This is a genomic window from Streptomyces sp. NPDC055239 (genome assembly GCF_053606205.1).
On record NZ_JBSGRD010000006.1, the window covers coordinates 430,570 to 482,579 of the forward strand.

The 52,010-nt window shown below is 70.2% G+C and carries 46 protein-coding genes; 25 read left to right on the forward strand and 21 right to left on the reverse strand.

The features are described 5' to 3' along the window. Positions 1-105: 105 nt before the first annotated feature. A complete protein-coding gene (locus tag ACWFRJ_RS22195) occupies positions 106-990 on the reverse strand; it encodes an alpha/beta hydrolase fold domain-containing protein (RefSeq protein WP_453533371.1) in 885 nt (294 codons plus the stop codon). Beyond that, on the reverse strand, positions 987-1,544 hold the full coding sequence (locus ACWFRJ_RS22200; RefSeq protein ID WP_453533374.1) for a quercetin 2,3-dioxygenase: 558 nt from the start codon (positions 1,542-1,544) through the stop codon (positions 987-989). Before ACWFRJ_RS22200 ends, ACWFRJ_RS22195 begins: the two co-directional genes overlap by 4 nt. 117 nt (positions 1,545-1,661) lie before the next feature. Between ACWFRJ_RS22200 and ACWFRJ_RS22205 the strand changes: the two genes are divergently transcribed. Beyond that, entirely contained in the window at positions 1,662-2,120 is a 459-nt protein-coding gene (locus ACWFRJ_RS22205) for a MarR family winged helix-turn-helix transcriptional regulator (RefSeq protein ID WP_453533377.1), read from the forward strand. A gap of 4 nt (positions 2,121-2,124) precedes the next feature. Here the strand turns inward: ACWFRJ_RS22205 and ACWFRJ_RS22210 are convergent, their stop codons facing one another. Then, on the reverse strand, positions 2,125-2,706 hold the full coding sequence (locus tag ACWFRJ_RS22210; protein ID WP_453533380.1) for a TetR/AcrR family transcriptional regulator: 582 nt from the start codon (positions 2,704-2,706) through the stop codon (positions 2,125-2,127). 115 nt (positions 2,707-2,821) lie between these two features. Between ACWFRJ_RS22210 and ACWFRJ_RS22215 the strand changes: the two genes are divergently transcribed. Beyond that, positions 2,822-3,394: a hypothetical protein gene (locus ACWFRJ_RS22215; protein WP_453533383.1), complete on the forward strand. Its 573-nt coding sequence runs from the start codon at positions 2,822-2,824 to the stop codon at positions 3,392-3,394. Between the two features lie 35 nt (positions 3,395-3,429). Here ACWFRJ_RS22215 and ACWFRJ_RS22220 read toward each other — a convergent pair whose 3' ends face one another. From ACWFRJ_RS22220 to ACWFRJ_RS22230, 3 genes are read right to left on the reverse strand one after another with little or no spacing between them, the layout of a single operon-like run. Then, complete coding sequence (locus ACWFRJ_RS22220; RefSeq protein ID WP_453533386.1) at positions 3,430-4,278, reverse strand: helix-turn-helix domain-containing protein; 849 nt, start codon at positions 4,276-4,278, stop codon at positions 3,430-3,432. 14 nt (positions 4,279-4,292) lie between these two features. After that, on the reverse strand, positions 4,293-4,808 hold the full coding sequence (locus ACWFRJ_RS22225; protein WP_453533389.1) for a DUF6879 family protein: 516 nt from the start codon (positions 4,806-4,808) through the stop codon (positions 4,293-4,295). Continuing rightward, positions 4,780-5,034, reverse strand: coding sequence for a hypothetical protein (locus ACWFRJ_RS22230; protein WP_453533392.1), 255 nt, complete (start codon positions 5,032-5,034; stop codon positions 4,780-4,782). Before ACWFRJ_RS22230 ends, ACWFRJ_RS22225 begins: the two co-directional genes overlap by 29 nt. A 232-nt stretch (positions 5,035-5,266) precedes the next feature. On the opposite strand from ACWFRJ_RS22230, the gene ACWFRJ_RS22235 reads away from it, so the two are divergent. Beyond that, positions 5,267-5,761, forward strand: a complete 495-nt coding sequence (locus tag ACWFRJ_RS22235) for a glycine-rich domain-containing protein (protein ID WP_453533394.1) — start codon at positions 5,267-5,269, stop codon at positions 5,759-5,761. Positions 5,762-5,851: 90 nt separating this feature from the next. Next, the gene (locus ACWFRJ_RS22240) at positions 5,852-6,034 is read left to right on the forward strand and encodes a hypothetical protein (RefSeq protein ID WP_453533397.1); all 183 of its coding nucleotides are present in this window, start codon (positions 5,852-5,854) and stop codon (positions 6,032-6,034) included. A gap of 127 nt (positions 6,035-6,161) precedes the next feature. Here ACWFRJ_RS22240 and ACWFRJ_RS22245 read toward each other — a convergent pair whose 3' ends face one another. Beyond that, the gene (locus ACWFRJ_RS22245; RefSeq protein WP_453533400.1) at positions 6,162-7,319 is read right to left on the reverse strand and encodes an acyl-CoA dehydrogenase family protein; all 1,158 of its coding nucleotides are present in this window, start codon (positions 7,317-7,319) and stop codon (positions 6,162-6,164) included. Positions 7,320-7,531: 212 nt separating this feature from the next. Here ACWFRJ_RS22245 and ACWFRJ_RS22250 point away from each other — a divergent pair, with 212 nt between their 5' ends. Continuing rightward, complete coding sequence (locus ACWFRJ_RS22250; protein ID WP_453533403.1) at positions 7,532-8,875, forward strand: UDP-glucose dehydrogenase family protein; 1,344 nt, start codon at positions 7,532-7,534, stop codon at positions 8,873-8,875. Positions 8,876-8,919: 44 nt separating this feature from the next. On the opposite strand, the gene ACWFRJ_RS22255 is transcribed toward ACWFRJ_RS22250, so the two are convergent. Further along, positions 8,920-9,432: a CGNR zinc finger domain-containing protein gene (locus ACWFRJ_RS22255; RefSeq protein ID WP_453533406.1), complete on the reverse strand. Its 513-nt coding sequence runs from the start codon at positions 9,430-9,432 to the stop codon at positions 8,920-8,922. A 120-nt stretch (positions 9,433-9,552) separates the two neighbouring features. Between ACWFRJ_RS22255 and ACWFRJ_RS22260 the strand changes: the two genes are divergently transcribed. After that, entirely contained in the window at positions 9,553-9,921 is a 369-nt protein-coding gene (locus tag ACWFRJ_RS22260) for a VOC family protein (protein ID WP_453533409.1), read from the forward strand. A 19-nt stretch (positions 9,922-9,940) separates the two neighbouring features. Continuing rightward, positions 9,941-10,333 carry a VOC family protein gene (locus tag ACWFRJ_RS22265; protein WP_453533412.1) on the forward strand — a complete coding sequence of 131 codons (393 nt, stop codon included), beginning with the start codon at positions 9,941-9,943 and terminating at the stop codon, positions 10,331-10,333. A gap of 31 nt (positions 10,334-10,364) precedes the next feature. On the opposite strand, the gene ACWFRJ_RS22270 is transcribed toward ACWFRJ_RS22265, so the two are convergent. Further along, positions 10,365-11,495 (reverse strand): dipeptidase, encoded by a 1,131-nt coding sequence (locus ACWFRJ_RS22270; RefSeq protein ID WP_453533415.1) that lies wholly within the window; start codon positions 11,493-11,495, stop codon positions 10,365-10,367. Positions 11,496-11,690: 195 nt separating this feature from the next. After that, positions 11,691-13,040 carry an LCP family protein gene (locus ACWFRJ_RS22275; RefSeq protein ID WP_453533417.1) on the reverse strand — a complete coding sequence of 450 codons (1,350 nt, stop codon included), beginning with the start codon at positions 13,038-13,040 and terminating at the stop codon, positions 11,691-11,693. Between the two features lie 129 nt (positions 13,041-13,169). On the opposite strand from ACWFRJ_RS22275, the gene ACWFRJ_RS22280 reads away from it, so the two are divergent. Further along, entirely contained in the window at positions 13,170-13,718 is a 549-nt protein-coding gene (locus ACWFRJ_RS22280) for an acyl-CoA thioesterase (protein WP_351163175.1), read from the forward strand. Between the two features lie 62 nt (positions 13,719-13,780). Here the strand turns inward: ACWFRJ_RS22280 and ACWFRJ_RS22285 are convergent, their stop codons facing one another. After that, complete coding sequence (locus tag ACWFRJ_RS22285; protein ID WP_453533421.1) at positions 13,781-15,265, reverse strand: LCP family protein; 1,485 nt, start codon at positions 15,263-15,265, stop codon at positions 13,781-13,783. Positions 15,266-15,426: 161 nt separating this feature from the next. On the opposite strand from ACWFRJ_RS22285, the gene ACWFRJ_RS22290 reads away from it, so the two are divergent. Next, entirely contained in the window at positions 15,427-16,467 is a 1,041-nt protein-coding gene (locus ACWFRJ_RS22290) for a glycosyltransferase family 2 protein (RefSeq protein ID WP_453533424.1), read from the forward strand. Positions 16,468-16,551: 84 nt separating this feature from the next. Here ACWFRJ_RS22290 and ACWFRJ_RS22295 read toward each other — a convergent pair whose 3' ends face one another. The 4 genes from ACWFRJ_RS22295 to ACWFRJ_RS22310 all read right to left on the reverse strand — a co-directional run bounded on the left by ACWFRJ_RS22295 (position 16,552) and on the right by ACWFRJ_RS22310 (position 22,485). Further along, positions 16,552-18,204 (reverse strand): LCP family protein, encoded by a 1,653-nt coding sequence (locus ACWFRJ_RS22295; protein ID WP_453533426.1) that lies wholly within the window; start codon positions 18,202-18,204, stop codon positions 16,552-16,554. A 92-nt stretch (positions 18,205-18,296) separates the two neighbouring features. After that, the gene (locus ACWFRJ_RS22300) at positions 18,297-20,036 is read right to left on the reverse strand and encodes an LCP family protein (RefSeq protein WP_453533429.1); all 1,740 of its coding nucleotides are present in this window, start codon (positions 20,034-20,036) and stop codon (positions 18,297-18,299) included. Positions 20,037-20,262: 226 nt separating this feature from the next. After that, a complete protein-coding gene (locus ACWFRJ_RS22305; RefSeq protein WP_453533432.1) occupies positions 20,263-21,597 on the reverse strand; it encodes an LCP family protein in 1,335 nt (444 codons plus the stop codon). A gap of 126 nt (positions 21,598-21,723) precedes the next feature. Beyond that, the gene (locus ACWFRJ_RS22310) at positions 21,724-22,485 is read right to left on the reverse strand and encodes a TIGR03089 family protein (protein ID WP_453533435.1); all 762 of its coding nucleotides are present in this window, start codon (positions 22,483-22,485) and stop codon (positions 21,724-21,726) included. Between the two features lie 138 nt (positions 22,486-22,623). Here ACWFRJ_RS22310 and ACWFRJ_RS22315 point away from each other — a divergent pair, with 138 nt between their 5' ends. The 3 genes from ACWFRJ_RS22315 to ACWFRJ_RS22325 all read left to right on the forward strand — a co-directional run bounded on the left by ACWFRJ_RS22315 (position 22,624) and on the right by ACWFRJ_RS22325 (position 26,284). Continuing rightward, on the forward strand, positions 22,624-24,003 hold the full coding sequence (locus ACWFRJ_RS22315; protein WP_453533437.1) for a peptidoglycan recognition protein family protein: 1,380 nt from the start codon (positions 22,624-22,626) through the stop codon (positions 24,001-24,003). 117 nt (positions 24,004-24,120) lie between these two features. Then, positions 24,121-25,203: a sugar phosphate nucleotidyltransferase gene (locus tag ACWFRJ_RS22320; protein WP_453533440.1), complete on the forward strand. Its 1,083-nt coding sequence runs from the start codon at positions 24,121-24,123 to the stop codon at positions 25,201-25,203. A 67-nt stretch (positions 25,204-25,270) separates the two neighbouring features. Beyond that, positions 25,271-26,284 carry a DNA-3-methyladenine glycosylase family protein gene (locus ACWFRJ_RS22325; RefSeq protein WP_453533443.1) on the forward strand — a complete coding sequence of 338 codons (1,014 nt, stop codon included), beginning with the start codon at positions 25,271-25,273 and terminating at the stop codon, positions 26,282-26,284. 109 nt (positions 26,285-26,393) lie between these two features. Here ACWFRJ_RS22325 and ACWFRJ_RS22330 read toward each other — a convergent pair whose 3' ends face one another. The 3 genes from ACWFRJ_RS22330 to ACWFRJ_RS22340 are packed head-to-tail and all read right to left on the reverse strand — an operon-like array spanning position 26,394 to position 29,255. Beyond that, complete coding sequence (locus ACWFRJ_RS22330; RefSeq protein ID WP_453533446.1) at positions 26,394-27,752, reverse strand: coenzyme F420-0:L-glutamate ligase; 1,359 nt, start codon at positions 27,750-27,752, stop codon at positions 26,394-26,396. Further along, on the reverse strand, positions 27,749-28,705 hold the full coding sequence (gene cofD / locus ACWFRJ_RS22335; protein ID WP_453533449.1) for a 2-phospho-L-lactate transferase: 957 nt from the start codon (positions 28,703-28,705) through the stop codon (positions 27,749-27,751). The genes ACWFRJ_RS22330 and cofD overlap by 4 nt, the downstream gene beginning before the upstream one ends. 34 nt (positions 28,706-28,739) lie before the next feature. After that, complete coding sequence (locus ACWFRJ_RS22340) at positions 28,740-29,255, reverse strand: cysteine dioxygenase (RefSeq protein ID WP_453533452.1); 516 nt, start codon at positions 29,253-29,255, stop codon at positions 28,740-28,742. 745 nt (positions 29,256-30,000) lie between these two features. Here ACWFRJ_RS22340 and ACWFRJ_RS22345 point away from each other — a divergent pair. The 3 genes from ACWFRJ_RS22345 (at position 30,001) to ACWFRJ_RS22355 (ending at position 35,692) form a co-directional block, all read left to right on the forward strand. Beyond that, complete coding sequence (locus ACWFRJ_RS22345) at positions 30,001-30,264, forward strand: WhiB family transcriptional regulator (protein WP_016642094.1); 264 nt, start codon at positions 30,001-30,003, stop codon at positions 30,262-30,264. A 248-nt stretch (positions 30,265-30,512) separates the two neighbouring features. After that, positions 30,513-34,196 carry a glycosyltransferase gene (locus ACWFRJ_RS22350; protein ID WP_453533457.1) on the forward strand — a complete coding sequence of 1,228 codons (3,684 nt, stop codon included), beginning with the start codon at positions 30,513-30,515 and terminating at the stop codon, positions 34,194-34,196. Beyond that, a complete protein-coding gene (locus ACWFRJ_RS22355; RefSeq protein WP_453533460.1) occupies positions 34,193-35,692 on the forward strand; it encodes a DUF5719 family protein in 1,500 nt (499 codons plus the stop codon). Before ACWFRJ_RS22350 ends, ACWFRJ_RS22355 begins: the two co-directional genes overlap by 4 nt. Positions 35,693-35,729: 37 nt before the next feature. Here ACWFRJ_RS22355 and ACWFRJ_RS22360 read toward each other — a convergent pair whose 3' ends face one another. Beyond that, on the reverse strand, positions 35,730-36,203 hold the full coding sequence (locus ACWFRJ_RS22360) for a metallopeptidase family protein (protein WP_453533463.1): 474 nt from the start codon (positions 36,201-36,203) through the stop codon (positions 35,730-35,732). A 354-nt stretch (positions 36,204-36,557) separates the two neighbouring features. Between ACWFRJ_RS22360 and ACWFRJ_RS22365 the strand changes: the two genes are divergently transcribed. From ACWFRJ_RS22365 to ACWFRJ_RS22395, 7 genes are all read left to right on the forward strand, one after another. Beyond that, the gene (locus tag ACWFRJ_RS22365) at positions 36,558-36,932 is read left to right on the forward strand and encodes a DUF3499 domain-containing protein (protein WP_389904498.1); all 375 of its coding nucleotides are present in this window, start codon (positions 36,558-36,560) and stop codon (positions 36,930-36,932) included. Positions 36,933-37,145: 213 nt separating this feature from the next. Next, complete coding sequence (locus ACWFRJ_RS22370; protein ID WP_453533467.1) at positions 37,146-38,762, forward strand: L-lactate permease; 1,617 nt, start codon at positions 37,146-37,148, stop codon at positions 38,760-38,762. A gap of 124 nt (positions 38,763-38,886) precedes the next feature. Continuing rightward, positions 38,887-40,251, forward strand: coding sequence for a phosphomannomutase/phosphoglucomutase (locus ACWFRJ_RS22375; RefSeq protein ID WP_453533470.1), 1,365 nt, complete (start codon positions 38,887-38,889; stop codon positions 40,249-40,251). Positions 40,252-40,731: 480 nt separating this feature from the next. Next, the gene (locus ACWFRJ_RS22380) at positions 40,732-40,908 is read left to right on the forward strand and encodes a Trm112 family protein (RefSeq protein WP_389904494.1); all 177 of its coding nucleotides are present in this window, start codon (positions 40,732-40,734) and stop codon (positions 40,906-40,908) included. Between the two features lie 157 nt (positions 40,909-41,065). After that, the gene (locus tag ACWFRJ_RS22385) at positions 41,066-42,271 is read left to right on the forward strand and encodes an SIS domain-containing protein (protein WP_453533474.1); all 1,206 of its coding nucleotides are present in this window, start codon (positions 41,066-41,068) and stop codon (positions 42,269-42,271) included. 57 nt (positions 42,272-42,328) lie between these two features. Then, a complete protein-coding gene (gene manA / locus ACWFRJ_RS22390; protein ID WP_453533477.1) occupies positions 42,329-43,483 on the forward strand; it encodes a mannose-6-phosphate isomerase, class I in 1,155 nt (384 codons plus the stop codon). A gap of 135 nt (positions 43,484-43,618) precedes the next feature. Further along, complete coding sequence (locus ACWFRJ_RS22395) at positions 43,619-44,578, forward strand: cation diffusion facilitator family transporter (protein ID WP_453533479.1); 960 nt, start codon at positions 43,619-43,621, stop codon at positions 44,576-44,578. Between the two features lie 101 nt (positions 44,579-44,679). Here ACWFRJ_RS22395 and ACWFRJ_RS22400 read toward each other — a convergent pair whose 3' ends face one another. Then, on the reverse strand, positions 44,680-46,764 hold the full coding sequence (locus ACWFRJ_RS22400; RefSeq protein WP_453533482.1) for a fructose-specific PTS transporter subunit EIIC: 2,085 nt from the start codon (positions 46,762-46,764) through the stop codon (positions 44,680-44,682). Between the two features lie 398 nt (positions 46,765-47,162). Between ACWFRJ_RS22400 and ahcY the strand changes: the two genes are divergently transcribed. Both ahcY and ACWFRJ_RS22410 read left to right on the forward strand, forming a co-directional pair. Continuing rightward, the gene (gene ahcY, locus ACWFRJ_RS22405) at positions 47,163-48,620 is read left to right on the forward strand and encodes an adenosylhomocysteinase (protein WP_453533485.1); all 1,458 of its coding nucleotides are present in this window, start codon (positions 47,163-47,165) and stop codon (positions 48,618-48,620) included. Between the two features lie 265 nt (positions 48,621-48,885). Then, positions 48,886-49,500, forward strand: a complete 615-nt coding sequence (locus ACWFRJ_RS22410) for a hypothetical protein (protein ID WP_453533488.1) — start codon at positions 48,886-48,888, stop codon at positions 49,498-49,500. A gap of 20 nt (positions 49,501-49,520) precedes the next feature. Here ACWFRJ_RS22410 and ACWFRJ_RS22415 read toward each other — a convergent pair whose 3' ends face one another. Then, on the reverse strand, positions 49,521-50,456 hold the full coding sequence (locus ACWFRJ_RS22415) for an RDD family protein (protein WP_453533491.1): 936 nt from the start codon (positions 50,454-50,456) through the stop codon (positions 49,521-49,523). Positions 50,457-50,545: 89 nt separating this feature from the next. Between ACWFRJ_RS22415 and ACWFRJ_RS22420 the strand changes: the two genes are divergently transcribed. After that, positions 50,546-51,553 (forward strand): stage II sporulation protein M, encoded by a 1,008-nt coding sequence (locus ACWFRJ_RS22420; RefSeq protein WP_453533494.1) that lies wholly within the window; start codon positions 50,546-50,548, stop codon positions 51,551-51,553. Positions 51,554-52,010 lie beyond the last annotated feature (457 nt).

Consider the following 52,010-nt stretch of genomic DNA (forward strand, 5'->3'; position numbering starts at 1 on the left):
CCTACACCACCGCCCGGTCTCCGTCCTACGGGCCATCCGGGCCCTTAGCCCCTTCCGGGCCCGCCGGGGGGGGGCCCCCCTACGGCCCCCCCCCCGCCCTGCTGCTTACGTCACGCGCCCCCGCGCGAACCGCAGCGAGCGCGCGAACACGTCCTCCACCGCGTCGTCGGGCGCGCCGTACCAGCCGTGGTCGGCGCCCGGCACCGTGCGCAGCTCCACCGGCACTCCCACGTCCCGCAGCCGCGCCGCGAGCTCCTCGCTGTGCGAGCCGGGGACCATCGTGTCCTGCTCGCCGTGGACCAGGAGGAAGGGCGGGGCGGCGGCGTGGACCCGCGCCACGGGGCTTGCCTCGCGAGCCCTCTCGGGTACGGCGGCGGGGGCGGCGCCGAGCAGCAGGGCCTCCGGGGTCGTGGCGCTGTGCGGGTCGAACGGGCCGCGGGGGACGGTCAGGTCGCTGGGGGCGTACCAGATCACGGCGCCGGTGGCCGCGATCGCGGGGTCAAGGGCGAGGAGCGAGGCCAGGTGCCCGCCCGCGGACTCGCCCCACACCACGGTCCTTGTCGTGTCGATGCCGAGTTCCGTCGCACGCAGGCCGAGCCAGCGCAGTGCGGCGCGCAGGTCGTCGAGCGGGGCGGGGAAGCGGGCCTCGCCGCTGAGCCGGTAGTCGGCGCAGGCGACCGCGAAGCCCGCGGCGGCGATGCGCTCCAACGGGCCCGGGGCCCAGTGCCGGGTCCGCAGCCCCATGTCGTCACGGCGGCCCCGACGCCAGGCGCCGCCGTGCACGAAGAGGACGAGCGGGGCGGGCCCGTTCCCGGCGGCAGGCAGCCAGAGGTCGAGTTCCAGCGGACGGCCGCCGTCGACCTCCCCGTACGGGACACCGCGGAGCAGCCGCAGGTCCGGTGCCGGACGCGCGGCGGGCGGCAGAGGCGCGACGTCAGGATGGGGAGCGGCGATCAGGTTCCGGAGCGCGGGGCCCGTTGCGTTGCTCACCGCGTGCGCCACTCGTGCTCGGGCAGGAAGCGCACGTCGTACTGCTGGGGGACGGTGGCGAACTTGTCGGGCGTGGGCACGACGGGCTCGCGCGGCAGACCGAGTTCATCGGCGGGGGCACCGAGAGTCTCGAAGAACCGCTCGAAGGTGCCGCCGGGCCCCGCGGCGACGCCGACGACCTGGCTGTGGTGGCGCTCCATGCGGTAGGCGTGCGGACAGTTCTTCGGTACGAAGCCGAAGTCGCCCGGGGTGAGGAGCTTCTCCTGCTGCTCGCCCTCCAGGTCCTCGACGAAGAGGCGGACGGCGCCCTGGGTGACGTAGAAGACCTCGTAGGTGTCGGGGTGCAGATGGGCCGGGATGATGTTGCCCCTGGGGCCCTCGACGGTGAAGAAGTTGAACGCGTTCTCGGTCTGCTCGCCGCCCGCGTAGATGGTGATCAGGTCGCCGAAGAGATGAGCGCGGTCGCCCTCGCCCTTCTCGATGACGTAGGGCTTGCCCGGGTCGGCGGGGATGCGTGAGGAGCGCCGGTGGCGGGTGGCGTACTCGATCGTCATGAGCTCTCCCGGAGATGTGGATGGCTGGGGAATCTGCGGAACGTCGAACGTCAGGCAGCCTGACATGATGCGTAGGGTGGGGGCAAGACACCGCCCTCGAACCCATAGGCTCTCGACATGCACGCCACCGGCCCCACAGGCCGCAATCTCCCCCAGCTGCTGGGCGACGCCCGGCGCTGGTTCGAGGACGCGCTCCTGGCGACCCTGGAGGAGGCGGGGGAGGCCCCGGTGTCCCCGACGCAGGCGGGTCTCTTCGCCGTCCTGGACGAGCAGGGCACGACGGTCTCCGAGCTGGCGCGCCGGATGGGCGTCACCCGGCAGACCGCACATCAGGCGGTGCACGGCCTGGTCGCGACGGGCCTCCTGGAACAGGTCCCCGACCCTTCCTCGGGCCGACAGCGGCTGATCCGCCGCACACAGGAGGGCGCGCGCACGCACCGCAGGGCGGAACTGGTCCTGCGACGCGTGGAGCAGGAACTCGCCGACCGGATCGGCGAGCAGACGGTGCTCGCGCTGCGGGCGGCTCTCGAACTCCCGTGGGGGAGCCCGCCGGTCCTGGCCCCGCCCAAGGACTGAACCCTCAGCGACTCCGGGACAGAATGCCTTCGACGCCGTGCAGGAACGTCTCGGAGATCAGAGTCGGGTCGAAGAGGCAGCCGGCGGCCATGGCCCCGTCCCGGAGCATGACGAAGTGCCGCCCTGCCGCGTCGGCGGGCGCGCAACCGGCCTGCGCCAGCAATTGCGTGACGGTCTCCAGGAACCACTGACGATGCGCCAGTACGGCCTGGTGGACCGGGTGTGCCGGGTCGGGATACTCGGCCACCGCGTTGAGGAAGGCGCACCCGCGGAACCCTGAGTACTGGATGCCCTCGGTGATGGACCGAGCGACGGCCCGGATCGTGTCGTCCGCCGGTCCGCCCTCCGCCAGTACGGCCGCGACCTGCGCCCGGATGCCGTGATCGGCCTGCTGGAGGTAGGCAAGGATCAGCTCTTCCTTGCCCTTGAAGTGCCGGTACAGCGTGGCCCGGGTGACCTGGGCTTCGGCGATGATCCGGTCCACGCCGACGGAGTGGATGCCCTCCGCGTAGAAGATCCGGGTCGCTGTGCCGAGCAGGCGGGACCGTGCCTCGGACGTGCTCCCGCCTTCTGTACGCGTACTCATGGCGCCCACCGTATCAGCCGATGAGGGAGAACGTTCGGTCTTGACAGGGGGATGGGGGCACTCTTCAATGTGAGGCAAGAGACCGAACGTTCTCCCTCACGAAAAGGGCTCCGTCATGAACACCACCACCCCCGCCCCTACTGCTACCGCTACGGCGAGTGCCTCCCCGGCGCTGGCGCTGCGCCGGCTGTATCTCGTGCGCTTCGTGTTCGCCGCGGTCTGGGCCGCCCTGCTGTTCACGTCCGCCGACACCCTGGGCGCCCTCAGCGCGACACTGCTGGTGATCTACCCCTTGTTCGACGTGGCGTGCGCGGTCGTCGACGCCAGGGCCGCCAGGGCGGACGGCGGACCGGTGCGCGGCCTCTACGCGAACATCGCGCTCAGCACCCTCACCACCGCGGGTCTGGTCGCCGCGGCGTCCTCCGGCATCCCGGCCGTCCTGCGCGTCTGGGGTGCCTGGGCGATCACCGCGGGTGTCGTCCAGCTGATCGTCGGCGTCCTGCGACGCGGCATGGGAGGCCAGTGGCCGATGATCGCCAGCGGCGCCATCTCCACCCTCGCCGGAGCCTCCTTCATCGCCCAGGCCGGCAAGGACGACGCCTCACTGAGCATGCTGGCCGGCTACGCCCTGCTCGGCGGAGTCTTCTTCCTCGTCTCCGCGCTGCGCCTGAACCGCACCACCGCCTGAACCGCACCACCGAACACTGACCAGGTGGAGGGCCCTCAGGCCAGGGACGCCACCGCATCCACGAGGAGGGAGCGTGCTGCCGCTCCCCTCGCGGCCTGCTGCGAGAGCCGTTCAAAGGCACGGGCGTACAGCTCGACCTGACTGGGCTGCGTGAGCGTGGAAGCAGCATCGAGCGTGTCCGCGTGCACCCTGCTCTCATCGAAGATCGTGAAGGTCGGCATGGGCCACACGGTCCGTTGCCCCGAGAGCGGGACGATGCCCACGGCGACGTTTTGACGGTCCATGACTCCGAGCAAGTGGCCGAGCTGGGCCGCCATGGTTTCGGCGGCGCACAGCTGGTAGCGCAACACCGACTCTTCCAGGACGAAGGAGAACCGGCGCCCGCCCAGGCTCAGGACCTCGTTACGCCGCATGCGGGCTGCCACGGCGTCGCTCACGTCATCCGGGGTTCCCCGGAAGTCCGCGATGGACGACAGCAGGGCGGTGGCGTAACCCGGGGTCTGGAGGAATCCAGGAATCACGTCGGAAACGTAGATACGGAAGGTCTTGGTTTGTCGGTACAGGTCGCCGGTGCTCTCTTGCAGGCGCCGGAGGCCGGTCTGCTGGAGCCGTCTCCACTCCACATGCGCTTCGGCGGACTGTCTGTTGGCCGCGACCAGATCAGGGGCCTGGTCTTCGGCGGCGCAAGCCCTGCACCAAGCTCGGATATCCGCATCGGAGGGAGGCGTCCTGGCGTTCTCGATCCGGGACGACTTCGACTCCGACCAACCGCACCTGACGGCCAGCTCCCGCCCGCTGATCCCCGCGTCCTTCCGGACCTCACGCAGACGCCTCGCAAGATACTCGCGAGCCTTCTGAACGCGTGAAGAGGGGTGTGGGGGCATGGAGCCGGCTCTCGTCAGACCTTGTACCGGTGGTGCGGGATCGCTCGCTCCCATACCGCTTCGAAGGCGGTGGAGCACAGCTTCACGGCTTCCGGGTCGGCCGTTATCTCGTCCTCCACCACCGCGCCGTCACCCGAGAAGTGGTGCACCCGGAGCAGCGCTTCATCGAACAGCCAGAAGTCATTCCCCGGCAGTGCGATGGCCGTGCTCAGTCGCCGGGGCAGCCACCGGACTTCCTCACCGGCCGTGACGTTGGCGTGAGTGACGTAGTGCTCCCACCGGATGTAGTCCGACACCGGTTCGGAAATCACCCGGGCCCTGCGGATGACCACACCCCTGGCCACGGTGTCCGCGATCAACTGGTCATAGGGATGCCACCAGGACTCGCGATCGTCCCAACTGATCCGCTCGCCGCGCTTCCACGCCTCGAACCGGTCCGAGGCGGCGTACGAGTCGCGCAACTCCAGGTGGACGGCGGATCGCTCGCACCGGCCAAGCAGCTCAGCGAAGCTGGGCACGCTCGACGGCATCACACGCCTCCCTGATCATCGGAATCATCCGGGCCGGAATCCTGACGATGGCCTCGCTGCCCGGCACCGGACCGTTCGCGGTGCTGGTTCCCTCGCACTCCGCCTGAGTCTCAGGGGTCGGCTTCCACCCCTGCAACAAGATCTCCTGAGCTTCCGCGTCCGCCCGCACGGTGGGGCAGTGATCCCGGTCGGTGTCGGGGTCGATCCCAACGAACTCTACGGCCATGGCAGGCTCCCTGGTCCAGGTACTTGCTTGGGCTTGCACTAGCTTCTTTGACCTGGAGTTATGGCGTCAACACCGCAATGTTCCTTGCGAATTGACGTGCAAGCTCATGCAAGTTCGTGGAGCCCGAAGCTCCCTGATTCCTACGGTCACCACATCAACGGCCGCAGGGGTGGGCTGTGAAGTGCCGAAACCAGGGGTGGGCTGTGAAGTGCCGAAACAGGGAGGAACGAACATGCACGATGTACGTGCGTTACTCACCGATGCCGCGTTCGGGGGTGTCGTCGCCACCGTCATCGACAACAACTCCGGTATGGAGGAGGCGACGGCCGAGCGGATCGTAGTGGAAGCGCTCAAGTTCATGGACGCCGCCGTGCGGTTCCCCACTGTCAAGATCACGCCCTCCCGCGTGGTGGATGAGGGATGGCACGCCCTGATCCTGCACACGAACCTGTACGAGAAGCTGTGCGAGCGTCTGGGACGGTTCGTGCATCACTGGCCCGAGCGTCCTGATGCCGAACGGCACGACGAGCACGCGCTCACGCGTACGGTGGCCATCGTCGAGCAGGCTGGACACACCGTGGACAGTGAGCTGTGGACGGGCCCGACCAAAACCCTTGTCTCGGTGGCGGCGAGTTGCTCCCACACTCCCAAGCCTGGCGGCTGCGGCCCGATCAATCCGGGCAAGTGCGCTTCGCACTGCTCGGGCGGTGGTGGTGGCGGTAGCTAGGTCGGCGGCGCCCAGAGGGAAGGCGGAAGTGTGGACGCGGAGCAAGCCCGGCAAGTCGATTCTGTACTCAGGAAGTTGGGGATTCCTGGTGTGGTCGCACCCGAGGATTCGGAGAACTCGGCAGGGGAGTGGCGTGTGTACGACACGGCGGACCCCGCCACGCGACGGGACGTGACCGCTGACGTACTGGCGTCCGTGGTGGCCAAGTTCCCCGAGGGGGAGCCGGGGGCGGGGCCAATGCGAGGGTTCGTCATCCCGCCCAAGGGCGAGTGACCCCGCCTGCTGGTGTGCCAACAGATGCGGACGGCCCCCGGCGCGATGCCGGGGGCCGTGGTGTTCACGCAGGTCCGGGGCGCCGCCCCGAGTCATTAGAGATGGTCGCTGACCTGCGAAAACCCCGCTAGGGCAGGTTCCTCGCCATGACGATCCGCTGAACTTGATTCGTGCCTTCATAAATTTGCGTGATCTTCGCGTCGCGCATCATCCGCTCGACGGGGTAGTCACGCGTGTAGCCGTAGCCGCCGAGCAGCTGGACGGCGTCCGTCGTGACCTCCATCGCCACGTCCGACGCGAAGCACTTCGCGGCCGCGCCCTGGAAGGTGAGGTCCGCGTCGCCGCGCTCCGACTTGGCAGCCGCCGCGTACGTCAGCTGTCGCGCGGCCTCGATCTTCATGGCCATGTCCGCGAGCATGAACTGCACGCCCTGGAAGTCGCCGATCGGCTTTCCGAACTGCTTGCGCTCCTTGACGTAGCCCTTGGCGTAGTCGAGCGCGCCCTGGGCGATGCCGAGTGCCTGGGCCGCGATCGTGATGCGGGTGTGGTCCAGGGTCTTCATCGCCGTGGCGAAGCCCGTGCCCTCCTCGCCGATCATGCGGTCGGCGGGGATGCGAACGTTGTCGAAGTAGACCTCGCGGGTCGGCGAACCCTTGATGCCGAGCTTGCGCTCGGGGGCGCCGAAGGAGACGCCCTCGTCCGACTTCTCGACGACGAAGGCGGAGATGCCCTTCGAGCGCTTGGTCGGGTCGGTCACGGCCATCACCGTGTAGTACTCGGAGACGCCCGCGTTCGTGATCCAGCGCTTCACGCCGTTGAGGATCCAGGAGTCCCCGTCACGGACGGCCTTCGTCTTCATGCCGGCCGCGTCCGAGCCCGCGTCGGGCTCGGAGAGTGCGTACGAGAACATGCCCTCGCCCTTGGCGAGCGGCGTCATGTACTTCTTCTTCAGCTCCTCGGACCCGGAGAGGATCACGGGGAGCGAGCCCAGCTTGTTCACGGCCGGGATGAGCGAGGACGAGGCGCAGACGCGCGCCACCTCCTCGATCACGATGACCGTGGCGAGCGCGTCGGCGCCGGTGCCGCCGAAGCTCTCCGGTACGTGCACGGCGTGCAGGTCGGAGGCGACGAGGGCGTCGAGCGCCTCCTGCGGGAAGCGGGCCTCCTCGTCGACCGCCGCGGCGAACGGTGCGATCTTCGCCTCGGAGAGCGAACGGATCGCGTCGCGGAGCATGTCGTGCTCCTCGGACGGGCGGTACAGGTCGAAATCAGCCGATCCGGCCAAGGTTTCTCACGCTCCAAGGATGCTAATTACCGTTAAGTAACCCAAATTTTAGAGGGCGGCTCGCGTGAGGGATACGTGAGCTTGCCGACAGCGGGCGGCGAGCGGTTGGCAGGGTGGGTTGCAAGCGGTCGGCAATAGCGGAAACGTGCCCGCTCAAGTGCGCGACTATGCTCGGGCACCGCACTGACGGCCGTAGACCCCTGGAGCACCGCATGGCCCTCAAGATCACCGTGATCGGCACCGGCTACCTCGGTGCCACGCACGCCGCGGCCATGGCCGAGCTCGGTTTCGAGGTGCTCGGCCTCGACGTCGTGCCCGAGAAGATCGAGATGCTGCAGCGGGGCGAGGTCCCGATGTACGAGCCCGGTCTGGAAGAGCTGCTGCGCAAGCACGTCGCCGGGATCGAGGGTTCGAGCGGGCGGCTGAGCTTCACCATGGACTTCGCGGAGGCCGCGGCCTTCGGCGACGTCCACTTCGTCTGCGTGAACACCCCGCAGAAGCACGGTGAGTACGCCTGCGACATGAGCTACGTCGACAGCGCCTTCGCGCAGCTCGCCCCGCATCTGACGCGCCCCGCGCTCGTCGTCGGCAAGTCGACCGTGCCGGTCGGCTCGGCGGACCGCCTCGCGCGCGAGCTGGCCGCGAACGCGCCGGTGGGCGCCGAGGCCGAGCTGGCCTGGAACCCGGAGTTCCTGCGCGAGGGCTTCGCGGTGAAGGACACCCTCCACCCGGACCGCATCGTCGTCGGCGTACGCAGCGCGCACGCCGAGAAGCTCCTTCGCGAGGTGTACGCGGGCCCGGTCGGGGAGGGCTCGCCCTTCGTCGTCACGGACTTCCCGACCGCCGAGCTCGTGAAGACCGCCGCCAACTCCTTCCTCGCCACGAAGATCTCCTTCATCAACGCGATGGCGGAGGTGTGCGAGGCCGCGGGCGGCGACGTCGTGAAGCTGGCCGAGGCGCTCGGGTACGACGACCGCATCGGCAAGAAGTTCCTGCGGGCCGGGATCGGCTTCGGCGGCGGCTGCCTGCCCAAGGACATCCGGGCGTTCATGGCGCGGGCCGGGGAGCTCGGCGCCGACCAGGCGCTGACCTTCCTGCGGGAGATCGACTCCATCAACATGCGCCGACGCGGGCAGATGGTGGAGATGGCGCGCGAGGCGCTCGGCGGCGGGTCCTTCCTGGGCAAGCGGGTCGCGGTCCTCGGTGCGACGTTCAAGCCGGACTCCGACGACGTACGTGACTCGCCCGCGCTGAACGTCGCCGGGCAGATCCACCTCCAGGGCGGCCAGGTCACCGTGTACGACCCCAAGGGGATGGCGAACGCCGGTCGGCTCTTCCCGACGCTCGCGTACGCGGAGAGCGCCGTGGACGCCGTCAGGGGCGCGGACGTGGTCCTGCACCTCACGGAGTGGCGCGAGTTCCGCGAGCTGGACGCGGAGGCCCTTGGCGCGGTCGCTTCGGACCGGCTCATCCTGGACGGCCGCAACGCGCTCGACCCGGCGGTCTGGCGCGCGGCGGGCTGGACGTACCGGGCGATGGGCAGGCCGTCGGCCTAGGCTCCGGTCTTGCCCCTAAGCGCCTTACGCGCCTTTACGTGGCCTTACGCGCCCTTCCGTGCCCGGTAGGCCCGCATCTTCGCGCGGGCCCCGCACACGCCCATGTCGCACCACCGGCTGCGCCCGGCGGGGCTGCGGTCGTAGTACGCCCAGTGACAGTCCGGGGCCTCGCACGCCTTGAGGCGGGACCAGGTGCCCGCCGCGACCGCCTCCGAGATGGCAAGGGCGGCCCGGGAGAGGAGGGTGTCCGGCTCCACGGGGGCCAGCGACGCTGAGCCGTCCTCCGCGTCGACCCGCACCAACAGCGGTGCCTCCGCGAGGAGTTGGGAGAGCGCGGGCGCGGCGGTGTGCGGCCCGTGCCCCGCGTGGGCGAGACACGCGACCCGCAGCGACTCGCGCAGCTCCCGAGCCGCCCCCGTCTGCGCGCCCGGCGCGAGACCGAAGGGTGCGCGCCCCTCCGACGAGTCGAGCGCGTCCGCGCCGGACTCCAGGTCCAGGGTGTTCACCAGTGCCTGGATCAGCGCGAGACCCCCGGGAGCGGGCGCCTTGTCATTCATGCGTGCGGCCATTCATGCTTGCGACGTTACTGCCAATGGGGGAGTATGAGGTAACCGTTACCCCGAGCGGGCGGTTGCTGGTAACTGCTGCTGGTAACTCACTGAGCTGAGGAGAAGACCATGCCCCTCGCCAAACTCGGCGCCGTCGTACTCGACTGTCCCGAACCCCTCGCACTCGCCACCTTCTACGCCGCCGTCCTCGGCGGCACTCCCAAGGTTGACGACGAAGGCTGGGTGGACCTCGAAGGCAGCGGCGGCACCCCGCTCCAGTTCCAGGCCGTCCCCGGCTACGTGCCGCCGCAGTGGCCCGATCAGGCGCACCCGCAGCAGTTCCATCTGGACCTCGAAGTGCCGCGGGCGGAGATGGACGCCGTCGAGAAGGAGGTGCTCGCGCTCGGCGCCACGGTGCTCGAGGCGGAGGACCGCGAGCGGAGTTTCCGGGTGTACGCCGACCCGGCAGGGCATCCGTTCTGCCTCTGCGCCTGCTGATTGCGAGAAAGGAACAGCCATGGCGCCCATCGCGCGGATGCGCAACGTCGTCCTCGACTGCCCCGACCCCGGTCGACTGGCCGAGTTCTACGCGCACTTGCTGGGCGGCACCATCGAGGGGGACGAGGACAACGACTGGGTCACCCTCCACACCCCCGGCGGGCTGCGCCTCTGCTTCCAGGAGGCACCGGGCCACCGCCCGCCGAACTGGCCTCAGGAGGAAGCCGGTTCGCAGCAGATCCACATCGACCTCGACGTGGGTCCTGCCGTCCAGGACATCGAGCGCGCCCAGGACCGCGTACTCGCCCTGGGCGCCGAGCCGCTCGACGTCGACGACGACAACGGCGTCCGCGACTTCCGCGTCTACGCCGATCCGGCAGGGCACCCGTTCTGCCTCTGCCGGATCTCCTAGAGCTGAGAGCTGAGAGCCGGGAGCTGAAGCCTCAGCCCGTCGCCGCCCGCTGCTGCTGCCGCAGCCTCTCCCGCGCCGCCCGTCCCGCGAAGTCCGCCCCGCGCAGCGCGCGTTGGACGTTGCCCCACGTCAGGCGCGCGAGGTCGTCGTCAGGCCAGCCGCGCTCGACGAGCTCGGCGACGAGGTGCGGATAGCGCGATGCGTCGGCCAGTCCTTCGGGGTGCGCGGCCGAGGTGTCGTACGTCCCCGAGAGGCCCACGCACTCCGGGCCCGCGAGGCGGCGTACGTGATCGAGGTGGTCCGCCACCTCACGTATCGAGGAACCCGTCTGCTCGGCCGCCAGCGGCACCAGGCACAGGCCCTTGGCGGCGCCGAGCGCGGTGAGCAGGTCGTCCGAGAGGTTCGCCGGGGCGTCCCGCAGCGCGCGGGCCCCCGAGCGGGCGAAGAGCACCGGCGCCTTGGAGACGGCGAGCACCCGGCGGGCCGTGGTCTCGGCAGCCCCGGACAGCTCGGCGAGCACCCCGAGCCGGTTCAGCTCGCGCACCACCTCCTCGCCGAACGGGCTAAGACCCTCAGGGCCGGCCCAGGACGTACCGGAGAGCGTCAGGGAGCACAGGCCCAGGGTGTGCAGGGCGCGCAGGGTGGCGAGCGAGTCGCCGATCGCCTCGGCGCGCGCGGGGCCGATCAGGGTGGCGATGCGGCCGCAGTGACGGGCGTCGGCCACCTCCGACGCCGTACGGGTCAGGCGAAGCCCCTCGGAGTGGTCGGCGACGACGCGCTTGACGAGGTCGAGCTGTTCGAGGGTCGCGCCGAGTACGCGGTCACCGGTGATGCCGTCCGGGACGTGCACCGACCAGAACTGCGCCCCTACGCCGCCCGTCCGCAGCCGCGGCACATCGGCGTCCACCGCGTTGTCGCCCAGCTCCAGGTCGTACCAGGGCAGTTCGCGCAGCGTCCAGGGCAGTCCGCTGTAGCCGTCGGCGACGGGGTGGGCGGCGAGCAGCGCGCGGGCGCTGCGGAGGGGGTCCGGGGAGGGTGCGGGCGCGGGCCCGTACGCCGGTTCGGGTTCGGATATGGGCGGGGGTTCGGGGGACCGCGCGGGAGGCCGGTCCAGGTCTCCGGCTTCGGCGGTGGTGTCGAGTTCGACCTGTAGGTCAGCCATGACGGTGCTCCGGACTTCAGGGTGGGTCCGGTCCACCGTGACACGCGGGAGCCGCGGCTTCACGGCGGGCGAAGCGTTCGGGGTACGGAGCGAGGTACGGAGCGGGCACGGAGCGGGTACGGAGCCGTGACCGCGACACGTGTGAGGGCCCCGCCGATCCATCGGCGGGGCCCTCACACGTGTCGCTCACACGCCTCAGCCGCCCGAGACGGTCACCTTCTCGTCGTTGTTCAGCTCGGAGACCATCTGCTTGACCTTGGCCTTGTCCCACAGGAGGTTGCCGCCGGTCGAGCCCGCGAGCGGCATGTTCATGGACTTGCCGTCGCCGCCGGTGACGCCCTTCATGGCCCAGAACATGGACGCCACGTCGAACAGGCCCATGTCCTTGTCGACGATCAGCGTGTCGAGGCCCGCGCCCATCGTGGGGTAGAGCTTGAACGGGTTGATGACCGTCGACGGCGTGGCCGCCTGGCTGGCCAGGGCCGCGAGGAACTTCTGCTGGTTCTTCGTGCGGTCCAGGTCGCTGCCCGGCAGGGCGTAGCGCGTACGGACGAAGGCCAGGGCCTGCTGGCCGTCGAGGGTCTGCTTGCCCGCCTCGAAGTCGGCGCCTGACTTCTCGTCCTTGAAGCCCTTGGGAATGTCGAGCTCCACGCCGCCGACCGCGTCCACGATCTTGGCGAAGCCGCCGAAGCCGATCTCGGCGTAGTGGTCGATCTTCAGGCCGGTGTTGTACTCGATGGTGCGGACGAGCAGCTCGGGGCCGTCCTCCGCGTACGCGGCGTTCAGCTTCGTCTGGCGGCCCTGGTTCGGGTAGAGCTTGCCGGACTCGGCGCCCTTGAAGTTGGGGATCGTCACGTTCGAGTCGCGCGGCAGCGAGATCATCGTGTTCCCGCCGTCGTCCGCGACGTGCAGGATCATCATCGAGTCCGTGCGCTTGCCCTCGGCCGAGCCCGTGTGGAGCTTCTTCTTGTCCTCGGCGGTCATGCCCTCGCGGCTGTCGGAGCCGACGATCAGGTAGTTCGTGCCCGCGCCGCCGTCGGGGCGCTCGATGACCTTGGAGAGGTCGACCTCGCGCTTGAGCTTGGAGTCGGCCCAGAAGTACGTGGAGACGGAGACCACGACCAGCAGCACGACGAAGGTGATCGCGCCGATCTTGATGCGGCGCCGCCAGTTCGGGGCGGGGCGGGGCGCGCGGGTGCCGTACCCGTCGCCGCCGCCCTGACCGCCCTGTCCGCCGTTGCCCTGGCCGTCCGGGGCGCCGTAGACCTGGCCGGTGTTGTAACCGCTGTCGTAGCCGTTGTCGTAACCGCCCTGGCGCGAGCCGCGGGGCTCGAACATCTCGTCGCGCGCGTCGCCGTACCGCTGGCCCTGCCCGTCGTCGTACGACTGCTGCTGCGGTACACCGCCCCCCGGCTGCTGGCCCGGTCGGCCGGAGGGGCCGCCGCGCTGGACATGCCGCATCCTGCGGGCGCCCTCAGGCTGCGTGCTCCCGCTGCCACGGCCGTATCCTCGGCCGTTGCCCTGGTCGTCAGGCCAATCGCTCATGTGGGTCAGTGTGCCGTCTCTGACCACGTGCCTTATAGGGCAGACGGGATTTCGGTTCAGGGCTGTTGCAGATCTGATGCAAAGCGCTCCCGCGCGGCACGGACATTCGTCAGACATAAGGTGGAGCCCATGACAGACCTGGCCCCTGGCACGGAATCGGAGATTCCGGGCAAGCCGACTTCGGCGTCCCGCACGACTCTCAGCCACATCATGACCCACGGCGACACCAACCTCCTCGGAACGGTGCACGGGGGCGTGATCATGAAACTGGTGGACGACGCGGCGGGGGCCGTCGCCGGACGGCACTCGGGCGGGCCCGCGGTCACCGCGTCCATGGACGAGATGGCCTTCCTCGAGCCGGTGCGGGTCGGCGACCTCGTCCATGTGAAGGCGCAGGTCAACTGGACGGGGCGCAGTTCCATGGAGGTCGGCGTCCGGGTGCTCGCCGAGCGCTGGAACGAGTCGACGCCCGCCCAGCAGGTGGGCTCCGCGTACCTCGTTTTCGCCGCCGTCGACGCGGACGGCAAGCCGCGTGGCGTGCCGCCGGTGCTTCCGGAGACCGAGCGGGACCGGCGCCGCTATCAGGAGGCGCAGATCCGGCGCACGCACCGTCTTGCACGGCGCCGGGCCATCAAGGAGCTGCGGCAGGCGCGTGCGGCCGAGGGCCTCGACGACTGAGGGCGGCCACCGCGCTACAGGTACCTTCCGCTACAGATACGTACCGCTACAGGTACCTACCGCTACTGCTGGCACACCACCTGGTCGCCGGTCATGGCCCCGAACTCGCCTTGATAGGCGTCCTCCGCCCGTACCGCCCTGACCTGCTTGAAGTCCTGGCCCGCGAACACCTTCAGGGTCGCGCCCTGCCCGTTCACCGCCCGCATCATGCTGCCGGGCATCGCGGTGGCCAGGGACTTCGCCGAGCGGTCCCAGCGCGGGTCGTACGCGACGACCGTGCGCTTGAGGGGTGCGCCCGGCCAATTGCCCGGGTCCCGCGTCGTCCGGAAGCCGGTGGACCGCAGCCCGCTGTCGACCCGCTTGCCCAGGCCCGGCCTGCCCGTGGCGTTCTCGACCTGCACCCGGATCTGCTGCGGTGACACGTCGACGATGGCCCGCTTGGCGTGGTGCGCGGCGAGGGGACGGTCCGCGCGCAGGGCGTCGAAGAGTTTCGTGGACTTCTTCGGGTCCCACTTCAGCGTCGACCCGATGCCCGGCACCATCACACCCTTGCTGAGCAGCGGCACCGTGGTGAACTCCGACGAACGCGGCGAGAAGCCCCGCATCGCCCGCCCCAGGGAGAGCATCTCGTTCGTGCCGAAGCCGCTGTCGGCCCGGACCGAGCTGAGCAGCGTCCTGGTCACGTCGCGGAACTTGAGCGGGTTCAGGAGCACCCCGCTGCCGGTCGCCTTGGAGATCAGCGCCGCGAGGAACCGCTGCTGGCGGCGCATCCGCCCCAGGTCCGACGTGCCGTCGACGTGCCGTGTGCGGACGTACTGCAGCGCGGATCCACCGTTCAGCGTGTGCGTGCCGACGGCCAGATCGAGCCCGGTGTACGAGTCCTTCAGCGGGCGGGCCGTGCAGATCTCGACGCCGCCGAGCACGTCCACGGTCTTCATGAAGCTGGTGAAGTCGACCTCCAGATAGTGGTCGATCTTGACCTTGGTCATGTTCTCGACGGTCCGCACGGTGAGGTTGGGGCCGCCCTCCGCGTACGCCGCGTTCATCTTGACCGGATGCGGCCTGTGCTTCTCGCCGGAGTTCTGGTCGACGTGCTCGGGCATCTCGGCGTAGCTGTCCCGGGGCAGGCTCACGACGCTCGCGCGGTCACGGTCCTCCGAGATGTGCACGATCATGATCGTGTCCGTGCAGTGGCAGGGTGCTCCGCCGAGGCGGTACTTCTGCTTGTCCGCGTCGGTGATCTTGTCCCGGCCGTCGGTGCCGACGAGCAGCACGTTCATGCCGTTGCCCGCCTTCGGCCGGTTCTTCATGTCCTTGAAGGCGTCCACCCGGTCGATCCCGGTGTCGAGACTCGAGACGACGCCGTGCCCGATCCCGGCCGCCGCGAGCACCAGCACGGAGAACCCCGTCGCCGCCCGCGCGACCCAGCGTGGCCGCCTGCGCTGCTTGACCGGCCTGCCCGTGGGCTGCTGCGCGGACTGCCTCGCTCGTGGCGGGCGGGGCTCACGCGATGGCGGGGTGGGGTAGCGGCGGGGCGGTGTGGGCACGTGAAGGGACACCTCCGCGGTGACGGACCTGGCCGGGACGGGTGGGGGGAGTGTCGAGGGGCCGGGGAATGCGAGAACCGTAGGCCCATACGATCTGCGACCCCGGGCAGCAGGCCGGGCGGCGCGCGCCGGTGTCCCCCATTCGCGGTAACGTGGCGCCGATGAACGCGACCCCCGACGTGCAGCTTCCTGCCGTATCCGTGATCATGCCGGTGCTCAACGAGGAACGGCACCTGCGTGCTGCCGTCTCCGCGATCCTCGAGCAGGAGTACGACGGTGAGATGGAGGTCGTCGTCGCGCTCGGTCCCTCCACGGACCGCACGGACGAGATCGCCGCCGAGCTTGTCGCCGAGACCGCGGGACACCGCGCGAGGGTGCAGACCGTCCCGAACCCCACGGGGCGCACGCCCGCGGCCCTGAACGCCGCCATCAAGGCATCGAGTCACCCGATAGTGGTGCGCGTGGACGGCCACGGCATCCTGTCGCCCGGCTACATCGCGACGGCCGTACGCCTCCTGGAGGAGACCGGCGCGCAGAACGTCGGCGGCATCATGCACGCCGAGGGCGAGAACGACTGGGAGCACGCGGTCGCCGCAGCCATGACGTCGAAGATCGGCGTGGGCAACGCGGCCTTCCACACCGGCGGCGAGGCCCAGCGGGCGGAGACCGTGTATCTGGGTGTCTTCCGGCGCGCGGCCCTCGAACAGCAGGGCGGCTACAACGAAGAGTTCATCCGCGCCCAGGACTGGGAGCTGAACTTCCGCATCCGCGAGGCGGGCGGCCTCATCTGGTTCTCGCCCGAACTGAAGGTGCAGTACCGCCCCAGGCCGAGCGTGAAGGCCCTGGCCAAGCAGTACAAGGACTACGGCCGCTGGCGGCACGTCGTCGCCCGTTACCACGAGGGCTCCATCAACCTGCGCTACCTCGCGCCGCCGACCGCGGTCTGCGCGATCGCGGCAGGCGTCGTCGTGGGCGCCCTGGTCACGCCCTGGGGCTTCGTCGTCCCCGCCGGCTACCTCGCGGCGATCGCGGTGGGCTCACTGCCCGCGGGCAAGGGACTTCCGCTGAAGGCGCGGCTCCAGATCCCGGTGGCGCTCGCGACCATGCACATGTCGTGGGGCTGGGGCTTTCTGACCAGCCCGCGCTCGCTCGCCAAGAAGGTCATCGCCTCCCGGCGTCCGGCTGTTCTCAGCGAGGCCTGAGGTTCCTGAGGTTTCTGCACAGCCGAACGACCGACCCGGCCCGCTTCTCACTTCGGCGGGCCGGGCGGGGGCTCACTCCGGGACTCACTCCCAGGTGAACTTCGGATCCACGTGCATGCACGCCTTCTTGTCCGAGCCGTTGAGCGCCTCGGCCGAATCCGGCGTCTTGTCGTCCTGCTTCGACGCCGACTTGGGGTAGGTGTTCCCCTCCCGCCAGTCGGCGCCGACGACCAGGGTGACCCCGGAGACGTCCGTCGACTTCTTCACCGAACTCAGCTTCATGCCGAGGGACTTGGCGACCCGCTGGGCGTCGCCCTCCAGGTCGGCGGTGGGGAACTTGATGACGGTCTTCGCCTCCGCCAGAGCCGTCGTCGTGTCCGCCTGCGCCTTGGCGAAGCCCTTACCGGCGAGGATCTGCGTGACCGTGCTCGCGCGACCGCTGACCGGTGCCTCGACGTCCGTGCGGGTGGCGTTCTGCACCTGCACGGCGATCTCGCCGTCCGCGGCGGCCGGGTCGTCCGAGACCTTCTCCTCGGCGGCCTTCTTCTTCTTTCCCTTGCCGTCGAGTGAGACGTCGTCGCGTACGAGACGGAAGAGCTGCTCGGCGTCGCCCGGCTTGGGGACGACGCGCGCGCCCACGTAGTCGAACGGCATGGTCGTCATCGTGGTCCGCTCGGGCGAGACCTTCTTGAGCTCGTTGCTCAGGTCGAAGAGCTTCTTGACGGTGCCGAGGCCGTCGTCGACCTTGAGCGCGTCGGTGGCCGTCTCCGCGAGCCTGCGCAGCTTGTTGGGGCTGCTCAGACCGGCGTTCTCGCGCAGCTCCCGCACGAGTGAGTTCATGTACATGTGCTGGGCCTTGGCGCGGCTGATGTCGGTGCCGCCGTCGAAGCCGTAGCGGGTGCGCAGCCACTGCAGGGCCTGCTTGCCCTTGATGTCGGTGGTGCCTTTTTCGAGCTTCAGGCCCGATCCGTGGCCCTGGCTGTCGCGCGAGTGGATGTTGGCGTCCACACAGACCGGTACGCCGCCGATGGCGTCGGCCATGTCGACCACACCCGAGAAGTCCACTTCCATGAAGTGGTTGATGTGGATGTTGGTGAGCTTCTCCCAGGTGGCGACCGTGCAGCCGGGGCCGCCGCGGCCGAGCGTCTGGTTCGTCATCGTCCGCTGCGTCGAGGCCGCGTAGACCTTGCCGTCGTCCGGGTCGGTGCACTTGGGTATGGAGAGCAGCGTGTCGCGCGGCATGCTGATGACCGACATGTTCGTACGGTCGGCCGACAGGTGGAGCAGCATCTGGACGTCGGCGAGCGGTGTGCCCCCGAAGGTCTCCTTGGCGCCGCCGAGCTTCTGGTTCTCCTTGGAGTCCCGCGCGTCCGAACCGATGAGCAGGATGTTCAGCGGGGTCTGGCCCGCCGCGTTCGGCGTGGGCTCTGGGGCCCGGTTCTCGCCGAGGTTCAGATCGTCGGTCTTCAGATTGTTGTTCAAGTGCTGGTACCAGAGATATCCGGCGCCGGCCGTGCCGAGTATGAGCACCGAGAGAATCGTCGCCGACCAGCGGAGTATCCGGCGTCTTCTAGGACGTGGAGCCCGGCCGCCGCCACCCCCACGGCGATGCCTCTGGCCTGCGCCGTCCGCCGAGTGCCCCACACCCTCGGGTGCCGGGCTCTCTTCCAAGCCAAGATCACTTGCGTGCGGAGCGCGTTCTCGCGCTCCCTCCCCACGCACGCTGCTCTTCCCCATCCCCTGCCCCTCCCCGCGCTACCGGCGCTCCCCGCGCCACCCCGAATTACGGCCGTCCTGCGCCTTGTTAGACGCAGAACGGCCGCTTCAGGTCACTTGGCACACACAGTCTTGTCAGCTTCAACCTTCTGGATGTCCTCCGGCGCCTTCGACGGGGCGCTGATCGACACCCCGGCCCCCTTGAAGTCGCCGCCGAGCGTCAGCTTGATGGCGGGGAGCCCCTGCGAGTTCTTCTCGCTCTTGCCGGGCTTCATCGCGGAGCCGGAGAGCCCCATGACGTCGGCGAGCCGCCGGGCCTCGTCGGCCTGGTCGGGGGCGTACTCCAGCGTCGTCTTCTTGAGGTCGGACGGCGCGTTGCCGAGCTGGCTTGCCTTGGACATGCCCTCAGTGTTCTGCAAGTACGTGAGAGTTGCCTGAGCGGCGCCGGTCTTGCCGCTGCCGTTGTAGATGTTGACCCGCACGTCGGAGGCGGCGGACTTGCTGCCCTTGAGGCGCGCGGCGACCTCCGCCTTCTCCTTCTTCTCCTTCTTCTTCACCGCGGTCAGCGACTCGTCGGCGCGCATCATGGAGAACAGCGGGTCGGCCTTGGCGTCGTTCACGACGACGGTCGTGTGGACCTTCTCCGCCGGGTTGTCGACCACGGGCACGGTCGCGAAGGTCAGGTTCTTCATGTCGAGCTTGCCGAGCTCCATGCCCAGGTCACGGAGTTTCATGATGTCCGCGATCTTGGAGTCGACCGTGAGCGCCTCGGTGCCCGCCTCGGCCAGCTTTATCATCTTCGTCGGGCTGGTCAGCGTGTCGTTCGACTTGAGCTTGCGCATCAGCGAGCTGAGGAACTGCTGTTGCAGCTCGATGCGGCTCAAGTCGCCGCCGGTGCCCACGGAGTGACGCGTGCGGACGAACGCCAGCGCCTCCTCGCCCTCGATGGTGTGCTTGCCCGCGGGCAGATCCAGGTGCGAGTCCGGGTCGTCGATGTCCTTGGCCAGACAGACGTCCACGCCGCCGACCGCGCTGGAGAGCGTCTTGACGGCGTTGAAGTCGGCCACCATGAAGTGGTCGGGGACTATCCCGGTGATCTCGGTGACCGTACGCATGGTGCAGCTCGGCGTGCGGTCGCTCTGACCGAGGCTCTCGTTGAAGCGGACGCTCTGCGAGCCGGTGATGGTCTTCTTGCTGCCGTCCTTCATCGTCGTCGGGCAGTCCGGAATGTCCGTGATCATGTCACGCGGAATGCTCAACGCGGTGGCGTTCGTACGGTCCTTGGAGACGTGCAGCAGGATCGTCGTGTCGGCGTGACCGACGCTTCCCTTGTCGCCGTACTTCTCGTTGCCCGCGCCGCTGCGCTTGTCCGTGCCCATCACCAGGATGTTGATGGCGCGGTCCTTGCTGAAGCCGCCGGTGCTCGCGCCGTCGTCGGCGATCGAGTTGATGTTGTCGTTGAGGTGCTCGTAGTAGAGGTACGCGCCGGTACCTCCGGCGACCAGGACGAGGGCGAGCGAACCTGCCGTCCACAGCAAGATCTTCTTGCCCTTGGACTTCCTGGGCTTCTGCTTGCGCCGTCCGCCCGCGGCCTCCGGCTGCGGAGCCCGGCGTCTGCGCTGCGGCGGCACATCGCGCTGTTCATCGCGTTCATCACGGCGCTCGTCGCGTCGGCCGTCACGGCCGCGCGTTCCCTGGCGTGGCGAGGACCGCTGTGATTTGCGAGGTCCAGGCACTGCCGACTGCCCTCCGGAAGGGCTCAGTCGCAGTTCGTAATCGCCGGTGTCCGGGTTGAGTACCCACTGGTCTGCGGGGTCGATGTTCTCCGCCCGCCCACGGCCTTGCGCGTCCACGGTTGTCTGCGTCCTCCGTCGGGGCCACGCGGCGCCTTTCCCCCCTCAAGTAAGGCGCTCGGTCAATCGTTCAGCGGTGCTCGGCTTGAAGGGCCGGGCGCACCGGATCGCTCACACTATCCGGCCAGTTCAGCGCTGAACGACGTCGGTGACAAATTCCACTCCCATACAACTGGGCAATCTGCCCTATTTCTTTGTGCAGGCGGTCTTGCGCTTGAGCATGGCTTTACTCGCAGGTCGTTCCGGCAGCCGTGTTGCCCCGGAATGTGGGAGCGGGGCTCGGCGATTGCGAAGGGTCGTCCGGCTTCTCGTCGCTCCAGTCCGCACCGGAGCCGTCGTAGCCGTCCGAGTCCTCGTCGCCCGCCGAGTCCTCGTGGGTGCCGGCCCCGTCATGAGCGCCATCCGCCTGTTCCTGGCTGGGGGAGGTCTCGGGTTCTTCGCGGCTCACCTGGAGGGGTGCGTCTGTTCGGAGCCGGGTGAAAAGTTCGTCCGCCGCGGGCTCGACGAGTTCATCCCGATTGGCGTCGTAGACATAGGACCGCCGGGGCACGGTGAGGAACTGCACTTGTTCTGTGGGGATGTTGCGCATGCCGCGCACCAGTTCGTACAAACCACGCAAACTCGCCAGTGCCGGGTCGGTCGTGAGCGAAGAAGTCGCCGCGTCGAGAACCGGATAGAGCTTCGCCGGATTGAGCAGGACGTCATTGCTCTGCACCTTGTTGACGAGTGCCGCGAGGAACTGCTGCTGGCGGTCCATCCGGTCGGTGTCACTGCCGTTGCCGATGCTCTTGCGGGCCCGCACGTAGCCGAGCGCCTGCTCGCCGTTGAGTGTCTGCCTGCCCGCGGCGATCTTCAGATGGGCGTCGGCGTCGTTGATGGGCCGCTTGAGACAGACCTGTACGCCGTCGACGGCGTCGACCATGTCCTTGAACCCGGCGAAGTCCACGACCATGTGGTGGTCCACGCGGATCTTCGTCATCTTCTCGACCGTACGAATGGTGCAGGCCGTCCCGCCGAACTCATAAGCCCAGTTGAACTGGGCGAACTGCGCCCGCGTCCGCGATCCGTCGGGCTTGCGGCAGCGCGGGATGTCCACCATCACGTCCCGCGGGATCGACATCGCGGTCGCACTCTTCCGGTCGGCCGCGAGGTGCAGCAGGATCGTGGTGTCCGAGCGCTGGGTCCCCGGATCGCGCCCGTACTTCTTGTTGCCCCGTCCGGCCCGGGTGTCGGAGCCGATGAGCAGGATGTTCTGCGCGCCGTGCACCAGCGCCGTCGGGCGCTCCTTGTCGTAGCGCGCCAGCTCCGCCGCGGCGTCGGTGTCCTTGGTGATGTTGCCGTCGAGCTTGTTGTAGACGACCCACCCGACGCCCCCGGCGACCAGTACGAGGCCCGCCGCCCCCATGGCCGTCCAGCGCAGCCAGCGCCGCCTGCGCCGGGCCACGCCCTCACCCGTGGGGCTTGAGCCCGCGCCGGGTGCGTACGTGGCCGTCGGCTCAGGCGGCGCGCCGTCCGGATCCGGGCGCTCCGGTCCGGCGGGCGGGCCTGCGGTGTCGGACACGTGTACGTCCACCCCTCATAGCGACGTCGGTGCATGGTGCGTCTTACGACCATGGACCGACGGGACGCCGGGGGCCTGCGGGCCGGGGGCTGCTGTGAGCCGAACGGGGGACGGCGAGGGCTCTGGCTACTTGGCGGGGACGGTGGCGGTGACCCGCTCGTCCTCGACGCGCTTGGCGAGGCCGCCGTCGGCGAGCTGGTCGAGATGGCGGCAGAGCACCACGGAGCCGCCGGCCGCCAGCGGGGCGTACAGGCCGGAGCTCAGGCCCTCCCAGGTGTCGTACGACAGGCCCGAGAGCAGCCGGGAACCGGGCGCGAGCCCCAGTGCGTCGGCGTCGGCGCGGGCCCGCTCCACCAGCTGCGCCCCCGTCAGCTCGTCGCCCCCGGCGACGGCGAGGGCGGGCTCGTCCGGGTCGACAGGAGCGTACGGAACGAAACGGTCGCCCTGGCTCGGCACCTCGACCGCGTAGTCGGCGAAGCCGTCGGGCGCCTGCGGGAAGCGCCCGCCGAGCGGCCGGAGCGCGAGCGCCACCCGCTCCCCGGAGCAGACCCGCGCCGCGTCGAGCGACTCGGGCCCGCTGACGACGAGGTCGGCACCGGCAGGGTCGCCGCCCACGTCCGCGACGACACCGACGGAAGAACAGGCGAGCAGCCAGACCGCCGTCTGCCAGTGCGCGGGGAGCAGCAGCGCGAGCCGGTCGCCCGGCTCGGCGGCGAGATCTCCCTGGAGCAGGTTGGCGGTCTTGGCCACCCAATTGGCGAAGGTGGCCACGGACAATTCGACGCGCTCACCGGTGGCGTCGTCGTAGAAGGTGATCAGTGGGCGGCCCGGGTCCGCGGCGAGCGCGGATCGCAGCAGGTCGGCAGGGGTGCGGTCGGTGGCGTTCACGGGCGCAAGGGTACGCGCGTGCCCTGGTGACCCCGGGCGTGGCGGGGGAGTGCGGGCCACCGGTTCGGCGGACACGAACCGACGGTCCGTCAATTCCCCAATGGACAGATATGTTCAAAAACGCGGACCATCAGACGTATGCGTGGATTTGTAGCTTCTTCGATCGGCGTCACGTGCGCGGCCGCCCTGGCGCTTCCCCTCACCCTGCCGTCGTCCGGCGCCAGCGCCGTGACCCCGGCTCCCCAGTCGCCGTCCCAGAGATCCGCGGAATCGGTCCCGGGCAGCACCCAGTCCCTCCCGCTCTCCTCACTCGGCTCCGACCGCTCCCAGGGCGGCGGCGCGTCCCGCGAACAGGGCCTGCTCCAGCGAGAGGTCAAGCCCTTCTCCCTCGTCGGCGTCATCTGGGACGACCCGGACGACGAACTGCACGGCAGCGTCCAGGTCCGCACGCGTGCGAGCGGCACCGGCGCCTGGTCCGCCTGGCAGCCCGTGGAGACGCACAACCACGAGCACGCCGCCGACCCGGACGCCGAGGAGAGGGCTTCGGGCAAGACCCGCGGCTCCACGGCACCGCTGTGGGTCGGCGACTCGGACGGCGTCGAGATCCGCGTCCGGGGCGAGGCGGCGGAGCAGCGCGCGAGCGCCGGGCCTCGCGCTGCCGCGGCGCAGGCACTCCCGGCGGGCCTGCGCCTCGAACTCGTCGACCCCGGCGCCGAGCCGCCCCCGCAGGGCTCCCGGCCCAAGGGCGCCGCCGCCGCGCCCCTGACCGCAGAGACCGCCGCCGCCTCCGAGGCCAACGCCGGCCTGGCGCCGCTGGGTGCCGACGTCATCCCCGCGCTCAGCAAGAAGAAGACGGAGTCCGAGCTCATCGCGGGCCGCGGCGGACCGGAGGCCGCGGGGAAGGCCAGGCCCTATGTGGGCCCCCGGCCGCGCATCATCACGCGCAAGGGCTGGGGCGCGAACGAGAAGCTCCGCGAGAAGAAGTTCGCGTACACGAAGAAGGTGAAGGCGGCCTTCGTGCACCACAGCGCGTCCGGCAACAACTACAGCTGCTCGCAGGCGGGGTCCGTGCTGCGCAGCATCTACCGCTATCACGTCAAGAGTCTCGGCTGGCGTGACTTCGGCTACAACTTCGCCGTCGACAAGTGCGGAAACATCTACGAAGGGCGTGCCGGAGGTGTGGCCAAGCCCGTCCTCGGGGCCCACACTCTCGGTTTCAACACCAACAGCACGGGCATCGCCGTCCTCGGCAGTTTCGGCTACTCCAACCCGCCCGCGGCCGTCGTGAACGCGATCGCCCGGCTGACCGCCTGGAAGCTCGGCATGTATGGCGCGAACCCGCGAGGATCGACATATCTGAAGTCCGGGGGTGGCAATCTGTACACGAAAGGCAAGAACGTCCGGCTCCATGTGATCTCCGGACATCGTGACGGCTTCGCCACGGAGTGCCCCGGTATTCGCCTGTACGGGAAGCTGAGCAAGGCCCGGTCCACCGCAGCCCGATACCAGGGCCGCTGAGTCTGTGGCACACCGCACGACCTGCACAGCACGCTGCACGATCTGCAAAGCCATCTGCATACACTGGCCGGCCGCGACTCAAGTTCGGCCGGCCCCAGCAGGAAGCAGAGACGACAGGTGACAGAAGCGATCCTCCTGGTCGGCGGCAAGGGCACCCGGCTCCGTCCGCTCACGGTGCACACCCCCAAACCGATGGTTCCGGCGGCAGGCGTCCCGTTCCTCACCCACCAGCTGGCGCGGGCGCGCGCGGCAGGCGTGGAGCACATCGTCCTGGCGACCTCGTACCTCGCCGAGGTCTTCGAGCCGTACTTCGGTGACGGCTCGGCGCTCGGCCTCCACATCGAGTACGTCACGGAGACCGAGCCCCTCGGCACGGGCGGCGCGATCCGCAACGTGGCATCGCGCCTGCGCTCAGGACCCGACGACCCGGTCCTGATCTTCAACGGCGACATCCTCACGGGCCTGGACATCCGGGCCCTTGTCAGCACGCACGAGGAGTCGGGGGCGGACGTCTCCCTGCACCTCACGAAGGTCGACGACCCCCGCGCGTACGGCCTCGTGCCGACCGACGCGACGGGCAGGGTGCAGGCCTTCCTGGAGAAGCCGCAGACCCCCGAGGAGATCGTCACCGACCAGATCAACGCGGGCGCGTACGTGTTCCGGCGCTCGGTCATCGACACGATCCCGGCAGGCCGCCCGGTGTCCGTGGAGCGCGAGACGTTCCCCGACCTCCTGGCCTCCGGAGCCCACCTCCAGGGCATGGTCGACTCCACGTACTGGCTGGACCTGGGCACACCCCAGGCCTTCGTACGCGGCTCGGCGGACCTGGTCCTCGGCCGCGCCCCGTCCCCCGCGATCCCGGGCCGCTGCGGCGACCGCCTGATCCTGCCCACGGCCACGGTCGCCCCGGACGCCAAGCTCACCGGCGGCACGGTCGTCGGCGAGAACGCGGTGGTCGGCGAGGGCGCACGGGTGGACGGCAGCACGGTCCTCGCGGGCGCGGTCGTAGAACCGAACACAGTGATCACCGACTCCCTGATCGGCGCGGGCGCGAGGGTGGGCGCACGCACGGTCCTCGCGGGCGCGGTGATCGGCGACGGCGCGGAGGTCGGCGCCGACAACGAACTGCGCGACGGCGTACGGGTGTGGTGCGGGGCGAGGGTGCCGGCGGGGGCGGTGCGGTTCTCGTCGGACCAGTGATTTTCAGCCCGTCCGGCGATTGAGAACGAGCTCGGCGCAGCCGGTGGAAGCCCTTACCCTCGTACAGATGTCATCCCGTTTCGCCCCCCGCTCCACCCCCACCCGCACCACGGTGCGCGGCGGCGAAACGGCGATCCCCCAGGGCGGCACCCCCCGCCGGGCAACGGCGGCGCAGACCCGCACCTGGACCCCGCCCTACCCCCTGAACATGGGCCTGACCCTGGGCCCCCTGCGAAGGGGCCCGGCGGACCCCACGTTCAGGGTGACCCCGGACGGCTCGGCCTGGCGGGCAAGCCGCACCCCACAGGGCCCCGGCACCCTCAGGGCGGCCCTGCGCGACGACACGGTGGAGGCGGAGGCCTGGGGCCCGGGAGCCACCTGGCTCCTGGACCAACTCCCGCACCTCCTCGGCGATTCGGACACCCCGCAGGACTTCACCCCCCGCCACCGCCTCCTCGCGGCGACAGCGCACCGCCGCCCAGGCCTCCGCCTGATCCGCACGGGCCTGGTCCTGGAGTCCCTGATCCCGTCGATCCTGGAACAGAAGGTCACGACGGACGAGGCGTACCGCGCGTGGCGCCTACTGGTCCGCAAGTACGGCGAACCGGCCCCGGGCCCGGTCCCCGCGCAGCTGCGCATGCACGTCATGCCGGACCCGAGGACCTGGACCCTGATCCCGTCCTGGGAGTGGCACAAGGCGGGAGTGGACGACAAACGCGCGTCGACGATCCTGCGTGCGACGCGGGTCGCCGCGCGCATGGAGGAGGCGGCGGCGATGGAGCCGCTCAAGGCCCGGGCCCGCCTGGAACTGATCCCGGGCATCGGCCCGTGGACGTCGGCGGAGACGATCCAGCGGAGCAACGGCGCGCCGGACGCGGTCACGGTGGGCGACCTCCACCTGCCGGGAATCATCGGCTACGCACTGTCGGGCAACCGAGAGGCGGACGACGAGGAGATGCTGCGTCTCCTCACCCCCTACGACGGCCAACGCCACCGAGCGGCCCGCCTGATCCTCCTGAGCGGCCACACGCCGTCCCGCAGAACGCCAAAGATGCCAAAGACGGACATAGCCAGACTCTGAGCAACGTCGGGGCGGCCCGTAAGGGGCGCGAGGAACGGCGCGCCAAGCCCCCACCCGCCCGCAGCCAAGCGCAGAGCCCACAGCCACGCCCCCCAACGCCCCCGGCGAGCTACCGCACCTGTACGAAGTCCCCCACATCCCGCTCGGCCCGAGCCGCAGGCGAACCCGCCGCATGCCCCACAGCCACAGCCCCCATCGGGTCCCACGACCCCGGAAGCCCGAGCACGTCCCGTACGACATCCCGGCAGAACATCGTCGAGGAAACCCACGCGGAGCCAAGACGCTCCCCGGCGAGCGCGACCAGGAAGTTCTGCACACCGGCCCCCGCGGCGACCACGAACATCTCCCGCTCCGCCGCGTCCCGCCGCTCGTCCCCGTACGTATGGGAGCCGTCCATGACAAGACAAGGCACGACCAGGTAAGGGGCCTTGCGCAGCACGTCCCCCCGACGCACCCGCTTGGCGACGGAATCGGCGGACTTCCCGTCCCGCTCCAGGTCCGAGACCCAAGCGTCCCGCATCGCGTCGAGCAGCCGCACCCGCGACTCCTCGGACTCAAGGAGGACGAATCGCCACGGCGTCGTGTGATGCGGCGCGGGCGCGGTCACCGCCGCCGCCACGGCCCGCCGCACGGCCCCGGGGTCCACCGGTTCGTCCGTGAACTCCCGGACGGTCCGCCGCTGCGTCACCGCCTCCCGCACGGCCTCGGACGTCCCGAGCCGGAACATGTCGTCACGGGAGCTCCGCACCATCACCCGGGCCCCCTCCTCAGCCTCGCCGACGACTGCCTCGCCGACGACGTGCGAAAGCCCCCGCACCACCGCGACCGGCAGCCCCTCGGCCTTCCCCTTCACCAGATCCCCGGCGGCAGCCAACTCGTCAGCGGTGGCGACGACCGTCGCGCTCAGCGGATTGCCGTACGCGTCCACGCCGCCCCGCAGATCATCGAGGACCCGCACGCCCGCGGCCCCGATGGCGACATCGGTGAGGCCGTTGCGCCAGGGCCGCCCGAAGGTGTCCGTGACCACGACCCCGACGTCCACGCCCAGCGCGTCCCGCAGCCCGCCGCGCACCGCACGCGCCGACGCGTCGGCGTCCTCGGGCAGCAACAGCACGGTCCCGGACGCCGTGTTCGATGCGTCGACACCGGCGGCGGCCATCACGAGGCCCTGTCGGTTCTCGACGATGCGCAGGGTCCCGCGCCGCGCCACGACCCGTACCGTCTCCGCGTCGATGGCCGCCTCGCGGTCGCTCGCCTCGACGATCCGCCCCTCGGCCTTGCTGACGATCTTCGAGGTGACGAGGAGTACGTCGCCGTCGGCGAGCCCCGGCTCGGCGGCGGCGATCAGCTTGGCGAGGTCGTCCCCCTGCCGCACCTCGGGCAGCCCGGGAACGGCCCACACCCGGAACGAAGGCGAAGCCCCGGCATCGGGAACAGAATCCGCGACGGCATCGGAGGAGGAACTCACGCCCGCACCTCCTCCGCCAGCGCGAGCGCCGCACGCGCCATCTCGGCGGTCGCGTCGATGTCGCTCATCATCAGCGGAATCGCCCGGCACTGGATCCCCGCCGACTCGACCCGCTCCACGACCCCCGCGTCCACCGTGTCGACGAGCCACCCGTCGAGCAGCCCGCTCCCGTAGTGCTCGGCGACCGCGGCGGCGCTCGACTCCACGCCCACCGCGGCGAGCACCTTGTCGGCCATGCCCCGCACCGGAGCGTCCCCGACGATGGGGGAGAGCCCGACGACGGGCACGCCCGCGTCGGCGATGGCCTCGCGGATCCCCGGCACGGCGAGGATCGTCCCGACGCTCACCACGGGGTTGGACGGCGGGAAGATCACGATGTCCGCGTCGGCGATCGCCTCCAGGACACCGGGCGCGGGCTTGGCCTGGTCGGCGCCGACCGGCACGACGGCGTGCGCGTCCACGGACGCCCTGAGCCGCACCCAGTACTCCTGGAAGTGCACGGCCTTCTGCTCGCCGTCGACCGTGACGGCGACATGCGTCTCGACGCGGTCGTCCGACATCGGGATGAGCCGCACGCCGGGCTGCCACCGCTCGCAGAGCGCTTCCGTCACCGCGCTGAGCGGGAATCCGGCGCCCAGCATCTGCGTCCGCACGATGTGCGTGGCGAAGTCCCGGTCGCCGAGGCCGAACCACTCGGGCCCGACCCCGTACGCGGCGAGTTCTTCCTTGACCTTGAACGTCTCGTCCGTACGCCCCCAGCCCTGCTCCTCGTTGATGCCGCCGCCGAGCGTGTACATCACGGTGTCGAGGTCGGGGCAGACCTTGAGCCCGAACAGGTGAATGTCGTCACCGGTGTTGCCGATGACGGTGATGTCCGCGTCAGGCGCGGCTTTCTTGAGCCCGCGGAGGAAACGGGCGCCGCCGATACCGCCGGCCAGGACCACAATGCGCATGGGCCCAAGCATGTCAGGCAGGTACGACAACGTGTCAGGCGGTTACGACATCTCCGGCGGCCGGAGCGCCGGCCCGCACCCCGCACTGCGCCGCGTGCATCGGCATGTCGGTCAGGCCGGGGTAGTAGATGTGCAGGCTGACGGCCGGTTCGAGGGAGTCGTTGCCGACGTCGTGCACGTACCCGGGCGCGAACACGCGCTGGACCCCGGCGCCGATCGCGCGCTGCCCGCGCTCCGTACGCTCCGTCAGTTCACCCTCCAGGACCGTGAGTACGCCGGAGGAGCGGCCGTGGTCGTGCGGGCCGCTGCCCTGTCCCGGCACCCAGGAGAGCAGCCAGACCTCGTATCCGGGCCCCGTGCGCAGGCGGTGGTACCAGCGGCTCGTCGCGTCGTACTCGACGAGGTGGGCCCACTGCGCGCGGTCGGCCGCGATGGTGCGTGCCAGGCCGACGAACTCGGCCACGGTCGCCGGGTGCTCGCGGGCGGGCTGCAGGAGGTGCGTGACTTCGAGGATGTCGCCGGCGATCTGGAGGTCGCTGTCGCTGTTCATGCTGCGGTGGTTCCTCAACGTGAGTGCTGGGGTGTCGCGAGGGAAGGTGGAGCGGGGAGGTGCTCGAAACAAGCCGAAAAGGCGATGCGGAAAGGCGTTGATTCGGGGGCTCGGGCGATGAAGCGCCGGAGCGGGCTCAACAGCTGGAAGCGGTATGGCTCAACAGCTGGAACAGGAACAGCGACAGCGCGCGTGGACAGCACCGAGGAGCCCGCTGGTGCGGGTCGTCGAGAGTGCCAAGTTTGCGAGCATGCCCACTAGGACATCGGCTCACACCTTCCCTGTCAACTCTATGTCCGGTATGTGGGATATGTTTCACCTCATCCGGTTGTTCTCTCAGGTGAAAGGTTTGTGCACCGGATGCACGGGACACCCAGGGGACACACCGACACATCGTGCCTCCACCGCCTCGTAAACCCCGATGTGATCCCGTGACCCGAATGTGATCCGCTTCGCTTCTGCGGGGTGATCGCAACGGGGCCGATCTCCGTGGCGTCCTTCCCTGGTGAGGGGGGTCGCGGGGCGCATGCGGGGTGCCCTGGGGCAGGTCACTGGCAAGTGTCAGCGTTTATGCCGATTTGAACACTTTCCGCATTAGCTTGGTTCCGCAGGGTGAATAAGGGACCCAATAGCAGATCTCGGCTTGACTGGCGCGGATCGGCACACTTGTAATTTCACTCGTGTCGTTCAGCCGAAACCGGAAACGGCAAGCACCACGGGGACGACAGACAGACGAGGGGCGCACATGACCGAGCTGGTTCAGGAACTGCTGGTCGAGGACGCGGACGAGGAACTCGGCTGGCAGGAGCGCGCACTGTGCGCCCAGACCGATCCCGAGTCCTTCTTCCCCGAGAAGGGCGGCTCCACGAGAGAGGCCAAAAAGGTCTGCCTCGCCTGCGAGGTTCGCTCGGAATGCCTGGAGTACGCACTGGCGAACGACGAGCGGTTCGGCATCTGGGGTGGCCTTTCGGAGCGCGAACGCCGCCGCCTGAAGAAGGCCGCCGTCTGAACACGGGCCAGTTCCGCGCGAACACGAGCCGGTATCGCGCCAACAGGAGAGCGCGAACGCGAGCCCGTACCGCCCGAACAATCGGCACACACCCCTACGTAAGGAACAGTCCGTCGCCCGTGGGTCATCCACAGGCGGCGGGCTGTTGTGATGCCAGCCGTTAGTGTGGGGCCCCGTCCGAGACGCCCCGGCGCCCCCATGAAGCGCAGGCGTCCACCGCAGTCCATCGAACCGGGGCCCGTACCTCGATGTCCGTGCACAGCCATACGGCAGCCAGTCACCACGACGCTGCCGCCCCTGAGTTCCCGCGGCACGTCGTCACCGCCGTGATCGTCTCCCACGACGGCGCCCGCTGGCTGCCCGACGCCCTCGCAGGCCTGCTCGGCCAGGAGCGTCCGGTGCAGAACGCCGTGGCCGCGGACACCGGCAGCGCGGACGACTCCGCGCGCCTGGTCACCGAGGCACTCGGCCCCGACCGCGTCCTGCACCTGGCCCGGCGCTCCGGCTTCGGCACCGCCGTCGACGAGGCGAACCGCACCGCCGGCGTGCTGACCCCACAAGAGCTGCCCTATCTGAAGCGCCCCAGCGGCTGGGACCCGGTCAGCCGGACCTGGCGCGACGACAACTACGACCTCCCGGAGTTGCCGCACGGCGAACCCGAGCAGTGGCTCTGGCTGCTGCACGACGACTGCGCGCCCGACCCGGACGCCCTGACCGAGCTGCTCCGCGTCGTGGAGAACGAACGCGAGATCGGCAAGGACGTCGCGATCGTCGGCCCCAAGCTGCGCGGCTGGTACGACCGCCGCCAGCTCCTGGAAGTCGGCGTCTCCATCGCCAACAGCGGCCGCCGCTGGACCGGCATCGACCGCCGCGAACAGGACCAGGGCCAGCACGACCACGTACGGCCCGTCCTCTCGGTGTCCACCGCGGGCATGCTGATCCGGCGTGACGTCTTCGACGAGCTCGGCGGGTTCGACCGGCGCCTTCCGCTCATGCGGGACGACGTCGACCTGTGCTGGCGCGCCCAGAACGCGGGCCACCGCGTGCTCGTCGCCCCCGAAGCCGTCGTCCGGCACGCCGAAGCCTCATCGCGCGAGCGCCGCACCGTCGACTGCGTCGGCCGTACGTCGACGTCGCCGCACCGCGTGGACAAGGCGGGCGCGGTCTACACCCTGCTCGTCAACGCCCGCACGGCCGTGCTGCCCTGGGTGCTCTTCCGGCTCGTGGTGGGCACCCTGCTGCGTACCGTCGCCTATCTGGTCGGCAAGGTCCCCGGCCAGGCGGTCGACGAGGTCGCCGGTCTCCTGGGGACGCTCCTTCGGCCCGGACGGATCACCGCCGCACGCAAGAAGCGCGGCAGGTCGGCGCTCGAACCGGCCGAGATGCGGCCGCTCTTCCCGCCGCCCGGCGCCACCGTGCGCGCCACCGTCGAACAGGTCGCGGGCGATCTCGTCGGCCGCTCCGACCCCGAAGCCGTCACCGGCGCGGGACGGCACGGAACTGTCGAATCCGGTCCCGGCGGGGACGACGCCGACTTCCTCCAGGTCGAGCAGTTCGCACGCCTGAAGCGCCTGGCCCGCAAGCCGGGTCCGATGCTCTTCGTGGTGCTGCTCTTCGCCTCGCTCATCGCCTGCCGCGAACTCCTCGGCGGCGGCGCACTCGCGGGCGGCGCGCTGCTGCCCGCACCCGGCGACTCCTCCGCCCTCTGGGCGCGCTATCTGGACGCCTGGCATCCCGTGGGGACCGGCGGCACACAGTCGGCGCCGCCCTATCTCGCGCTCGTCGCGGGGCTCAGCACCCTGCTGTTGGGATCCACCGGGCTCGCGGTCACCGTGCTCCTCGTCGGCTCCGTGCCCCTCGCCGGGTTCGCCGCCTACTTCGCCTCACGGCCACTGGTCGAGTCGCGCCTGCTGCGCGCCTGGGCCTCGGTCGCGTACGCCTTCCTGCCGGCCGCCACGGGCGCGCTCGCGGGCGGACGCATCGGCACCGCCGTCCTCGCGATCCTGCTGCCGCTCATGGCGCGCGCGGGCATCGCGGCGAGCGGCCTCACCTCTTCGGAGGGCAACCGCGGGAGCTGGCGCGCCTCCTGGGCGTTCGCCCTGCTCCTGACGCTCACCACCGCCTTCACGCCGGTCGTCTGGCCGATCGCCCTCGTGCTCGGCCTCGCGCTCCTCGTGGTCCAGAGGCGCGACATCACGGCGTACGGCCTCCGCTTCCTCGCCGCGCTCGGCACCCCGCTCCTGATCCTCGCGCCCTGGTCGCTCTCGCTGCTGCCCTTCGGCTTCTTCGGTGAGGCCGGACTCGAGTTCGGCGCCGGCTCCGCGACCGGCCTCGACCTGCTCGGGGGCAGCCCCGGCGGTCCCGGGACCGTGGACGGGCTTCTGCTCATCGGCATCGTGCTCGCCGCCCTTGCCGCGCTCCTGCGCACCGAGCGGCAGCTCGCCGTCCGCACCGCCTGGATCGCCGCCCTTGTCGCGCTGGTCTTCGCGGTGCTCTCGAACGACTCTGCGTGGGCGGGCCCCGCCACCCTCGCTTACGGCATCGCGCTCCTTGCCGCCGCCGCACTCGGCGCCGACGGCGCACGCACGCGTGTCGCCGAGCAGAGCTTCGGCTGGCGCCAGCCGGTCGCCGTCCTCATCGCCTTCGCGGCGGCCGCAGGTCCGCTGCTCGTCGCCGCCGGGTGGATGATCCGCGGCGCCGACGGCCCCATGGAGCGGCGCGACCCGGTGCAGGTGCCCGCGTTCGTCGCCGAGGAGAGCGGCACGCAGGACCAGGCCCGCACGCTCGTCCTGGACAGCGACTCGCCCGCCCAGGTCGCGTACACGCTCGTCCGCGGCTCCGGCGCCCGGCTCGGTGACGCCGAACTCGCCGAGGCCGGCGGCTCGAACCAGCGCCTCGACAAGATCGTCGCCAGGCTCCTCGCGGGCTCCGGCGCCGACCAGGCCGACCAGCTCGGCGGCTTCGCCGTTCGCTACGTCCTCGTACGCGACGGCGCTCCCCGCCAGATGAGCCGCACCCTGGACTCCACACCCGGCCTCACCCGGCTCAGCCAGGAGGACGGCAGCGCCCTGTGGCGTGTGGACCGGCAGGTCTCGCGCGCCGCGATCGTGCCCGCGTCCGGCGACCCCATGCCGGTCGCCGCGGGCCCCGTGGCGCTGCACACGAACATCCCGGCGGGCGACGAGGGCCGCACCCTGCGGCTCGCCGACGCGGCCGACGAGGGCTGGACGGCGACCCTGGACGGCCAACCGCTGACCAGGACGACGCTGGACGGCTGGGCGCAGGGCTTCGAACTGCCCGCGTCGGGCGGCACCCTGGACGTCACCTACGACACCCCCGTGGGCCACACGGGATGGCTCTGGGCGCAGGGCGCGCTCGCCGTGGTCCTGGTGGTCATGGCTCTTCCCGGACGCCGCCGCGAGGTGGACGACGACCTCCCCGACGAGCCCGTCATCCCGGCCCAGCCCGTCGAGGGCGAGGGGCGCAGGGCCCGCAGGCTGCGCGCCGCACAGGCCGAGCAGGACGCCGCGCAAGCCGCACAGTCAGACGCCGGGCAGGACGACGCCGGTACGCCTCCGCCTCCTCCGGAGGAGGAGGCCTTCGCGGCGGTTCCCCAGCAGCAGTCGTACGAGGAGTGGGAGGCCCCCGCACACGCGGGCGCCGACTACGGCACGTACCAGGGCGAGCAGCAGTACCAGGACGCGCAGTACCAGACGGGCGGCTACGACCAGGCTGACCAGTTGGCGTACCAGGACCCTTACCAGGGCGGCCAGTACGACCCGTACGCCTACGGAGGCGTACAGGGCGGCGGCGAGCAGTACGGGCAGCCGTACGACCCCGTGTACGGGCAGCAGCAGCCCCCGATGCCGCCGCAGCCCCCGCAGCCGCCGCACGGCACCGACAGTGAGCGCCCCGACGGGAGCCAGCAGTGAACCGCTCGACCCAGTCCCTGATCGCCGCGGTGGCCGCACTCGCCGCCGTCACCGGATTCGCCGTCGCCAACGCCCCCGAGGGCAGCGGCGACGGCGGTGCGAAGGCGGCCGCGCGGCTGCCCGTCGAGCGCACGAGCCTGCTCTGCCCGGTGCCCAGTTCCTCCGACCTCGCCGAGACCTCGTACACGGCGTTCACCCCCAAGGGTGAGGAATCGGGCGAAGCGGGCAAGGCGGAACTGCTGCCCGCGACGAAGGAGTTGACGGACGCTCCGAAGGACGGCGGCAAGGACACGAAGAAGGCCGCCAAGCCCTTCCTGACCTCGAAGGCGCCGGGCAAGCCCGTCACCGGTGAGGAGTCCGGCGGAACTTCACCCGCGCTCCTGGGCACCGCCGACGGCAAGCTCGCCCCCGGCTGGACCGTCCAGCAGACCACCAAGTACTCCGTGGGCAGCGGTCGCGGCCTCCAGGGCGCCAACTGCACGGCGCCCGACACGGACTTCTGGTTCCCGGGCGCGAGCAGCGCCAAGGGCCGCAGCGACTACGTCCACCTGACCAACCCGGACGACTCGGCGGCCGTCGTCGACATCGAGCTGTACGGCAAGGACGGCGCACTCAAGACCGAGGTGGGCGAGGCGATCCAGGTCCAGCCGCACTCCAGCGTGCCGGTCCTGCTCTCCACGCTCTCGCCCAAGGAGCAGACCAACCTCACGATGCACGTGACCGCGCGCAGCGGCCGGGTCGCGGCCGCCGTGCAGTCCTCGGACGACAAGCTCGGCGGCGACTGGCTGCCCGCGTCGGCGGACCCCGCGAGCCGCGTGGTCCTGCCCGGCATCCCCAAGGACGCCACCTCCGTGCGCCTCGTGGCCTTCGCGCCCGGCCCCGACGACGCCGACCTGAAGGTCCAACTGGCCTCGCCGAACGGCTCGATCAGCCCGGCCGGACACGCGAACCTGCACGTCAAGTCCGGCATGACGAGCGCCGTCGACCTGGGCGACGTCACCAAGGGCGAGGCGGGCTCCCTGATCCTGACGCCGACTGAAGAAGCGGCACCGGTGGTGGCCGCCCTGCGTGTCACCCGGGGCAAGGGCGCCGATCAGGAGACGGCGTTCATCCCCGCCACGAAGGCGATCGGCACGCGCGCGACGGTGGCCGACAACCGGGCCAAGGGCTCCACGCTGTCCCTCGTGGCCCCCGGCAAGACCGGCAAGGTGCGGGTCACGGCCTCGGAGGGCAGCGAGGGCGGCACGTCGACGAGCAAGACGTACACGGTCAAGGGCGGCACGACCCTGGGGATCAAGGCCCCCGTACCGAGCGGCCTCAAGGGCACGTACGCACTCACGGTGGAACCGGTGTCGGGGGGCGACGTCCACGCCTCCCGCATGCTGGAGGACCCGGAGGACGGCATCCCCATGTTCACCATCCAGACCCTGCCGGACGACAGGGGGACGGTGTCGGTGCCGCAGGCGGAACAGGATCTGAAGGTGCTGCAGAAGTAGCCCGGTCGGCCGGGCTCGGCGGGGCGTGGGGGAGCGGTCAGTCCTCTCCGTACCGCGGGTCCACCGACTCGGGCGAGAGCCCGAGCAGCTCGGCGACCTGCTCGACCACCACTTCGTGGACGAGCGCGGCCCGCTCCTCGCGTCCCTTGGTCCGGATCTCCACGGGGCGCCGGTAGATGACCACCCGGGCGGGCCGGTCCTCGGAGGCCTCGATGATGCCGCCCAGCGGCACGATGTCATCGCTCCAGTCGTCGTCGCCCGAAGCCGGCCCCGAACCCGCGCCCGGCCCCAGCGCGGGCACCTCGAGCACGAGGAACTCGATCTCGCTCAGTTGCGGCCACCGCCGTTCGAGGCGTTCCACGGAGTCCTGCACCAGGTCGGTGAAGACCTCGGCGCGGCTGGCGGAGAGCGGCACCTGGGGCGGCGCGACGGGGCCGCGCATGCCCCTGCCGTGGCGGTCGCGGCGGCGGGGCCTCGGGTCGGTGGTGGGGGGCTCTACGGGGTCGTCCATCACTGACGAAGACTAGTCCTCGAGATCGCTGTTTCCGCACAGCTTCCGCCCGGCTTCCGTACTGCTTCTGTACGACGTCCGTACGGTGCGTGACATGTCGCGCGATGACCGTTCCGGCCAGGCTCGGGTCCGATTCCGCATCTCTCCGGGACCGTCGATCCCACGGTGAACGACGGTATTTGAGCCAACTACTGTCCGGATTCAACACCACTGGTCACCCAGACCCCTTGCGTCACCGCAGGTCAGAGAGGCGTCACGCGAACGTGTGGTGTCGGGGGGCGCGGCACGACACGGTGGGGTGAGCTCGCGGGGAGTCGTCGCGGCCCGCTCAAGAGTGCGGTACCGTCCAACATCGTGAGCCCTGTACGTCGCTGTTCGCGCACCGCTTGCGGCCGTCCCGCCGTCGCGACGCTGACGTACGTCTACGCCGACTCGACCGCGGTCCTCGGCCCCCTCGCCACCTACGCCGAACCTCACTGCTACGACCTGTGCGCCGAGCACTCCGAGCGCCTCACCGCGCCCCGCGGCTGGGAGGTCGTCCGCCTCGCGGACTCGGCGGGTCCTGCCCGCCCCAGCGGTGACGACCTCGAAGCGCTCGCCAACGCGGTGCGCGAGGCGGCCCGCCCGCAGGAGCGCACGGCGGAGGCCGGCGGCGGCCCGCGCAGGGCGGACCCGATGGAGGTCGCGCGCCGCGGCCATCTGCGGGTTCTGCGCTCACCGGATTCCTGAGCGCCCTCTCTTCCCGAGTTCCTGAGCGCCCCTCTCCGGTTTCCGGGGTGCCCCTCTCCGTAGGCGCCTGTCGTTTACCGCTGAACAAGTTCTCTCGCGCAACCCATTGACGTGCCCACGCCGTCGACACGACCATTCCCCCACTCGTGAGAGATCACTTTCCGCATCACGGAAACCACCACGGAAACCATCACGGAAACCGGGGAGCCGCCCGTGTACGTGCAGCAGCTGGAGCCAGTGGCCGATTCGCTCGGCCTGTCCGCCCTCATCGCGACCCTGCCCCTCCTCACCGTCCTCGTCCTGCTCGGCGTCGTCCGTATGAAGGCCCACCACGCGGGCCTCATCGGCCTCGGCGTCGCCGCCCTGGTCGCCTGGGTCGCGTACGGGATGCCACTCGGCCAGACCGCCTCCGGCGCCGCGCAAGGCGCACTCTTCGGGCTCTTCCCCATCCTGTGGATCGTCGTCAACGCCCTGTGGGTGTACCGGATGACCGTCCGCACCCGGCACTTCGACATCCTGCGCCGCTCCTTCGGGCGGCTCTCGGACGATCCGCGCATCCAGGCACTCGTGGTCGCCTTCTGCTTCGGGGCGCTCCTGGAGGCCCTCGCGGGCTTCGGGGCGCCCGTCGCGATCTCCGCGGTGATGCTGGTGGCGCTCGGCTTCGACCCGGTGAAGGCCGCGGTGGTCGCCCTCGTGGCCAACACCGCACCCGTCGCCTTCGGCGCCATGGGCACCCCCGTGGTGACGCTCGCCCAGGTCACCGGGCTTCCGCTGGACACCGTGGCCACGGTCGTCGGCCGCCAGACACCGCTGCTCGCTCTCGTCGTGCCGCTGCTCCTGGTCGGCCTCGTGGACGGGCGGCGCGGGCTGCGCGAGACCTGGGTGCCCGCCCTCGCCTGCGGATTCGCCTTCGCCGCCGCGCAGTTCGCCGCCTCCAACTACGTCTCCGCCCAGCTGGCCGACATCGGGGCCGCGCTGGCGGGCGCGGGCGCCCTCGTGGCGGTGCCGAGCGCACGCAAACCCGCCGCGGAGCCCGTACGTGCCGCGGTCCTGACCGGCGTACGCAGTGAAGACCTGGACCAGGACGACCCGCGCCCCGAGATTCTGCGCGCCTACGCCCCGTACGCGCTCATCGTGGCCATCTTCTCCGTCGCCCAGATCCCGCCCGTGAAGGACCTGTTGGCCAAGGCGACACAGACCTTCGACTGGCCTTTCCTGAACGTCGCCAACCCCGAGGGCGACCCGATCGCGGGCAACCTCTTCTCGCTGCCGCTCGTGGCGACGGGCGGGACGCTCGTGCTGTTCGCGGGCGTGGCCACGGCGGCCATCATCGGGGTGCACGCGCGCGTGGCGGTGCGGGAATGGCTGGCGACCGTGCACGAACTGCGGTTCGCGATCCTCACCGTGACCTCCGTGCTCGCCCTCGCTTACGTGATGAACCTGTCCGGACAGGCCGCCACCATCGGCCACTTCGTGGCTGCGGCGGGCGCGGGCCTCGCGTTCCTGTCGCCGGTGCTCGGCTGGTTCGGCGTCGCGGTCTCCGGCTCCGACACCTCGGCCAACGCGCTCTTCGGCGCGCTCCAGGTGACGGCGGCCCAGCAGTCGGGGCTCTCGCCCGAACTGCTCGCCGCCGCCAACAGTTCGGGCGGCGTGCTCGGCAAGATGATCTCCCCGCAGAACCTGACGATCGCGTGCGCGGCGGTCGGACTCGCGGGCAAGGAGGGCGATCTGCTGCGCAAGGTGCTGCCCTGGAGCCTCGGCCTGTTGCTGGTGATGTGCCTGATCGTGGTGGGGCAGAGCACGGTGGTACTCGGCTGGATGCTGCCCTGACGAGAGCAGCCGACGGCTTTGACGACGCTCACAGCTGGTTGTCAGTTGTTGCGGGTAGTTTGGGGACACCGGCGAGCACTCGCCGGTGTCGCTGAACTCGCAGAACCTGCAGAGAGGGTTGGCCGTGACTGCTGATCTGTCCCAGATCGTGAAGGCGTACGACGTGCGCGGGGTGGTCCCGGACCAGTGGGACGAGTCGCTGGCGGAACTGTTCGGCGCGGCCTTCGCGAAGGTGACGGACGCGGACGCGATCGTCACCGGGCACGACATGCGGCCTTCGTCACCCGGCCTCTCCCGTGCCTTCGCACGCGGGGCCGCGGCGCTCGGCGTCGACGTCACGGAGATCGGCCTCTGCTCGACGGACCAGCTCTACTACGCGTCGGGTGCGCTGAACCTGCCGGGCGCGATGTTCACCGCCTCGCACAACCCCGCGCAGTACAACGGCATCAAGATGTGCCGCGCGGGCGCCGCCCCGGTCGGCCAGGACACCGGCCTCGCCGAGATCCGCGCCCTGGTGGAGGAGTGGTCGGAGTCCGGCGCTCCGGAGCCCGCGGCCACGCCCGGCACGCTCACGGAGCGGGACACCCTCAAGGACTACTCGGCGCACCTGCGCGGCCTGGTGGACCTGACCTCCATCCGCCCCCTCAAGGTCGTCGTCGACGCGGGCAACGGCATGGGCGGGCACACCGTCCCGACGGTCTTCGACGGCCTGCCGCTGACGCTCGTACCGATGTACTTCGAGCTGGACGGCACGTTCCCGAACCACGAGGCCAACCCCCTCGACCCGAAGAACATCGTGGACCTCCAGGAGCGGGTCCGCGAGGAGGGCGCCGACCTCGGCATCGCCTTCGACGGCGACGCGGACCGCTGCTTCGTCGTCGACGAGAACGGCGGCCCTGTCGCCCCGTCGGCGATCACCGCCCTGGTCGCCTCGCGCGAGCTCGCGCGCAACGGCGGCAAGGGCACGGTCATCCACAACCTCATCACCTCGTGGTCGGTCCCCGAGGTCGTGCGGGAGAACGGCGGCACGCCGGTCCGCACGCGTGTGGGCCACTCGTTCATCAAGGAGGAGATGGCCAAGACGGGCGCCATCTTCGGCGGCGAGCACTCGGCGCATTACTACTTCCGCGACTTCTGGAACGCGGACACGGGCATGCTGGCCGCACTGCACGTCCTCGCCGCGCTCGGCGGCCAGGACGGCCCGCTGTCGGCCCTCGTCGCGCAGTACGACCGTTATGCCGCGTCCGGCGAGATCAACTCCACGGTCGACGACCAGACGGCCCGCCTCGCGGCGATCAAGGCGAGGTACGAAGCCGAGGAGGGCGTCACCATCGACGACCTGGACGGCCTCACGGTGACGGCCACGGACTGGTGGTTCAACGTCCGAGCCTCCAACACGGAGCCGCTCCTCCGCCTGAACGTAGAGGCAAGGGACGAGCCCACCATGACCAGGGCGAGGGACGAGGCACTGGCCATCATCAGGGGCTGAACGAGGGGAGTCGCGGGGGTGGGGGCGGCAGGGCACCTGGCATCCACCCCGGCTGCCACCGCACTGGCGGGCAGCGCGCCTGGCGTTCCGCCGCCGTCACGCTGGTGGGCGGCAGCCCTGGCACCTTCGCTCACCCGGACCGCCCCATCCGCGGGGAGGCGTTCCGGCGCACTTGCCCACCCGGGGCCGCCCTGCTTGTGGGCGGGCGTTCCATCGCTCCTGCCCGCCCCGCGCACCCCGTTCGTGGGGCGGGCGTTCCGGCGCACTTGCCGACCCGGGCCGCTCCGTATTGTGGGCAGGCGTTCCGCAAGGCGGAACGGGTGGGCACAAACGCCCACCCGCCCGCGGGAAAAGAACAACGCCGAGCCCCACCCAGGACCCCTGGGGCGAAGCCCCGGCCGTACACACCCAAGGCCCAGGGGCCAGCGTAGGCTGACCAGGCGACATTCCTTACCCGCCCCACTCGAAGGGACCCACCCCATGCCGCTCGAAGCCGGCCTCCTGGAGATCCTCGCCTGCCCGGCCTGCCACGCCCCCCTCAAGGAGGCGGAAGCGGAGCTGATCTGCACCGCGGACAGCAAGGAATGCGGCCTGGCCTACCCCGTCCGCGACGACATCCCCGTACTCCTCGTCGACGAGGCCCGCCGCCCCGCGTAAGGCCCGCGCAAGGCCCCGCGAAGCCCCGCCGGCAAGGCGACCGCAAGGCCCGCGCAAGGCCCGGCGCAAGGCGACCGCAAGGCCCGGCGCAACGACAAAGATGAGCGACCGGCGGCGCCCCGCACCCCGCCGCCCGGCGAATCGGAGGCCCGACCCCATGCTCGACGAATCGCTCCTCGACGCACCCGAGGCCCTCGCCCTGGCCGACCGCCGAGGCCTCCTCCGCGGTGCCGCGGAGGCAGGCGCACGCGTCCGCACCGCGGTCCGGCACGCCACGGAGGCCGGGCTCACGCAGCTCAAGCCGGACGGCCGCCCCCGCGCCATCCTGATCGCGGGCCCCGGCACCGCAGCCACCTGCGTCGCCGACCTGCTCGGCACCCTCGCGGGCACGGGCTGCCCCGTGATCCGCCTCGCCCCCACCGGCGTGGCCCCCGCCGCAGGCGCCCTGCGCTGGGCCCTCCCCGGCTGGGCGGGCCCCCTGGACCTGCTGCTCGTCGCCACCCCGGACGGCACGGAACCAGGTCTCGAACTCCTCGCCGAGCAGGCCTACCGTCGCGGCTGCACGGTCGTGGCCGTCGCCCCCGCCCGCTCCCCGCTGGCCGAGGGCGTCGAAGGCACGCACGGCCTCACGGTCGCGATGGCCACCTCGCCGTACGGGGAGTACGAAGCCCCGCACGACGGAGAGCGCGCGTCAGGAACGTACGAGGCGCGCCGCGTGAGCGGCGAGGCCGCCGCGTCCGCCCCCGCCACCCTCTGGGCCCTGCTCACCCCGCTCCTCATCCTCCTGGACCGCACCGGCCTGATCACCGCACCGGTCGAGACCCTGGAGAAGATCGCCGACCGCCTCGACAACGTCGCCGAACGCTGCGGCCCCGTCATCGCGACGTACAGCAACCCCGCCAAGACGCTCGCCGCCGAGCTCGCCGACGCCCTCCCGGTGATCTGGACCGAGGGACACCTCGCGGGTCCCGTAGGCCGGCGTTTTGCCGCCACGCTCGCCGAGCTGGCGGGACACCCGGCGGTCGCGGGCGAGCTGCCCGAGTCGCTGCCCGCGCACGGCGCCCTGCTCGCGGGCAACCTCGCCCCGAGCGGCGGTGGCGACGGCGACGACGACTTCTTCCGCGACCGCGTCGAGGAAACCCAACGACTGCGCGCCCGCGTCGTCCTGCTCCGCGACCGCCCGGTGGACGCGGGGGGCCTCAGCGCCGCGCCCACGGCCCGCGAGCTGGCCCACGGCCACGACATCGCGATCAGCGAGCTGGAGCCGGAGGACGGCGACGACCTGGAGACCCTCGCGGAACTGATCGCCGTCACGGATTTCGCCGCCGTTTACCTGGCGCTCGCCCCGAGGGACGGATCATGACCGCAGCCGTCCGCACCGCGTACGTACATTCGTGAGTAAGTAAGGGAGACCCCCTCCGTGGATCGCCTCACCAACACCATCCGCCCCTACGCCTGGGGTTCCACCACCGCCATCGCGGAGCTCATCGGCGCCGAGCCGACCGGTGAGCCGCAGGCCGAGATGTGGATGGGCGCCCACCCCGGCGCGCCCTCGCGCACCGAGCGGGGCCCGCTCGACAAGGTGATCGACGAGGACCCGGGACACGAACTCGGCAGGGCGGCCGTCGCCAAGTTCGGCCCGCGCCTGCCCTTCCTCCTCAAGATCCTCGCGGCGGGCGCCCCGCTCTCCCTCCAGGTCCACCCCAATCTGGAGGAGGCCAGGGAGGGTTACGAGGACGAGGAGCGCCGCGGCGTCCCCGTCGACGCCCCGCACCGCAACTACAAGGACGCCAACCACAAGCCCGAACTGATCTGCGCGCTCACGGAGTTCGACGGCCTCTGCGGCTTCCGCGACCCCGTCGAGACAGCGGACCTCCTTGCCGGACTCGGCGTCGACTCCCTGAAGCCGTACGTCGACCTCCTGCACGCCAAGCCCGAGGAAGGCGCCCTGCGCGAGGTCCTGACGGCCGTCCTGACCGCGGACCCCGAAGAGATGGCCGCGACCGTCACCGAGGTCACCGAGGCCGCCGAGCGACTTGGCGGCGCCTACGCCCCGTACGCGGGCATCGCGCGCCACTACCCCGGCGACCCGGGCGTCATCGCGGCGATGCTCCTCAACCACGTCCGGCTCCAGCCGGGCGAGGCCCTGTTCCTCGGCGCCGGAGTCCCGCACGCCTACCTCGACGGCCTCGGCGTGGAGATCATGGCGAACTCGGACAACGTGCTGCGCTGCGGCCTGACCCCCAAGCACGTCGACGTGCCCGAACTCCTGCGCATCGTCCGCTTCGAGCCGACCGCCCCCGGCATCCTGCGCCCGGAGGCGACGCCCGACGGCGAAGAGATCTACTCCACCCCCATCGACGAGTTCCGCCTCTCCCGCTTCGTCCTGCCCGACGGCGCGGCACCGCACGACCTCACGGCCGCCACACCGCAGATCCTGCTCTGCGTCGCGGGCTCGGTCCGCGTGGGCGACGCCGGGGAACTCGCGCCCGGACAGTCGGTGTTCGTGTCCGCGGACGAAAAGGCCGAAGTGTCCGGAGTCGGCACGGTCTTCCGTGCCACTGTGGTGGCCTGACGCACCACCAGCGCCGCGTGCTGCAACAATGACCCACCGCAAAGGGCGGGCAAAGCAGCGCTGCCGACGGTGGACGACGAACGTACGCAGGCGAGTAGGCATGCGAGTACGTAGGCGAAGGGACAACGGGCACACATGAGCGCGTCAGGCGGAACAAAGGCGATCGTCGCGGCACTCGCCGCGAACCTCGCGATCGCGGTGGCGAAGTTCGTCGCGTTCATCTTCAGTGGCTCGTCGTCGATGCTCGCCGAGAGCGTGCACTCGCTCGCGGACTCCGGCAACCAGGGGCTGCTGCTCCTCGGCGGCAAGAAGGCGCAGCGCGAGGCGACCCCGCAACACCCCTTCGGGTACGGCCGCGAGCGCTACATCTACGCCTTCCTGGTCTCCATCGTGCTCTTCTCGGTCGGCGGCATGTTCGCGATCTACGAGGGCTACGAGAAGATCAAGCACCCGCACGAACTCGAGCACTGGTACTGGCCGGTCGGCGTCCTGGTGTTCGCGATCATCGCCGAGGGCTTCTCCTTCCGTACGGCCATCAAGGAGTCGAACCACACGCGCGGCAGCCTCACCTGGACGCAGTTCGTCCGCCGCGCGAAGGCCCCCGAGCTGCCTGTCGTGCTCCTGGAGGACCTGGGCGCCCTTGTCGGTCTCGTCCTCGCCCTGGCCGGCGTCGGCCTGGCGATCGGCACGGGCGACGGCGTCTGGGACGGCATCGGCACGCTCTGCATCGGCATCCTGCTCATCCTGATCGCGATCGTCCTCGCCGCGGAGACCAAGTCCCTGCTCCTGGGCGAGGCCGCGGGCACGGACGAGGTCGAGAAGATCGAGAAGGCCCTGGTCGACGGCGACACGGTCACCCGCGTCATCCACATGCGTACCCTGCACCTCGGCCCCGAGGAGCTCCTCGTCGCCGCCAAGGTCGCCGTGCAGCACGACGACACGGCCGCCGAGGTGGCCGCCGCCATAAACGCCGCCGAGGAGCGCATCCGCGCGGCCGTCCCGATCGCCCGCGTGATCTACCTGGAGCCGGACATCTACAGCGAGACGGCCGCCGCCGACGGCACGAACCCGGCGAAGGCACCGGGCGGTCACTGACCTCTCCAGGATGTGCCTGTACGTCGATGGGGCCCCGCACCTGCACGGTGCGGGGCCCCATCGACGTAACTCGACCACCGGCCACGTAACTCTGCCAACGGCTACTGAACCTCGCGCAGCACCTCGAGGATCGCCGCCTGGTCGGGCGCCGCCTCGAGACGCTCACGGAACCCGGTGTCCATCAGCTTCCGCGAGAGCAGCGCGAGGATGCGCAGGTGCTCGTCGCCCGCTGCGGCCTCCGGCACGGAGATCATGAAGATGAGCTTGGCCTTCGTACCGTCGATGGCACCCCACTCGATGCCTTCCGCCGACCGCGCGAACCCGACGACCGGCGAGGTCACCGCATCGGTCTTGGCGTGCGGGATGGCGATCTCCTCGCCGAGCCCCGTGGTGCCCTGGTCCTCGCGGCGCAGCGCCGTCCGCACGAGCTCCTCGACGTCGGTGACCTTGCCGGTGGCGGCAAGGAGGTTCGCCATCTCGCGGATCGCGGAGTCCTTGTCGGCGGAGTCGAGCTGGACCTTCACGGTCTGCTCGGTGAGATATCCGGAGAGGACTTCGTCCTCCTCCTGGGAGGGCGTGGCTGCCGCCGCAGGCACCTTCTGAGGGGCAGCGGACGCCCCGGAGACGACGGCACCGGCACCGGCTCCCGCTCCCACTCCCGTTCCTGCTCCCACTCCCGCGAGCACCGGCTCAGGCCCGCCCGGCAGATCGACGACCGGCGCCCCGCGCCGCTTCCGCTCGCTGAGGTCGACCAGGGCGACCGTGGTGAGGGCGGTGACGACGGAGCCGATGGCGACAGCGATGAAGAACATCGGTACACCGCCGACGGCACCCAGAACCGCCACGATCGGCCCGCCGTGCGGCACCGCGTCCTCGACGCCCGCCTGTCCTGCGATCGCACCGGCGACGGCGCCACCGAGCATGTTCGCGGGAATGACCTGCGCGGGCCTGGCCGCGGCGAACGGAATCGCACCCTCCGAGATCCCGAAGAAGCCCATGAACAAGGCGGCAAGACCGGTCTCTCGTTCCTGCTCGCTGTAGAGGCGCTTGCGGATCAGCGTCGCGAGGCCCTGCCCGAGCGGCATGACCGGGATCGCGGCGGCGCACATGCCCATGACGGTCTGGTTGCCGGTGGCGATGAGCCCCGCGCCGAACAGGAACGCCGTCTTGTTGACGGGACCGCCCATGTCGAACGCGATCATGAGCCCGAGAATCGCGCCGAGCAGGATCGCGCTGGTCCCGGTCATGCCGCTGAGCCAGCTGGTCAGATGCTCGAAGATCCACGAGATCGGTTTCCCGATGACGTAGATGAAGAAGAGGCCGAGTGCCGTCGTCGCGACGATGGGGATCACGATGATCGGCATGATCGGCTGGGCGAACTTCGGGACCTTGATCTTCTTGATCCACAGCACCAGATAACCGGCGAGGAAGCCGGTCACGATGGCCCCGATGAAGCCCGCGCCCGCCTTGGAGTCGTACAGATCGCCCGTGTTGGCGATCCAGCCGCCGATCATGCCGGGCACGAGCGCGGGCCGGTCGCCGATCGCGTAGGCGATATAGCCGGAGAGGATCGGCACCATCAGCGTGAAGCCGATGACACCGATCTGGTTGACGTGCATCCAGAACGAGTCGTCGGGGATGACGAGCCCGCCCTTGGGGTCCGTGTGCCCGCCGAGCGACAGCGAGATCGCGATCAGAAGGCCGCCGACCACGACGAACGGAATCATGTACGAGACGCCGTTCATCAGCGCCTTGTAGGCGAGGCTGCGCTCCTTGCCGCCACCGCTGGAGAGCGGCTCGGCGGATCCGCCGCCCCCGCCTCCGCCGTGCACCGGCGCGCTCCGCACCTGCTCGATGAGCCGCTCCGGGTGGCTGATGCCCTCGGACACCCCGACGGACAGCACGCGCTTGCCCACGAAACGGCCGCGGTCGACGTCCTTGTCGGCGGCGATGATGATTCCGTCAGCATCCCTGACATCGTTGTCAGTCAGTACGTTCTCGGCGCCGATGGAGCCTTGCGTCTCCACCTTCATGTCGATGCCGAGGCTCTCCGCGGCCTGCGAGAGCTTCTCCGCCGCCATGTAGGTGTGGGCGATACCGGTCGGACAGGCGGTCACCGCGAGCAGCTTGAGCTTCTTCTGCTCGCCGCTGCTCCCGCCTATGGGGGGATCGGCCGGATGGGTCACGTGGATCTCCTAACGCCTTCGTCAAACAAGATCGCGCAAATGTTCCCGATCTCAAGGCATCCTGCAACACCCGCGGACAGGTTCAAAAGCGCAAAGGTCCCTAATGAGCAGGTCTGTAGCCCTGTCCGTGGCCCGATCCGCGGCGCCCCGCCCGCCACGGCGCCCGCCACCGCGCCCGGGGAGGCGGGCTGGGGCTCGCTGGGCCAATCGGTGTAGCTTTGTGACCGAGCCAGACGTCGCTGCTGATGGCGGTCGGGCGGTGCCTGCACGGGCACCGGCCGAGGGAGAGAGGGCCTCCGACGGACTGCGCTGCTGCGCGCCGGTGCTTCTCCATGCCGTCGTCGCAGGTCAGCCATGTCCACCCACCCTCGATCAACCCCACGAGGAGCAGCTCGCCAATGACGACTCTCACCAACGGCCAGGACTTCAAGGTCGCCGATCTCTCCCTGGCCGAGTTCGGCCGCAAGGAGATCACTCTCGCCGAGCACGAGATGCCCGGCCTGATGTCGATCCGCAAGGAGTTCTCGGCCACCAAGCCGCTGGCCGGCGCCCGCATCATGGGCTCGCTGCACATGACCGTGCAGACCGCCGTCCTCATCGAGACCCTGGTCGCCCTGGGCGCCGAGGTGCGCTGGGTCTCCTGCAACATCTTCTCGACCCAGGACCACGCGGCCGCGGCCATCGCCGTCGGCCCTGACGGCACCCCGGACAACCCCCAGGGCATCCCGGTCTTCGCCTGGAAGGGCGAGACCCTCGAGGAGTACTGGTGGTGCACGGAGCAGGCGCTGACCTGGCCGAACACCCCCACCGGCGGCCCGAACATGATCCTGGACGACGGTGGCGACGCCACCCTCCTCGTCCACAAGGGCGTCGAGTACGAGAAGGACGGCAAGGTCCCCTCCGAGGACACCGCCGAGTCGGACGAGCACCGCGTCATCCTGCAGCTCCTCAACCGCACCATCACCGAGGGCTCGCAGAAGTGGACCCAGGTCGCCTCGGAGATCCGCGGCGTGACGGAGGAGACCACGACGGGCGTCCACCGCCTGTACGAGATGCACCGTGACGGCACCCTCCTCTTCCCGGCGATCAACGTGAACGACGCCGTGACGAAGTCGAAGTTCGACAACAAGTACGGCTGCCGCCACTCCCTGATCGACGGCATCAACCGCGCCACGGACGTCCTCATCGGCGGCAAGACCGCTCTCGTCTGTGGTTACGGCGATGTCGGCAAGGGCTGTGCCGAGTCGCTGCGCGGCCAGGGCGCCCGGGTGATCATCACCGAGGTCGACCCGATCTGCGCGCTCCAGGCGGCGATGGACGGCTACCAGGTCGCCACGCTGGACGACGTCGTCGACAAGGTCGACATCTTCGTCACGACGACCGGCAACAAGGACATCATCATGGCCTCGGACATGGCCAAGATGAAGCACCAGGCGATCGTCGGGAACATCGGCCACTTCGACAACGAGATCGACATGGCCGGTCTCGCGAAGATCCCCGGCATCGTCAAGGACGAGGTCAAGCCGCAGGTCCACACGTGGAAGTTCCCCGACGGCAAGGTCCTCATCGTGCTCTCCGAGGGCCGCCTGCTGAACCTGGGCAACGCGACGGGCCACCCGTCCTTCGTGATGTCCAACTCCTTCGCGGACCAGACCCTGGCCCAGATCGAGCTGTTCACCAAGCAGGAGGAGTACCCGACCGACGTCTACGTGCTCCCCAAGCACCTCGACGAGAAGGTCGCCCGCCTCCACCTGGACTCGCTCGGCGTGAAGCTCACGACGCTCCGCCCCGAGCAGGCCTCGTACATCGGCGTCGAGGTAGAGGGCCCGTACAAGCCGGACCACTACCGCTACTGACCGAGCCGGCCACATAGGGCTCTTTGCCCCGGCACTCGCTCATCGCATCCCGCAGGCCCTCGCCCACCAGGCGGGGGCCTGCGGGCGTGAGGACGGGCGCGGGGCAGGAACGGGGGTGAAGCGGGGCCGACCCGGCGTGCAGACAGTCCGTCCCCGGCCCTCGCCGCCCCGCAGACAGGAATCCGCCCCAGGCCCTGCCCCGCGGACAGGAATCCGCCCCTGGCCTACACCGCCCACCACCACCCCCGACAAGGACCGAGCCCCCATGCCCCGCGGCCACTATTCGCTCCACGACCCGCACGACCACACCCCCCTCGGTGAGGAACACTTCCACTGCGCCCCGGGCCCCTCCGGCTGGCGCTACGTCTCCCAGCGGAACGCCCCCTCAGGCGAGCCCACCGGCTCCGTCGACCTGGCCCTCGACGAACTCGGCCGCCCCATCCGCCTCGAACTTCACGCGGGGGACTGGCAGATCCGCGCCGCCGCCATCGACGGCGTCACCTGGGTCCGCACCGACCCCACCGGCACCCATGCCACGGAAGACAACGCCCCCGCCCACGCCTTCACCGGCACATCCCCCGCATTCCTCATCGCGACCACCCGCCTGCTGCGCCTCACCCCCGCCTCCTCCGCGACCCGCGTCCGCCTCGTCGCCTTCACCGACCCGGTCCTCGCACCCCGCACCCTCGACCAGTCCTGGGCCCTGCTGAAAAGCGAAGCACACACCACTGACAACGGCCCGCTGATCGTGGACGAATACCAGGTCACAGCCCTGGACACCGGCGAGCAGCACGCCATCCACATCACCGGCGACGTCGTACTCTCCGCCCCCGGCATCGAGCTCGAGAACCTCGAATCCCCGCCCTCGACGTTCACCTGACCCCAGCCCCCACCCGACCCCTACGCGGGCGGCACGAACCCAGTGCCGGCACTGTCCTGCCTGACGGGCGGGGCCGCATCACGAGGTTCCTCAGCGCCCCCAGGTCCGGCCGGACCGGCAGGGTAGGCCGGATAAGAAGCAACTCCCGGCGCTACCGCGTACCCCGAACGAGCCGACCCCTCGCCCCCGTTCCCGACGCCACTCCTACTCCCACCGAACGCCCGCCGAGCATCCCGCGCCTGCCGCTCCTGCACGACCGCCGCCAGGTACGCCGCCGGAGGAACACCCTGCGGAGCAGGCGCCCCCGTACGCTCCGCGAGATCACCGGCAAGCCGCTCGGCCATCGCCCAGCCGACCTGCGGATCCAGCTGCCCCATCCGCGTCAGGTACTGCCGGATCGCCAGCCACAGCGCCTCCGGCACCCCGGACAGATCGAGCCCGGAGAACCGCCCCGCAAGCCAGGGCGGCGGCGGAGGAATGAAAGCCGTCTGTCCGACGGGCACCCGCTCCCGCACGACAAGCGTCCCTGCGAACACATCTCCAAGGCGCCGCCCGCGCGCAGACACCAGCGAGGCGATGCACGCGACGACCCCGAACGTCAGCAGAATCTCGACGACCCCCACCGCGCCCCGCACCAACGCGTGCCGAAAACGAATCGGCCCCCCGTCGTCCCGCACCACCCGCAGCCCGCACGCCATCTTGCCGAGCGACCGCCCATGGCTGAGCGTCTCCACCGCGATCGGCCCACCGACCAGGATCAGTACGAAGCTGGCGACGGCGACCGCCGCGGCCGCCGCGTCGTCCAAGGAGGACGTAGAGGCCACGATCCCCACGGTCACCCCCAGGTAGACCGCCCAGGCCACCGCCAAGTCGATCAGTACGGCGAGCCCCCGGCTCGGCAGTTTCGCCGGGCGCAGCTCGAGCGCCACCGCCTCGCCCGTCACAAGCTCACTCACGCCAGCCGCCCTTCCCTGCCCTGCCGTCGGAACGGCCAGTCTGCCAAGCTGAGGCAGCATCGCGCCGCAGTACGAGGAGCAGCCACCTAATGGACCTCGACGTATTCGTGTCCGCCCACCGAGCCGAGTGGGACCGACTCGACGCTCTGCTGCGCCGCCAGCGCCGCCTCAACGGAGCCGAGACCGACGAACTCGTCGCCCTCTACCAACGCACGGCCACCCACCTCTCACTGATCCAGTCCAGCGCCCCGGACCCGCAACTCACCGGCCGCCTCACGCGCCTCGTGGCACGCGCGCGCAGTGCGGTGACGGGCACCCGCCGTGCTTCCTGGCGCGACGCCACGCACTTCCTGACGCACGGCTTCCCGGCAGCGGTCTACCGCTCCCGCCGCTGGTGGGTCCCCACCGCCCTGCTCTCGACGGTCCTCGCGGCCGTCATCGGCTGGTGGATCGCCACGCACCCCGAGGTCCAGGCCTCCATCGCGGCCCCCGGCGACCTGCGCGAGCTCACCCGCCCCGGCGGCGAGTACGAGACGTACTACTCGAGCCACCCAGCGGCTTCGTTCGCCGCGCAGGTATGGACGAACAACGCCCAAGCAGCGGCCATGTGCCTGGTCCTGGGCGCCTTCCTCTGCTTCCCCGTCATCTGGATCCTCTTCCAGAACATGCTGAACCTGGGCGTGGGCATCGGCCTGATGTCCTCAGCCGACCGCCTCGACACCTTCCTCGGCCTGGTCCTCCCGCACGGCCTTCTGGAACTGACGGCGGTCTTCGTAGCCGCGGGCACGGGCCTGCGGCTCGGCTGGACCCTCATCGACCCGGGCCCGCGCTCACGCCGAACGGCCCTCGCCGAGGAAGGTCGAGCTGCCCTCGGTATGGCCGTCGGCTTGGCCCTGGTCCTGTTCGTCTCCGGCGCCATCGAAGGCTTCGTCACCCCCTCAGGCCTGCCGACCTGGGCCCGCATCAGCATCGGGATCGCCGCTGAACTGGCCTTCCTCGCATACGTCTTCGTCCTGGGCGGCAGAGCAGCACGAGCCGGTGCCACGGGCGACCTCGACCCCACTGAGCGCAGCGCAACGGTCCCCACTGCGGCGTGATGTGCATCGGACCCCGCTGGCCTGCTAGTCTCCTCGACGCCCCAAGAAAACCGTTGACACGGAAGGACCGGGGAGGTAGATTCGAACAGTTGCCTAGAACTGGACAAGTCCGGTGGCAACAGTTAATATCTGCCTGCTTCTTGAATCTCATAAGCCAAGAAGCCGCACCCGATAAATCAGAAACATCAGGCCGGTAAGACCGACCGAAAACTTCTGATAAAGTCGGACTCGCCGGAAAGGGAAACGCAAAAGCCGAAAGGCCGGAGCGGAAACCTGAAAGGCACCGAGGAAAATCGGACACGAAAGAGTCTGATAGAGTCGGAAACGCAAGAACGAAACACAGCAAGACAAAAAAGAAACACCGAAGGGAAGCGCCCGGAGGAAAGCCCGAGAGGGTGAGTACAAAGGAAGCGTCCGTTCCTTGAGAACTCAACAGCGTGCCAAAAGTCAACGCCAG

Excerpts from the sequence above, each read along its gene's own strand:
- ACWFRJ_RS22295 (WP_453533426.1), bottom strand. The coding sequence starts at position 18,204 with ATGGGGAAGAGCAGCGTGCGTGGGGAGGGAGCGCGAGAACGCGCTCCG.
- ACWFRJ_RS22345 (WP_016642094.1), top strand. The coding sequence starts at position 30,001 with ATGACCGAGCTGGTTCAGGAACTGCTGGTCGAGGACGCGGACGAGGAA.
- ACWFRJ_RS22225 (WP_453533389.1), bottom strand. The coding sequence starts at position 4,808 with ATGCCGTCGAGCGTGCCCAGCTTCGCTGAGCTGCTTGGCCGGTGCGAG.
- ACWFRJ_RS22210 (WP_453533380.1), bottom strand. The coding sequence starts at position 2,706 with ATGAGTACGCGTACAGAAGGCGGGAGCACGTCCGAGGCACGGTCCCGC.
- ACWFRJ_RS22275 (WP_453533417.1), bottom strand. The coding sequence starts at position 13,040 with ATGAGCGATTGGCCTGACGACCAGGGCAACGGCCGAGGATACGGCCGT.
- ACWFRJ_RS22410 (WP_453533488.1), top strand. The coding sequence starts at position 48,886 with ATGCCCCGCGGCCACTATTCGCTCCACGACCCGCACGACCACACCCCC.
- ACWFRJ_RS22250 (WP_453533403.1), top strand. The coding sequence starts at position 7,532 with ATGGCCCTCAAGATCACCGTGATCGGCACCGGCTACCTCGGTGCCACG.
- ACWFRJ_RS22350 (WP_453533457.1), top strand. The coding sequence starts at position 30,513 with ATGTCCGTGCACAGCCATACGGCAGCCAGTCACCACGACGCTGCCGCC.
- ACWFRJ_RS22265 (WP_453533412.1), top strand. The coding sequence starts at position 9,941 with ATGGCGCCCATCGCGCGGATGCGCAACGTCGTCCTCGACTGCCCCGAC.
- ACWFRJ_RS22215 (WP_453533383.1), top strand. The coding sequence starts at position 2,822 with ATGAACACCACCACCCCCGCCCCTACTGCTACCGCTACGGCGAGTGCC.
- ACWFRJ_RS22235 (WP_453533394.1), top strand. The coding sequence starts at position 5,267 with ATGCACGATGTACGTGCGTTACTCACCGATGCCGCGTTCGGGGGTGTC.
- ACWFRJ_RS22420 (WP_453533494.1), top strand. The coding sequence starts at position 50,546 with ATGGACCTCGACGTATTCGTGTCCGCCCACCGAGCCGAGTGGGACCGA.
- ACWFRJ_RS22380 (WP_389904494.1), top strand. The coding sequence starts at position 40,732 with ATGCCGCTCGAAGCCGGCCTCCTGGAGATCCTCGCCTGCCCGGCCTGC.
- ahcY (WP_453533485.1), top strand. The coding sequence starts at position 47,163 with ATGACGACTCTCACCAACGGCCAGGACTTCAAGGTCGCCGATCTCTCC.
- ACWFRJ_RS22385 (WP_453533474.1), top strand. The coding sequence starts at position 41,066 with ATGCTCGACGAATCGCTCCTCGACGCACCCGAGGCCCTCGCCCTGGCC.
- ACWFRJ_RS22255 (WP_453533406.1), bottom strand. The coding sequence starts at position 9,432 with ATGAATGACAAGGCGCCCGCTCCCGGGGGTCTCGCGCTGATCCAGGCA.
- ACWFRJ_RS22325 (WP_453533443.1), top strand. The coding sequence starts at position 25,271 with ATGTCATCCCGTTTCGCCCCCCGCTCCACCCCCACCCGCACCACGGTG.
- ACWFRJ_RS22200 (WP_453533374.1), bottom strand. The coding sequence starts at position 1,544 with ATGACGATCGAGTACGCCACCCGCCACCGGCGCTCCTCACGCATCCCC.
- ACWFRJ_RS22395 (WP_453533479.1), top strand. The coding sequence starts at position 43,619 with ATGAGCGCGTCAGGCGGAACAAAGGCGATCGTCGCGGCACTCGCCGCG.
- cofD (WP_453533449.1), bottom strand. The coding sequence starts at position 28,705 with ATGCGCATTGTGGTCCTGGCCGGCGGTATCGGCGGCGCCCGTTTCCTC.
- ACWFRJ_RS22230 (WP_453533392.1), bottom strand. The coding sequence starts at position 5,034 with ATGGCCGTAGAGTTCGTTGGGATCGACCCCGACACCGACCGGGATCAC.
- ACWFRJ_RS22220 (WP_453533386.1), bottom strand. The coding sequence starts at position 4,278 with ATGCCCCCACACCCCTCTTCACGCGTTCAGAAGGCTCGCGAGTATCTT.
- ACWFRJ_RS22360 (WP_453533463.1), bottom strand. The coding sequence starts at position 36,203 with ATGGACGACCCCGTAGAGCCCCCCACCACCGACCCGAGGCCCCGCCGC.
- ACWFRJ_RS22340 (WP_453533452.1), bottom strand. The coding sequence starts at position 29,255 with ATGAACAGCGACAGCGACCTCCAGATCGCCGGCGACATCCTCGAAGTC.
- ACWFRJ_RS22260 (WP_453533409.1), top strand. The coding sequence starts at position 9,553 with ATGCCCCTCGCCAAACTCGGCGCCGTCGTACTCGACTGTCCCGAACCC.
- ACWFRJ_RS22270 (WP_453533415.1), bottom strand. The coding sequence starts at position 11,495 with ATGGCTGACCTACAGGTCGAACTCGACACCACCGCCGAAGCCGGAGAC.
- ACWFRJ_RS22205 (WP_453533377.1), top strand. The coding sequence starts at position 1,662 with ATGCACGCCACCGGCCCCACAGGCCGCAATCTCCCCCAGCTGCTGGGC.
- ACWFRJ_RS22290 (WP_453533424.1), top strand. The coding sequence starts at position 15,427 with ATGAACGCGACCCCCGACGTGCAGCTTCCTGCCGTATCCGTGATCATG.
- ACWFRJ_RS22280 (WP_351163175.1), top strand. The coding sequence starts at position 13,170 with ATGACAGACCTGGCCCCTGGCACGGAATCGGAGATTCCGGGCAAGCCG.
- ACWFRJ_RS22315 (WP_453533437.1), top strand. The coding sequence starts at position 22,624 with ATGCGTGGATTTGTAGCTTCTTCGATCGGCGTCACGTGCGCGGCCGCC.